Annotated in this window: 55 protein-coding genes (1 of these 55 running past the window's edge); 52 read left to right on the plus strand and 3 right to left on the minus strand. The window is 43.7% G+C overall.

Annotated features, from left to right (window positions below; translation table 11 throughout):
• Positions 1 to 369: 369 nt before the first annotated feature.
• The 31 genes from M0413_RS17425 (at position 370) to M0413_RS17575 (ending at position 31,016) form a co-directional block, all read left to right on the plus strand.
• Positions 370 to 1,803 carry a sigma-54 dependent transcriptional regulator gene (locus M0413_RS17425; protein WP_249555046.1) on the plus strand — a complete coding sequence of 478 codons (1,434 nt, stop codon included), beginning with the start codon at positions 370 to 372 and terminating at the stop codon, positions 1,801 to 1,803.
• A gap of 108 nt (positions 1,804 to 1,911) precedes the next feature.
• Positions 1,912 to 2,994, plus strand: coding sequence for a sensor histidine kinase (locus M0413_RS17430; protein WP_011716413.1), 1,083 nt, complete (start codon positions 1,912 to 1,914; stop codon positions 2,992 to 2,994).
• Positions 2,987 to 4,327 carry a sigma-54-dependent transcriptional regulator gene (locus tag M0413_RS17435; protein WP_249555048.1) on the plus strand — a complete coding sequence of 447 codons (1,341 nt, stop codon included), beginning with the start codon at positions 2,987 to 2,989 and terminating at the stop codon, positions 4,325 to 4,327. The genes M0413_RS17430 and M0413_RS17435 overlap by 8 nt, the downstream gene beginning before the upstream one ends.
• Positions 4,328 to 4,502: 175 nt before the next feature.
• Positions 4,503 to 4,841: a flagellar hook-basal body complex protein FliE gene (gene fliE, locus M0413_RS17440; protein WP_011625692.1), complete on the plus strand. Its 339-nt coding sequence runs from the start codon at positions 4,503 to 4,505 to the stop codon at positions 4,839 to 4,841.
• 44 nt (positions 4,842 to 4,885) lie between these two features.
• On the plus strand, positions 4,886 to 6,571 hold the full coding sequence (fliF, locus tag M0413_RS17445; protein WP_249555093.1) for a flagellar basal-body MS-ring/collar protein FliF: 1,686 nt from the start codon (positions 4,886 to 4,888) through the stop codon (positions 6,569 to 6,571).
• Complete coding sequence (gene fliG / locus M0413_RS17450; RefSeq protein WP_011716417.1) at positions 6,564 to 7,610, plus strand: flagellar motor switch protein FliG; 1,047 nt, start codon at positions 6,564 to 6,566, stop codon at positions 7,608 to 7,610. Before fliF ends, fliG begins: the two co-directional genes overlap by 8 nt.
• Positions 7,597 to 8,544 carry a flagellar assembly protein FliH gene (gene fliH / locus M0413_RS17455; protein WP_249555050.1) on the plus strand — a complete coding sequence of 316 codons (948 nt, stop codon included), beginning with the start codon at positions 7,597 to 7,599 and terminating at the stop codon, positions 8,542 to 8,544. The genes fliG and fliH overlap by 14 nt, the downstream gene beginning before the upstream one ends.
• Positions 8,513 to 9,850 (plus strand): flagellar protein export ATPase FliI, encoded by a 1,338-nt coding sequence (fliI, locus tag M0413_RS17460; RefSeq protein WP_249555052.1) that lies wholly within the window; start codon positions 8,513 to 8,515, stop codon positions 9,848 to 9,850. The genes fliH and fliI overlap by 32 nt, the downstream gene beginning before the upstream one ends.
• 11 nt (positions 9,851 to 9,861) lie before the next feature.
• Positions 9,862 to 10,305 carry a flagellar export protein FliJ gene (gene fliJ / locus M0413_RS17465; RefSeq protein ID WP_047539527.1) on the plus strand — a complete coding sequence of 148 codons (444 nt, stop codon included), beginning with the start codon at positions 9,862 to 9,864 and terminating at the stop codon, positions 10,303 to 10,305.
• A 150-nt stretch (positions 10,306 to 10,455) separates the two neighbouring features.
• Positions 10,456 to 12,081, plus strand: a complete 1,626-nt coding sequence (locus M0413_RS17470) for a flagellar hook-length control protein FliK (RefSeq protein ID WP_249555054.1) — start codon at positions 10,456 to 10,458, stop codon at positions 12,079 to 12,081.
• An 83-nt stretch (positions 12,082 to 12,164) separates the two neighbouring features.
• On the plus strand, positions 12,165 to 12,686 hold the full coding sequence (gene fliL, locus M0413_RS17475) for a flagellar basal body-associated protein FliL (RefSeq protein WP_037420354.1): 522 nt from the start codon (positions 12,165 to 12,167) through the stop codon (positions 12,684 to 12,686).
• A gap of 40 nt (positions 12,687 to 12,726) precedes the next feature.
• A complete protein-coding gene (gene fliM / locus M0413_RS17480) occupies positions 12,727 to 13,758 on the plus strand; it encodes a flagellar motor switch protein FliM (protein ID WP_037420356.1) in 1,032 nt (343 codons plus the stop codon).
• A 12-nt stretch (positions 13,759 to 13,770) separates the two neighbouring features.
• A complete protein-coding gene (fliN, locus tag M0413_RS17485) occupies positions 13,771 to 14,145 on the plus strand; it encodes a flagellar motor switch protein FliN (RefSeq protein ID WP_037420360.1) in 375 nt (124 codons plus the stop codon).
• A 33-nt stretch (positions 14,146 to 14,178) separates the two neighbouring features.
• Positions 14,179 to 14,586 carry a flagellar biosynthetic protein FliO gene (fliO, locus tag M0413_RS17490; protein WP_172590030.1) on the plus strand — a complete coding sequence of 136 codons (408 nt, stop codon included), beginning with the start codon at positions 14,179 to 14,181 and terminating at the stop codon, positions 14,584 to 14,586.
• Positions 14,583 to 15,329, plus strand: a complete 747-nt coding sequence (gene fliP / locus M0413_RS17495; RefSeq protein WP_037420366.1) for a flagellar type III secretion system pore protein FliP — start codon at positions 14,583 to 14,585, stop codon at positions 15,327 to 15,329. The genes fliO and fliP overlap by 4 nt, the downstream gene beginning before the upstream one ends.
• Before the next feature lie 17 nt (positions 15,330 to 15,346).
• On the plus strand, positions 15,347 to 15,616 hold the full coding sequence (gene fliQ / locus M0413_RS17500) for a flagellar biosynthesis protein FliQ (protein WP_037420368.1): 270 nt from the start codon (positions 15,347 to 15,349) through the stop codon (positions 15,614 to 15,616).
• A 4-nt stretch (positions 15,617 to 15,620) separates the two neighbouring features.
• Positions 15,621 to 16,418 (plus strand): flagellar biosynthetic protein FliR, encoded by a 798-nt coding sequence (fliR, locus tag M0413_RS17505; protein WP_069453227.1) that lies wholly within the window; start codon positions 15,621 to 15,623, stop codon positions 16,416 to 16,418.
• 17 nt (positions 16,419 to 16,435) lie between these two features.
• Positions 16,436 to 17,566 (plus strand): flagellar biosynthesis protein FlhB, encoded by a 1,131-nt coding sequence (flhB, locus tag M0413_RS17510; RefSeq protein ID WP_037424768.1) that lies wholly within the window; start codon positions 16,436 to 16,438, stop codon positions 17,564 to 17,566.
• Positions 17,567 to 17,885: 319 nt separating this feature from the next.
• The gene (flhA, locus tag M0413_RS17515) at positions 17,886 to 19,985 is read left to right on the plus strand and encodes a flagellar biosynthesis protein FlhA (protein ID WP_037420379.1); all 2,100 of its coding nucleotides are present in this window, start codon (positions 17,886 to 17,888) and stop codon (positions 19,983 to 19,985) included.
• 11 nt (positions 19,986 to 19,996) lie between these two features.
• Positions 19,997 to 21,376, plus strand: coding sequence for a flagellar biosynthesis GTPase FlhF (gene flhF / locus M0413_RS17520; protein WP_037420382.1), 1,380 nt, complete (start codon positions 19,997 to 19,999; stop codon positions 21,374 to 21,376).
• A 4-nt stretch (positions 21,377 to 21,380) separates the two neighbouring features.
• Positions 21,381 to 22,262, plus strand: a complete 882-nt coding sequence (locus tag M0413_RS17525; RefSeq protein ID WP_037420384.1) for a MinD/ParA family protein — start codon at positions 21,381 to 21,383, stop codon at positions 22,260 to 22,262.
• Complete coding sequence (locus M0413_RS17530; protein WP_037424757.1) at positions 22,255 to 22,968, plus strand: RNA polymerase sigma factor FliA; 714 nt, start codon at positions 22,255 to 22,257, stop codon at positions 22,966 to 22,968. The genes M0413_RS17525 and M0413_RS17530 overlap by 8 nt, the downstream gene beginning before the upstream one ends.
• Before the next feature lie 47 nt (positions 22,969 to 23,015).
• Positions 23,016 to 23,399 carry a chemotaxis response regulator CheY gene (gene cheY / locus M0413_RS17535; RefSeq protein ID WP_007649667.1) on the plus strand — a complete coding sequence of 128 codons (384 nt, stop codon included), beginning with the start codon at positions 23,016 to 23,018 and terminating at the stop codon, positions 23,397 to 23,399.
• 13 nt (positions 23,400 to 23,412) lie between these two features.
• Positions 23,413 to 24,150, plus strand: a complete 738-nt coding sequence (locus M0413_RS17540) for a protein phosphatase CheZ (protein ID WP_037424753.1) — start codon at positions 23,413 to 23,415, stop codon at positions 24,148 to 24,150.
• Positions 24,151 to 24,165: 15 nt separating this feature from the next.
• The gene (locus M0413_RS17545; protein ID WP_249555056.1) at positions 24,166 to 26,469 is read left to right on the plus strand and encodes a chemotaxis protein CheA; all 2,304 of its coding nucleotides are present in this window, start codon (positions 24,166 to 24,168) and stop codon (positions 26,467 to 26,469) included.
• Between the two features lie 20 nt (positions 26,470 to 26,489).
• Positions 26,490 to 27,614: a protein-glutamate methylesterase/protein-glutamine glutaminase gene (locus tag M0413_RS17550; protein ID WP_144344709.1), complete on the plus strand. Its 1,125-nt coding sequence runs from the start codon at positions 26,490 to 26,492 to the stop codon at positions 27,612 to 27,614.
• A gap of 13 nt (positions 27,615 to 27,627) precedes the next feature.
• The gene (locus tag M0413_RS17555) at positions 27,628 to 28,146 is read left to right on the plus strand and encodes a hypothetical protein (protein ID WP_037420561.1); all 519 of its coding nucleotides are present in this window, start codon (positions 27,628 to 27,630) and stop codon (positions 28,144 to 28,146) included.
• 66 nt (positions 28,147 to 28,212) lie between these two features.
• Complete coding sequence (locus M0413_RS17560; RefSeq protein ID WP_224021856.1) at positions 28,213 to 29,004, plus strand: ParA family protein; 792 nt, start codon at positions 28,213 to 28,215, stop codon at positions 29,002 to 29,004.
• Positions 28,988 to 29,968 (plus strand): chemotaxis protein CheW, encoded by a 981-nt coding sequence (locus M0413_RS17565; protein ID WP_249555058.1) that lies wholly within the window; start codon positions 28,988 to 28,990, stop codon positions 29,966 to 29,968. Before M0413_RS17560 ends, M0413_RS17565 begins: the two co-directional genes overlap by 17 nt.
• A gap of 7 nt (positions 29,969 to 29,975) precedes the next feature.
• Positions 29,976 to 30,470 carry a chemotaxis protein CheW gene (locus M0413_RS17570; protein ID WP_011073088.1) on the plus strand — a complete coding sequence of 165 codons (495 nt, stop codon included), beginning with the start codon at positions 29,976 to 29,978 and terminating at the stop codon, positions 30,468 to 30,470.
• A gap of 147 nt (positions 30,471 to 30,617) precedes the next feature.
• Positions 30,618 to 31,016: a DUF2802 domain-containing protein gene (locus tag M0413_RS17575; RefSeq protein WP_037420401.1), complete on the plus strand. Its 399-nt coding sequence runs from the start codon at positions 30,618 to 30,620 to the stop codon at positions 31,014 to 31,016.
• A gap of 95 nt (positions 31,017 to 31,111) precedes the next feature.
• Here the strand turns inward: M0413_RS17575 and M0413_RS17580 are convergent, their stop codons facing one another.
• Positions 31,112 to 31,420: an EscU/YscU/HrcU family type III secretion system export apparatus switch protein gene (locus M0413_RS17580; RefSeq protein WP_037420403.1), complete on the minus strand. Its 309-nt coding sequence runs from the start codon at positions 31,418 to 31,420 to the stop codon at positions 31,112 to 31,114.
• 15 nt (positions 31,421 to 31,435) lie between these two features.
• Entirely contained in the window at positions 31,436 to 33,427 is a 1,992-nt protein-coding gene (locus M0413_RS17585) for a hypothetical protein (RefSeq protein WP_249555060.1), read from the minus strand.
• Between the two features lie 220 nt (positions 33,428 to 33,647).
• On the opposite strand from M0413_RS17585, the gene M0413_RS17590 reads away from it, so the two are divergent.
• Together M0413_RS17590 and M0413_RS17595 are read left to right on the plus strand one after the other, a co-directional pair.
• A complete protein-coding gene (locus M0413_RS17590; RefSeq protein WP_037424736.1) occupies positions 33,648 to 34,433 on the plus strand; it encodes an MlaA family lipoprotein in 786 nt (261 codons plus the stop codon).
• 120 nt (positions 34,434 to 34,553) lie between these two features.
• Positions 34,554 to 35,657: a response regulator gene (locus tag M0413_RS17595; protein ID WP_099458435.1), complete on the plus strand. Its 1,104-nt coding sequence runs from the start codon at positions 34,554 to 34,556 to the stop codon at positions 35,655 to 35,657.
• 327 nt (positions 35,658 to 35,984) lie between these two features.
• On the opposite strand, the gene M0413_RS17600 is transcribed toward M0413_RS17595, so the two are convergent.
• Positions 35,985 to 37,454, minus strand: coding sequence for a peptide MFS transporter (locus M0413_RS17600; RefSeq protein ID WP_037420415.1), 1,470 nt, complete (start codon positions 37,452 to 37,454; stop codon positions 35,985 to 35,987).
• A 475-nt stretch (positions 37,455 to 37,929) separates the two neighbouring features.
• Between M0413_RS17600 and rfaH the strand changes: the two genes are divergently transcribed.
• From rfaH to M0413_RS23050, 19 genes are all read left to right on the plus strand, one after another.
• Entirely contained in the window at positions 37,930 to 38,430 is a 501-nt protein-coding gene (rfaH, locus tag M0413_RS17605) for a transcription/translation regulatory transformer protein RfaH (protein WP_144344705.1), read from the plus strand.
• Between the two features lie 688 nt (positions 38,431 to 39,118).
• A complete protein-coding gene (locus tag M0413_RS17610; RefSeq protein ID WP_502957303.1) occupies positions 39,119 to 41,884 on the plus strand; it encodes an SLBB domain-containing protein in 2,766 nt (921 codons plus the stop codon).
• 103 nt (positions 41,885 to 41,987) lie between these two features.
• Positions 41,988 to 42,365, plus strand: coding sequence for a four helix bundle protein (locus M0413_RS17615; protein ID WP_240129361.1), 378 nt, complete (start codon positions 41,988 to 41,990; stop codon positions 42,363 to 42,365).
• Positions 42,366 to 42,545: 180 nt separating this feature from the next.
• Positions 42,546 to 43,514, plus strand: coding sequence for a Wzz/FepE/Etk N-terminal domain-containing protein (locus M0413_RS17620; RefSeq protein ID WP_249555062.1), 969 nt, complete (start codon positions 42,546 to 42,548; stop codon positions 43,512 to 43,514).
• Positions 43,515 to 43,830: 316 nt separating this feature from the next.
• Positions 43,831 to 45,021 (plus strand): UDP-N-acetylglucosamine 4,6-dehydratase, encoded by a 1,191-nt coding sequence (locus M0413_RS17625; protein WP_249555064.1) that lies wholly within the window; start codon positions 43,831 to 43,833, stop codon positions 45,019 to 45,021.
• A gap of 9 nt (positions 45,022 to 45,030) precedes the next feature.
• A complete protein-coding gene (locus M0413_RS17630) occupies positions 45,031 to 46,176 on the plus strand; it encodes a LegC family aminotransferase (RefSeq protein WP_249555066.1) in 1,146 nt (381 codons plus the stop codon).
• Positions 46,177 to 46,185: 9 nt separating this feature from the next.
• Positions 46,186 to 47,364 (plus strand): UDP-N-acetylglucosamine 2-epimerase, encoded by a 1,179-nt coding sequence (gene neuC / locus M0413_RS17635; RefSeq protein WP_249555068.1) that lies wholly within the window; start codon positions 46,186 to 46,188, stop codon positions 47,362 to 47,364.
• 6 nt (positions 47,365 to 47,370) lie between these two features.
• Complete coding sequence (gene neuB / locus M0413_RS17640; RefSeq protein WP_249555070.1) at positions 47,371 to 48,444, plus strand: N-acetylneuraminate synthase; 1,074 nt, start codon at positions 47,371 to 47,373, stop codon at positions 48,442 to 48,444.
• Positions 48,437 to 49,069 carry an acetyltransferase gene (locus M0413_RS17645; protein WP_249555072.1) on the plus strand — a complete coding sequence of 211 codons (633 nt, stop codon included), beginning with the start codon at positions 48,437 to 48,439 and terminating at the stop codon, positions 49,067 to 49,069. Before neuB ends, M0413_RS17645 begins: the two co-directional genes overlap by 8 nt.
• Before the next feature lie 10 nt (positions 49,070 to 49,079).
• Positions 49,080 to 50,132 (plus strand): nucleotidyltransferase family protein, encoded by a 1,053-nt coding sequence (locus M0413_RS17650; RefSeq protein ID WP_249555074.1) that lies wholly within the window; start codon positions 49,080 to 49,082, stop codon positions 50,130 to 50,132.
• A 1-nt stretch (position 50,133) separates the two neighbouring features.
• Positions 50,134 to 51,111 (plus strand): Gfo/Idh/MocA family protein, encoded by a 978-nt coding sequence (locus tag M0413_RS17655; RefSeq protein ID WP_249555076.1) that lies wholly within the window; start codon positions 50,134 to 50,136, stop codon positions 51,109 to 51,111.
• Positions 51,108 to 51,806, plus strand: a complete 699-nt coding sequence (locus tag M0413_RS17660) for an acylneuraminate cytidylyltransferase family protein (protein WP_144344695.1) — start codon at positions 51,108 to 51,110, stop codon at positions 51,804 to 51,806. Before M0413_RS17655 ends, M0413_RS17660 begins: the two co-directional genes overlap by 4 nt.
• On the plus strand, positions 51,796 to 52,560 hold the full coding sequence (locus tag M0413_RS17665; protein WP_249555078.1) for an oxidoreductase: 765 nt from the start codon (positions 51,796 to 51,798) through the stop codon (positions 52,558 to 52,560). Before M0413_RS17660 ends, M0413_RS17665 begins: the two co-directional genes overlap by 11 nt.
• Positions 52,561 to 52,573: 13 nt before the next feature.
• The gene (hisH, locus tag M0413_RS17670) at positions 52,574 to 53,227 is read left to right on the plus strand and encodes an imidazole glycerol phosphate synthase subunit HisH (RefSeq protein ID WP_103252171.1); all 654 of its coding nucleotides are present in this window, start codon (positions 52,574 to 52,576) and stop codon (positions 53,225 to 53,227) included.
• Positions 53,220 to 54,029 carry a HisA/HisF-related TIM barrel protein gene (locus tag M0413_RS17675; RefSeq protein WP_249555080.1) on the plus strand — a complete coding sequence of 270 codons (810 nt, stop codon included), beginning with the start codon at positions 53,220 to 53,222 and terminating at the stop codon, positions 54,027 to 54,029. The genes hisH and M0413_RS17675 overlap by 8 nt, the downstream gene beginning before the upstream one ends.
• 12 nt (positions 54,030 to 54,041) lie before the next feature.
• Entirely contained in the window at positions 54,042 to 55,316 is a 1,275-nt protein-coding gene (locus M0413_RS17680) for an N-acetyl sugar amidotransferase (RefSeq protein ID WP_249555082.1), read from the plus strand.
• Positions 55,317 to 55,319: 3 nt separating this feature from the next.
• The gene (locus M0413_RS17685; RefSeq protein WP_249559130.1) at positions 55,320 to 56,426 is read left to right on the plus strand and encodes an N-acetyl sugar amidotransferase; all 1,107 of its coding nucleotides are present in this window, start codon (positions 55,320 to 55,322) and stop codon (positions 56,424 to 56,426) included.
• A gap of 28 nt (positions 56,427 to 56,454) precedes the next feature.
• Positions 56,455 to 57,027, plus strand: coding sequence for an acyltransferase (locus tag M0413_RS17690; RefSeq protein ID WP_249555086.1), 573 nt, complete (start codon positions 56,455 to 56,457; stop codon positions 57,025 to 57,027).
• Between the two features lie 520 nt (positions 57,028 to 57,547).
• On the plus strand, positions 57,548 to 57,671 hold the 5' portion of the coding sequence (locus M0413_RS23050; protein ID WP_249555088.1) for a sialate O-acetylesterase. The gene runs 566 nt beyond the window's last position; the window shows 124 of its 690 coding nt (coding positions 1–124); its start codon is at positions 57,548 to 57,550; its stop codon lies beyond the right edge, outside the window.

The raw sequence follows: 57,671 nt of genomic DNA on the forward strand, positions 1-57,671 counted from the left end.
ACGGGCGAGTGCTTCTGAGAGTTGCATAAAAAATCCGATGACATGAGGTCATCGGATTTTGATCTTTTCAGCGAGATCGTCAAGCGATCTGTCTTAACTGATCGGCATTACACCTTAAAGTGCGTCTTTTTTGTCTTGTGTCAATTAATTGACCTTTTTAGCTAGAATCATAGCTTAAATGAACTAAAATCAATTCAGTTTGGCAGAATCGGCATTCGAGGCTTGCTTCTCGACTGCTGATAATACAATATTCATCACAGTAGTGATGGTGGCACAGATTGTTACATTGAATTTGTTAAGCTTTTACAGCAACTAATCATAAATAATTAATGCGAATTGATACCTAATTAGCGCTTTACGGCCTACTGAATGATGCAAACAGATCAACGAATTTTACTTGTCGGAACCCCATCAGAGCGCTTAAGTCGCTTGTGTTGCATTTTTGAATTTTTGGGTGAGCAGATTGAAATCGTCGCCATCGAAAAGTTAAGTATTTGTCTGCAAGATACCCGGTTCCGCGCTTTAGTGGTCAGTGCTGATAATATGCCTGCTGATGCACTCAAGTCACTTGCGAGTCAGTACCCATGGCAACCCATTTTGTTATTTGGCAATGTAGATGATCTGCAAGTGTCGAATGTGCTGGGTCAGATTGAAGAGCCACTAAACTACCCACAACTAACTGAACTCCTGCATTTTTGTCAGGTTTATGGGCAAGTCAAACGTCCACAAGTCCCAACCAGTGCAAATCAAACCAAACTGTTTCGTAGCTTAGTGGGTCGTAGTGAAGGCATTGCCAATGTGCGTCACTTGATTAGCCAAGTCGCCACCTCTGATGCCACTGTATTAGTCCTGGGTCAGTCGGGGACGGGTAAGGAAGTGGTTGCTCGGAACATTCATTATTTATCTGAGCGCCGAGATGGTCCTTTTATTCCGGTTAACTGTGGCGCGATTCCGCCTGAGTTATTGGAGAGTGAATTATTTGGCCATGAAAAGGGCTCTTTTACTGGGGCAATTAGTTCTCGTAAGGGCCGTTTCGAACTTGCCGAAGGTGGCACGCTGTTCCTCGATGAAATTGGCGATATGCCTTTGCAAATGCAGGTAAAATTGCTGCGCGTGTTGCAAGAACGTGTCTTTGAGCGTGTTGGGGGAACTAAAACGATTAATGCTGATGTACGTGTCGTAGCGGCAACCCATAGGGATCTTGAAACTATGATCAGCAGCAATGAGTTCCGTGAAGATCTTTATTACCGCCTTAACGTCTTCCCGATCGAAATGCCAGCATTAAGTGAGCGTAAGGATGATGTTCCTTTACTGCTGCAAGAGTTAGTGAGTCGTGTCTATAACGAGGGACGTGGCAAAGTTCGTTTTACTCAGCGTGCTATTGAATCGTTAAAAGAACATGCTTGGTCAGGTAACGTTCGAGAATTATCTAACTTAGTTGAGCGCCTCACAATCTTGTATCCAGGTGGCTTAGTTGATGTTAACGATCTGCCTGTTAAATATCGCCACATTGATGTGCCAGAATACTGTGTTGAAATGAGTGAAGAGCAACAGGAGCGTGATGCGCTCGCTTCGATTTTCACCAGCGAAGAGCCAGTTGAAATTCCTGAAACGCGTTTCCCCAGTGAGTTACCACCTGAAGGCGTTAACCTCAAGGATCTGCTGGCAGAGCTTGAAATCGATATGATTCGCCAGGCGTTAGAGCTGCAGGATAACGTCGTTGCGCGTGCTGCAGAAATGCTCGGTATTCGCCGTACTACCTTGGTTGAGAAAATGCGTAAGTACGGAATGACGAAAGAATAGTCATTTTGATGTTATTTATCTTATTGTTTTATCTATCTAAATTCATTTCTTAATTTGGCATAGAATCTGCAAGCACTCCGTCATAAGCAATTTTTTGACGGAGTGACTATGTCTGCTCATCCACTAGCGCAAATTGAAACATTCAAGCACACTAGCAAACAATGGAACCAACTGCGTGAGGCCGCCAATATGTCCAATCGGATGGAGCATATTTTACAGGCTATGCCCTCTGGCGTGGTGATTTTGAACGGTGATGGTATTGTCACTGATGCAAACCCCGTTGCCGTCGAATTGCTGGAGCAGTCGTTATGCGGCGCCCGCTGGATTGATGTGATCCATACGGCGTTTGCGCCACAGGACGATGATGGCCATGAAGTCTCATTACGCAATGGCCGCCGAGTCAAATTTGCGATTACCCCATTAACGCCGGAACCTGGCCAATTAATTGTGCTGACGGATCTGACCGAAACTCGTCTACTGCAAAAGAATCTTTCCCATCTGCAGCGCCTGTCAGCCCTCGGCAAAATGGTCGCGACGCTGGCGCATCAGGTGCGGACTCCACTGTCGGCTGCACTGCTCTATGCTGCTAATCTGGCCAGTCCCAAATTATCGGAATCTGCTAAGGCAAAATTTCAGCAGAAATTAGTGGATAGACTCAATGAGCTTGAACGCCAAGTGAACGATATGCTGCTGATGGCCAAAGGACGTCAAGATGAGCTGGGCGAACTGATTAATCTTAATGATGTTATCGAGAATGTTGTTGCTAACTGTGAACCAATAGTTGCTAAGCATGGCGCTGAACTGGCGGTAACCAATATTTCTAATAGCTTAATGCTGGCGAATGTGAATGCGCTCAGTTCAGCCGTCAATAACCTCGTGATGAACAGTCTTGAAGCCGGGGCTACGCAGATCCAAATCGTTGCTAGTGATAGCAATGAACAGTTACATCTCAATGTTATCGATAATGGCAAAGGATTGGATGCCAAAATGCAGCAAAAAGTGTTGGAACCTTTCTTTACCACTAAAGCTCAGGGGACTGGTTTAGGCTTAGCCGTTGTACAGTCTGTGGTGCGTAATCATGGCGGCCAACTGCAATTAAGCTGCATGCCCAATAAGGGTTGTACTGTGTCGCTAACCTTCCCGCAGGCGAAATCGGCTGCTGTATTGCCGCTGGAGAAACCCTATGTCTGAAGCCAAATTACTCTTAGTCGAAGACGATGCCTCCCTGCGTGAGGCTTTGCTCGATACCTTAATGTTGGCGCAATACGACTGTATTGATGTGGCATCAGGTGAAGAAGCCATAATCGTACTAAAACAACATCAATTTGATCTTGTGATCAGCGATGTGCAAATGCAGGGGATTGGCGGCTTAGGCTTATTAAATTACTTACAGCAACATCATCCCAAATTGCCCGTGCTGTTAATGACGGCGTACGCCACTATAGGCAGTGCTGTCAGTGCAATTAAATTGGGCGCCGTCGATTATCTGGCAAAACCCTTCGCTCCAGAGGTGTTGCTCAATCAAGTTTCCCGCTATTTACCACTCAAACAAAATAGCGATCAACCTGTGGTTGCCGATGAAAAGAGTCTTGCGCTCTTGTCTCTGGCACAGCGGGTGGCAGCATCCGATGCTTCTGTGATGATCCTTGGGCCAAGCGGCTCGGGTAAAGAAGTGCTAGCCCGTTATATTCATCAACATAGCAGCCGTGCCGACCAAGCATTTGTGGCCATCAACTGTGCGGCCATCCCCGAGAATATGCTCGAGGCGACCCTATTTGGTTATGAAAAGGGCGCCTTTACCGGTGCTTACCAAGCTTGCCCTGGTAAATTTGAACAAGCGCAGGGCGGAACTTTATTACTCGATGAAATTTCAGAGATGGATTTAGGATTACAGGCCAAACTGCTGCGCGTATTGCAAGAGCGTGAAGTAGAGCGGTTAGGCGGCCGTAAAACCATCAAGCTGGATGTGAGAGTGCTTGCCACTTCGAATCGGGATTTAAAGGCCGTGGTTGCCGCAGGGCAATTCCGGGAAGATCTCTATTATCGTATTAACGTGTTTCCACTGACTTGGCCTGCACTGAATCAACGCCCTGCGGATATTTTACCCTTAGCTCGGCATTTACTCACAAAACACGCAAAGGCACTGAGTATCATCGACGTACCCGAATTTGATGAGGCCGCATGCCGCCGTTTACTTAGCCATCGCTGGCCAGGTAATGTGCGAGAGCTCGATAACGTTGTGCAGCGAGCCTTGATTTTGCGATCAGGTACGGTGATTACTGCCAATGACATTATTATTGATGCTCAAGATGTGCCGTTATCGTCCGATGATGCTGAATATTGCAGTGAGCCAGAGGGGTTAGGTGAAGAGTTAAAGGCGCAGGAACATGTGATCATTCTCGAAACCTTAGCGCAATGCCAAGGCAGCCGTAAGTTGGTTGCCGAAAAACTTGGGATCAGCGCGCGCACCTTAAGATACAAGATGGCCAGAATGCGCGATATGGGGATTCAATTGCCTAACTAAGTCGAGTTTTGCAACCTTTCTAGCACCATCGCCACTGGTTATCCTTTGGCGATTTCACACCTATGACCCCTGCAATTCTTTTTAGCTCGGCCAAGTAAAAACTTGGCCGTAGTTTTGCATATCCTCGTTATCTTGAGAGTTTAATCGTCAATAACTCGACGATGGGGAGCACGACATGCAAATTGGCGCGAATTCATTACTGCAAGAAATGCAGTCACTTCAAGGTGAAATCAAACCCTCTTTTGGGATTTCACCTAATAATATTGTGCAGCAAGTGAATAACACCAGCGGTGCTGACTTTGGCCAGCTACTTTCACAAGCCATTGGTAATGTGAGTGGTTTGCAGTCAACCTCATCTAACCTCGCGACTCGCTTAGAAATGGGTGATACCACCGTGAGCTTGTCTGATACTGTTATCGCCCGCGAAAAGGCCAGTGTTGCCTTTGAAGCCACTGTCCAAGTGCGCAATAAGCTCGTTGAAGCTTATAAAGAAATAATGAGCATGCCTGTTTAGGCCTTGAATAACGCAATTAGCAGGTACGAATCGTGAGCACAGAAATGATTGTCGGATCGAATGCCGGCGTAATGGACCAAGGGGTCCAACAGGAAAATAAATCCGGCGTGCTGGGGAGTCTCGGTGGCGTCGATATGATGCGTCAAATCACCATGATTTTAGCCCTCGCCATTTGTTTGGCGTTAGCCGTGTTTGTCATGATCTGGGCACAGGAGCCTGAGTACCGTCCATTGGGTAAAATGGAAACTCAGGAAATGGTGCAAGTACTCGATGTACTTGATAAAAACAAGATCAAATATCAGATCGAAGTTGATGTTGTTAAAGTGCCAGAAGATAAATACCAAGAAGTCAAAATGATGCTTAGCCGTGCAGGGGTTAATAGTCCTGCTGCATCGACCCAAGACTTTCTTACCCAAGACAGTGGTTTTGGCGTAAGCCAAAGAATGGAACAGGCTCGCCTCAAGCATAGCCAAGAAGAAAACCTTGCCCGCGCGATTGAACAGTTACAAAGCGTAAGCCGCGCTAAAGTGATTTTGGCACTCCCCAAAGAAAACGTATTTGCCCGTAATACTTCTCAGCCAAGTGCAACAGTTGTAATTAACACTCGCCGTGGTGGCTTAGGCCAAGGTGAAGTTGATGCCATCGTTGATATCGTCGCTTCTGCGGTTCAGGGATTAGAGCCTTCTCGCGTCACGGTAACCGATTCTAATGGTCGCTTACTAAACTCCGGTAGCCAAGATGGTGTTTCTGCTAGAGCTCGTCGTGAGCTTGAGTTGGTACAGCAAAAAGAAACCGAATACCGCACCAAGATTGACTCGATTTTATCGCCTATTCTCGGGCCTGATAATTTTACCTCCCAAGTGGATGTGAGTATGGATTTCACCGCTGTTGAACAAACGGCCAAACGGTTTAATCCAGATTTACCGTCACTACGCAGTGAAATGACGGTTGAAAATAACTCTACTGGTGGCTCGAGTGGGGGGGTCCCTGGCGCATTATCGAACCAACCTCCGATGGAATCTAATATTCCTCAGGAGGCTGATAAAGCTACCGAAAGTGTTACGGCAGGTAACTCGCACCGCGAAGCCACTCGTAATTTTGAATTAGACACCACCATCAGCCATACCCGTCAGCAAATTGGCGTAGTGCGCCGCGTGAGTGTGTCAGTTGCGGTGGACTTTAAACCGGGCGCTGCGGGTGAAAATGGGCAAGTGGCACGCGTTGCTCGTACCGAGCAAGAATTAACCAATATCCGCCGTTTACTGGAAGGCGCGGTAGGCTTTAGCGCGCAGCGGGGTGATGTTTTAGAGGTAGTCACTGTTCCCTTTATGGATCAATTGGTTGAAGATGTGCCTGCCCCTGAACTTTGGGAACAGCCTTGGTTCTGGCGTGCAGTAAAGTTAGGTATCGGTGCCTTAGTTATCTTAGTGCTGATCCTTGCTGTGGTGCGCCCAATGCTCAAACGCTTAATCTATCCTGATAGCGTTAACATGCCAGACGATGCAAGATTGGGTAATGAGCTCGCCGAGATCGAAGATCAATATGCTGCTGACACCTTAGGGATGCTCAATACCAAAGAAGCAGAGTATAGTTATGCCGACGATGGCTCAATTCTTATCCCTAATCTGCATAAAGATGATGATATGATTAAAGCTATCCGTGCGCTTGTGGCCAATGAGCCCGAGCTTTCAACCCAAGTCGTGAAAAACTGGTTACAAGACAATGGCTGAGAATAAATCAAAAGACGCCGCTGAAACCTCAAGTTTCAATATTAAGGATCTCAGTGGCATCGAAAAAACGGCGATTTTACTGTTAAGTTTGAGTGAAGCCGATGCCGCCTCTATTTTAAAGCACTTAGAACCTAAACAAGTGCAAAAGGTCGGTATGGCGATGGCGGCCATGGAAGACTTTGGGCAGGAAAAAGTCATCGGGGTACATAAGCTGTTTCTCGATGATATTCAAAAGTATTCTTCCATTGGCTTTAACAGCGAAGAGTTCGTTCGTAAGGCGTTAACGGCGGCTCTAGGTGAAGACAAAGCCGGTAATTTGATTGAACAAATTATCATGGGCAGCGGCGCCAAAGGTTTGGATTCCCTCAAATGGATGGATGCGCGCCAAGTCGCGACTATCATCCAAAACGAACATCCACAGATCCAAACCATTGTTTTATCGTATTTAGAGCCAGATCAAGCCGCAGAAATTTTCGGCCAGTTCCCTGAGAATACCCGCTTAGACTTAATGATGCGTATCGCCAATCTTGAAGAAGTGCAACCTGCAGCATTGCAAGAATTAAACGACATCATGGAGAAACAATTCGCCGGCCAAGGTGGTGCGCAAGCGGCGAAAATGGGCGGCCTAAAAGCGGCAGCCAACATTATGAACTACCTCGATACGGGTGTTGAAAGTCAGTTGATGGAAACCATGCGCGAAACCGACGAGGAAATGGCGCAGCAAATCCAAGACTTAATGTTTGTATTTGAAAACCTTATCGATGTGGACGATCGTGGTATTCAAACCTTGCTGCGTGAAGTGCAGCAGGATGTATTGATGAAGGCGCTGAAGGGCGCAGACGATCAGCTCAAAGATAAGATTTTAGGCAATATGTCTAAACGGGCCGCCGAATTGCTGCGTGACGATTTAGAAGCCATGGGCCCAATTCGGATCAGCGAAGTGGAAATCGCCCAAAAAGAAATTCTGTCAATTGCACGTCGGTTAAGTGACAGTGGTGAAATCATGTTAGGCGGCGGTGGTGGCGATGAGTTCCTCTAATCGGAGCGACAATAGCGACAATAAATTGTCCCACAGGGTGGTCAGCGACGCTGAGCTTGAGTTTAGCCATTGGCAATTGCCCGATGTGACCCAAACCGAAGAGGTGAGTATTTCAAACCTCTTTGGTTATTCGCCGCAGCAAGCGCCGAAGGCGGTGGCCGCCGAAACTATTGCGCCACCCACCATGGCGGAAATTGAAGATATTCGCGCTCAAGCCGAAGAAGAAGGCTTTAACGAAGGTAAGACACAAGGTTATGCCGAAGGACTGGAGCAGGGCAGACTTGAAGGTTTAGAGCAAGGCCATACCGAGGGCCTAGCCCAAGGTCATGAGCAAGGGCTTGAGGCTGGGCTTGCTGAAGCCAAGGCATTAGTCAGCCGCTTCGAAGGGCTGTTAAGCCAATTTGAAAAACCACTGCAATTACTCGATGGCGACATTGAGCATTCTTTAATGACGCTCACTATGGCACTGGCGAAATCTGTGATTGGTCATGAACTCAAAACTCATCCCGAGCAAATCCTGTCCGCATTGCGTTTAGGGGTCGAATCTCTCCCTATTAAGGAACAAAGCGTCAACCTTCGTATGCATCCTGATGATGTTGCCTTGGTTGAAACCTTATATTCTAGTACCCAATTGAACCGTAATCAGTGGCAATTAGAGGCCGATCCTAGCTTAACCGTGGGGGATTGTATTATCAGTAGCCAACGCTCGTTGGTGGATTTAACCCTTTCCTCGCGGATTGATGCCGTGTTTGAATCGCTGCGTAATCAGCAATCTCACTTAGCGTTACAGCAACAACAGCGGCAAGCTGCACTTGATGACGAAAATGCCGCTAAAATCGCCCCTAAATCAACACTGGACGATAATGAACTGTTAGCACAACCGCAAGCTGATGGAGAGCAAGATGCACAATCGCCGCCATCAACTGCTGAGTAAACTGAATCATTGCATCAATAAAGTGCCCCCATTTCGCGCCGTTGCCTGTGGGCAATTGGTGCGCGTGGTCGGATTAACCTTAGAAGCGAGCGGCTGTCGAGCACCCGTCGGTAGTTTGTGTTCTATTGAGACCATGGCTGGAGAGTTAATTGCCGAAGTCGTTGGTTTTGATGATGAATTATTATATCTCATGCCAATTGAAGAGCTGCGTGGCGTGTTACCCGGTGCGCGGGTTGTTCCCCTTGGAGAGCAGGCGGGTCTGAATGTGGGCTTATCCCTGTTAGGGCGCGTGCTCGACGGTAATGGTGTGCCGTTAGACGGTCTCGGCGCGTTATCTACCGAACAGCAGGCGCCAAGACACAGTAACGCCATCAACCCACTTTCTCGCCGTGCGATCACCGAACCTCTCGATGTGGGCGTTCGCGCCATCAATGCCATGCTAACTGTTGGCAAGGGACAACGTATGGGCTTGTTTGCGGGCTCAGGTGTGGGTAAGAGTGTGTTGTTAGGTATGATGACCCGAGGTACCACGGCCGACATTATTGTGGTGGGGTTAGTAGGGGAGCGTGGCCGCGAAGTTAAAGAATTTATTGAAGAAATCCTAGGTGAAAAGGGTAGAGCGCGTTCTGTCGTGGTGGCGGCACCCGCCGATACTTCACCGCTGATGCGCCTTCGCGCCTGTGAAACCTCGACTCGTATCGCCGAGTATTTTCGAGATTTAGGTTATAACGTGTTGTTATTAATGGATAGTCTGACTCGTTACGCCCAAGCGCAGCGTGAGATTGCCTTGGCTGTCGGTGAACCTCCAGCCACTAAAGGCTATCCACCGTCGGTATTTGCTAAATTGCCGCGTCTGGTTGAACGGGCGGGTAATGGCGGGCCAGGACAAGGTTCTATCACCGCATTTTATACTGTGCTGACCGAGGGTGATGATCAACAGGACCCAATTGCTGATGCTTCTCGGGCTATCCTCGATGGTCATATTGTGCTGTCACGATCGCTTGCTGATTCTGGGCACTATCCTGCCATTGATATTGAGGCTTCTATTAGCCGTGTGGCACCAATGGTGATTTCCAATGAACATCTTGAGGCCATGCGCCGCGTCAAGCAAACCTATTCCCTTTATCAGCAGAATAAGGATCTGATTTCGATTGGCGCTTATGCACAAGGAAGCGATCCTCGTATTGATAATGCGATACGTCTACAACCTGCAATGAACGCTTTTCTGCGGCAAACCATGCGTGATGCCTTTAGTTTTGCTGATAGTCAAATGATGCTCGGGCAACTCGCTGCGCAATGTAAATAATTGAGGCCGTTATGGCGAATGCCGATCCCCTATTACTCGTATTAAAGTTAGCCCTCGATGCTGAGGAACAAGCTGCGCTGCTGCTCAAGTCGGCACAACTTGAGTGCCAAAAGCGCCAAAATCAGCTCGATGCACTCAACAATTATCGCTTGGATTATATGAAGCAGATGCAGTCGCAGCAGGGGCAGGCCATTAGTGCGAGTCATTACCACCAATTCCATCGTTTTATTCGGCAAATCGATGAGGCTATTGCTCAGCAAAATCGTGTTGTAGCCGATGGTGAGAAGCAGAAACACTATCGTCAGCAGCACTGGCTAGAAAAACAAAAAAAGCGTAAGGCTGTGGAACTACTGTTAGAAAATAAAGAGAAAAAGCGCCAAGTCATTGAGCTCAAAAAAGAGCAAAAAATGACGGATGAATTTGCTTCGCAGCAATTTTTCCGTCGTAAGAAGTAATTAACCAATCCGACAGTCAATAATACTCGAATTTTTAATATCCATTTGTTGGCATTTTATTTGCTTGATTTATGCCAGATATAGCCAAAGCCGTATAAATTGACGTTTGCCCACGCTCTTTTTCCTCTGGGCAGATGTTTAGGAGCTTTTATGCAACAAATGAACAATATCCTATTAGTATCTAGTGCGAAAAATGGTACTGGCTCAAGTAAAATATTGGAGCAAGATGCTAATAGTGAAGACTTTTCTGCCGCTTTGGCTTCAGTGACATCCATTAGCTCATCCTCGACTAACACCAATGTTTCTCTAGATGTTTCTGCCAAATCGACAAAACAGAAAACAGATATTGATGATACTAGTGCAGATGATGAAGCTGATATTAGCTTGATTTTTGCTCAAATAGGCATGGCAAACGAGATGAAAAAAGCGGCCGCTCCGAGCGACTCTTTGCCGCTTGAAGCTCAATTAACGACAGAAGATGCCGCTAGTATCTTAGCGCCTGCAACAGAGGATGGCGCTTTACCAACGGAAGAGACTATCAAGCCAACTTTTTTAGATGAGCTAGCGAAATTTGCACAGTCAAATGAAGTTACCTTAACGAATGATACATTAGATGCACAAGTTTTAGAGCAAACGGGTACATTTGTTTTTCAACAAGAACGAGCATCTGCACTTCCAGAAGATATTATAAATAAACAAAATCAGTCAATTAATACAGTAGGTTTGATTGCAACGGCGAATACTGAAACTGTGGATAAGACTGGCGCTTCGACCGATGATACGCTTATAGATGATGCATCAATGCTTGCAGAGATGCGAACTGAAAAATGGGTTAAACCGCCAGAAACCCCCATTTTACCGATTGAAGGGGAATCTATCTCTGAAGCTAACAAGTTAGAGGCGAAAGAGGCTGAACTAAGCAATAAGTCGAGCAATCTGTGGCTCCTATCAACTGATAAAACGACTGCGCCAACGGTTGGACAGTCACCGTCAGTCAATACAGCTAATGTGTCAGTTACCGATGCTGATGCCGTGATATTAAACTCTACGACTAAAGAGCTTAATGCCTTAGGTGCGGTTTCGGTTGAGCCTAATGCTATTGACGACAATCCTTCACGCGCCGAAATTTCGGCAGGATTATTGTTAAAAGATGCCAAGTTAGCCGTCACACTGGATTCGCGGCAAGAAAACGCCTTATCTTCGCTCGATACTGGCCATGAAGAATCTGTTACAGAATTTAAGCCTGCTGATTTTAAAGCGGTATCGATACAACACTCTTTAGCTAACCAGCAAATTCAACGCCAAGAGATACCACAGGTTCATCTTTCCTTACGTCAAGGCGTTGAAAACCAAAATCAGATGCAGGAAATGATCCAGCGCTTTTCTCCTGTGATGAAACAGCAGCTTGTTACTATGGTTAGCCAAGGTATTCAACAGGCGGAAATTCGCCTAGATCCACCCGAACTTGGACACATGATAGTGAAAATACAAGTTCATGGTGAGCAGACGCAAGTGCAATTCCATGTTGCTCAGGCACAGACCCGCGATGTGGTTGAGCAAGCGATTCCTCGTTTACGTGAATTATTACAAGAACAAGGCATGCAGCTCGCTGACAGTCATGTCTCTCAAGGTGACCAAGGACAACGCCGTGAGGGAGGATTTGCAGACAGTGGCGGTGCAAGTGGTGGAAATGTGGATGATTTCTCGGCAGAAGAACTCGATTTAGGTTTAAATCAAGCAACTAGTTTAAATTCGGGTATAGATTATTACGCTTAAGCAGGTAACCTATAGTAACAAAGTGGATTATAAACTGAGCCTTAATCCCATTCCCAAATTTAGCCTATTAAAGAGAACAGAAAATGGCCAAGGAAGAATCACTAGAACTTGAAAGTACTGAAGCACCAAAAAGTAAAAAGAAGCTATTTATTTTTATCGGTGTGGGTGTCTTTGTTGCGCTATTAATTGGTGGCGCGCTTTGGTTTTTCCTTGGAAGTAGTGAAGAGGCTCCTGTCGAGGCCGAAGGTGCTAAAACCGAAACGGCTGCGCCGGCAGCTGAGCCAGCATTAGCAGCTTATGTGCCGATGCCTCGCCCATTTTTATTTAACCTTCCAGGACCGGATCGCGCTCGGCTTGTCGAAATCAAAGTGCAACTTATGGTCAGAGGTCAAGATGATGATGTGTTGACCCAAAAGCACATTCCATTGATTGAAGATGCGCTGCTAACCACTTTTAGTGGTGCCGATGTGCAAAAGCTAAGTACACAGGCGGGTAAAGATGAATTACGACAATTAGCCCTGTTGAGCGTACAAAACACGTTGCAATCTGTAACGGGACGTAAAGTGGTTGAAAAAGTGCTCTTTACTGGTTTTGTCATGCAATAATCTTTCATCTTCAGCACCTTAAAGAGGCGAAGACAATACTGTGAGTGATTTATTAAGCCAAGACGAAATTGATGCGCTCTTACACGGGGTCGATGATGTCGAAGAGGATGATGAGCTTGATGCCGCTGGGCAGGAGGCTCGTTCCTACGATTTTTCTTCCCAAGATAGGATTGTGCGTGGTCGTATGCCCACGCTCGAAATTGTTAATGAGCGTTTTGCCCGTCACCTGCGGATCAGCATGTTTAACATGATGCGTCGCGCGGCCGAAGTGTCGATCAACGGCGTGCAAATGCTCAAGTTTGGTGAGTACGTACATACCCTATTCGTCCCAACCAGTCTGAACATGGTACGTTTCCACCCCCTAAAAGGTACTGCGCTGATTACCATGGAAGCGCGACTGGTATTTATTTTGGTGGATAACTTTTTTGGTGGTGATGGCCGTTTCCATGCCAAGATTGAAGGGCGGGAATTTACCCCCACTGAACGGCGTATTGTGCAGTTATTACTTAAAATTATCTTTGAAGATTATAAAGATGCTTGGGCACCCGTGATGGATGTGGAGTTTGATTATTTAGACTCCGAAGTTAACCCTGCGATGGCTAACATTGTCAGTCCAACTGAAGTCGTTGTCATTAACTCCTTCCATATCGAAGTGGATGGTGGTGGCGGTGATTTCCACATCACGATGCCATATTCGATGATTGAGCCAATCCGCGAATTACTCGATGCGGGCGTACAGAGTGATAAACAAGATACCGATATGCGTTGGTCGCAGGCGCTGCATGACGAGATTATGGACGTTAAAGTAGGCTTTGATGCCACAGTGGTTGAGCACGAACTCACACTCAAAGATGTAATGAACTTTAAGGCTGGGGATATTATCCCTATTGAATTACCAGAGTACATTATGATGAGAATTGAGGACTTACCGACTTACCGCTGTAAAATGGGACGTTCACGAGATAATCTAGCACTTAAAATTTACGAAAAAATCCCTCGTCCTGAGACGGTCAAATCCGAATTACAATTAGTGACGCGTAAAGGCAAAGCTAGAGACATATCAGAATTATAAAGGTGGAGTGAGATGAGTACAGATGATGATTGGGCAGCAGCGATGGCCGAACAAGCTCTGGAAGAGGCTAATGCCGTTGATCTTGATGAGCTAGTGGATGACTCACAGCCGATTAGCAAGGCAGAAGCGGCTAAGTTAGATACCATTTTAGATATACCTGTGACGATTTCGATGGAAGTTGGTCGCAGCTTCATCAGTATCCGTAATCTGTTACAGCTGAACCAAGGTTCAGTGGTTGAGCTCGATAGAGTTGCAGGTGAACCGTTGGATGTGATGGTTAATGGCACGCTTATCGCCCATGGTGAAGTGGTGGTGGTAAACGATAAATTTGGTATTCGCTTAACAGATGTAATTAGTCAGACTGAGCGAATTAAAAAGCTTAAGTAATATCACTCATTAAGAAAAGCCTGAAGGAGCGAGATGAGCACATCGGTAATTCTCAATGCCGCGTCAGCAGCTCAGGCGAGTGTCGCTGAAGTGGCCACCCAAGGTGCAGTGGCTACAGCAAAAGTGACTGAGCCATCACAAATGGCAGCAGCGGTGAGTATGCTCGGTGGGCTTATTTTAGTTCTATTGCTTATTTTCGCCTTAGCTTACCTGCTAAGGCGATTTAATTTAGTGCCAACCAATCATAGTGTGCTGAAAACCCTTGCAGTAACATCTCTTGGTCAGAAAGAGCGCCTTGTTTTGGTTCAAGTGGGTGAACAGCAGTATTTACTTGGCGTGAGTGGGCAACAAGTTAATTTAATTGATAAATTAGCTGAGCCTATCGAAATTGAGTCCGTATCTTTTGCGGACAAGCTACGGCAGGCGAAATTAAAACAATGATGAAGTACATACTCACTTTTATAGGGATTAGTGCACTGATGTTTGCGACCTCGGTAGGCGCTGCCGATGGTGTACTGCCTGCGGTAACCGTAAAAACCGCCGCCGATGGTTCGACCGAATATTCGGTTACCATGCAAATCCTATTGCTAATGACTTCGCTGAGTTTTTTACCCGCCATGGTCATTATGTTGACGTCCTTTACCCGCATCATTGTGGTGCTCTCCATTTTGCGCCAAGCGATTGGTTTACAGCAGACACCGTCTAACCAAGTCTTAATCGGTATGAGCTTGTTTATGACCTTTTTCATTATGGCGCCGGTGTTCGACAAAATTTATGACCAAGGGGTAAAACCTTATATTGATGAACAGCTTACTCTGCAACAGGCCTTCGATAAGGGCAAAGAGCCATTACGGGCATTTATGTTGGGGCAAGTGCGTACCACGGATCTCAAAACCTTTATCGATATTTCGGGTTACCAGAATATTAATTCACCCGAAGAAGCACCAATGAGTGTGCTTGTGCCTGCATTTATCACCAGCGAGCTCAAAACGGCCTTTCAAATTGGTTTTATGTTGTTTGTGCCTTTTTTAGTACTCGATTTAGTAGTGGCCAGTATCTTAATGGCCATGGGGATGATGATGCTCTCGCCTATGATTGTGTCATTGCCTTTTAAAATTATGCTGTTTGTACTTGTTGATGGCTGGGGGCTTGTGATGGGCACCTTAGCCAATAGCTTTGGTTAGACAGGCGGAGTACTGAGATGACGCCAGAAGCGCTAATCGATATTTTTCGCGAAGCTCTAGCCGTTATTGTGATGATGGTTTCGGCTATTGTTCTGCCAGGGCTCGGCATAGGCTTAATTGTGGCGGTATTCCAAGCTGCGACCTCAATTAACGAGCAAACTTTAAGTTTTTTACCTCGACTTATTGTGACCTTGCTTGCTTTGATGTTAATGGGTCATTGGTTAGTACAGACCTTAATGGATTTCTTTATTGAAATGGTTAACCGTATTCCTCAAGTGGTAGGTTAATCCCATGGAGTTGCTGCTTGATACGTTAATGCAAACCATTGCTTCGTATATGTGGCCACTGTTTCGAGTCGCCAGTATGCTGATGGTTATGGTGGTGTTTGGCGCGGCAACAACTCCCACTCGTGTGCGTTTACTTCTTGCTATTGCCATAACCCTCGCAATTGCCCCCGTGTTGCCGCCCGTTAAGGATGCAGAACTCTTTTCCTTAAGCGCCGTTTTTATTACTGCACAGCAAATTATTATTGGTGTTGCCATGGGTTTTGTGACCCAAATGGTGATGCAAACCTTTGTGTTAACGGGTCAGATTATCGGCATGCAGACCAGCTTAGGTTTTGCCTCTATGGTTGATCCGAGCTCAGGACAACAAACTCCAGTGATTGGTAACTTCTTCCTGTTGCTCGCAACCTTAATTTTTTTAGCTGTTGATGGTCATCTGTTGATGATCCGTATGCTTGTGGCCAGTTTTGATACACTGCCGATTTCTAATGTGGGATTAACGTTGACCAGCTATCGCGCGTTGGCGGAATGGGGGTCTTATATGTTTGGTGCGGCATTAACTATGTCGCTGTCAGCAATTATCGCGTTATTGGTAGTCAATTTATCCTTTGGGGTTATGACCCGCGCTGCACCACAGCTAAACATTTTTTCGATTGGTTTTCCGATTACAATGATCGGTGGATTGTTAATTTTATGGTTAACCTTAACTCCTGTTATGGCTCATTTCGATGAAGTATGGGCATCGGCACAGCTTTTGCTGTGTGATATTTTAGGACTTCAGTGTCAAGCCGATGGCATACTTTAACCGGATAGGAACGCGTAATGGCTGAAGAAAGTAGCGGCGAACGCAGCGAGGAACCCACCGGGAGGCGCCTCGAACAGGCGCGGGAAAAAGGTCAGGTTGCCCGTTCCAAAGAATTAGGTACGGCCACAGTTCTGCTTTCGGCTGCAACAGGACTGTATATGCTCGGCCCTGGTATTGCAAAAGCACTTTCCAATGTGTTTGAACGTGTGTTTACCATGGATAGAGCTGCAATTTTTGATACTAATCAAATGTTTAATGTCTGGGGCGTTGTCGGCGGCGAAATAGGTTGGCCGTTGCTTAAGATTATGCTGCTGATTGTGGTGGTGGCATTTATCGGAAACGTGTCCCTTGGTGGAATGAATTTTTCTACCCAAGCCATGATGCCTAAAGCCAGCAAAATGAGCCCGATTGCGGGTTTTAAACGGATGTTTGGTGTGCAAGCCTTGGTTGAATTAACGAAGGGCATTGCTAAGTTTTCTGTTGTTGCGTTGGCGGCATATTTTCTTCTAAATCATTATTTTAATGATATTTTACTCCTTTCTGCCGATCATCTTCCTGGGAATGTCTACCACGCCTTAGATTTACTGGTATGGATGTTTATCCTACTTTGCTCTTCCGTATTATTCATTGTGGTAATCGATGTGCCATTTCAGATCTGGAACCATAATAAACAGCTGAAAATGACAAAGCAGGAGGTCAAAGACGAGTATAAAGATACCGAGGGTAAACCTGAGGTCAAAGGGCGAGTCCGCCAAATGCAGCGTGAATTAGCGCAGCGACGCATGATGGCCGAAGTTCCCAATGCGGATGTGATTGTGGTGAACCCTGAGCACTATGCAGTGGCGATAAAATATGATGTTAAGCGCTCTGCAGCACCTTTTGTGATTGCTAAGGGCGTCGATGAGGTTGCCTTTAAAATTCGTGAGGTAGCAAGGGCGCATAATATTGCCATTGTTACTGCACCACCACTTGCGCGGGCGATTTACCATACAACGAAACTTGATCAACAAGTCCCCGAAGGCCTATTTACCGCGGTAGCACAGGTACTCGCTTATGTATTCCAGTTAAGGCAGTATCAAAAAGGGCGTGGCCGCAAACCTATCCCTATCCCCGTTAATCAACCTATTCCTGAAGATCTGAAATACTAGTAACGATAGATGTTTCAGTATTATTTTTGCAGCCAAATGCAGCCAAATGCAGCCATCAGGAATCGTCTTGTAAGCCCTTACTCTTACTTTCTGTCATAAAAGCTGCTCGTCATTTGAGTAAGACAACCACACATCTTTCTTCGTTTCGCGCCAGAATGAACAAAATATAATCTTGAAATCTCAACAAGTCCTAGTAACGAGTAAATAGTGTTCTAACGTAAAGTTAGCTAGCTACATATTAGCTTCACTACCTGATTGTTAGTTGTTGGCGTGCTTTTTGCTTTTAGGCTGTTATACGTCAAAGTTTAGGTATCTGTGAATGGATGTTAAAGCCTCCCTAGGCCAAGTAAAACAGTTGAAGCTAAGCTCTTTTAAGGGCATAGGTACGCCAGCGCTAGTGCTTGCAGCATTAGCGATGATTGTACTGCCAATTCCCCCGTTTCTACTCGACATCTTATTTTCCTTTAACATTGCTTTAGCCTTGATTGTGCTTTTGGTCGCGATTTATACCGATAGACCTTTAGACTTTGCTGCCTTTCCAACCGTTTTATTAGTTGCGACACTGCTTCGACTTGCACTTAACGTGGCATCGACCCGTGTGGTATTACTCGAAGGTCACAACGGTGGTGATGCGGCGGGTAAGGTCATTGAAGCCTTTGGCTCCGTAGTGATTGGTGGTAACTATGCCGTTGGTCTAGTTGTATTTATCATTCTGATTATTATCAACTTTGCTGTTGTTACCAAAGGTGCTGGCCGGATTGCTGAGGTGAGTGCTCGCTTTACCTTGGATGCGATGCCCGGTAAGCAAATGGCAATTGATGCTGACTTAAATGCGGGCATCATTAATCAAGATCAAGCCAGAACTAGGCGGGCTGAAGTCACCCGCGAAGCTGACTTTTATGGCGCAATGGACGGTGCGTCTAAGTTCGTTAAGGGCGATGCTATCGCGGGTATCATGATTTTAGTGATCAACATTCTCGGTGGTTTTATTATCGGGATTGTGCAGCATGGTTTGACATTCTCTCAAGCGGTTGAAATTTATACCCTCTTAACAATAGGTGACGGGTTAGTCGCCCAAATCCCAGGCTTATTACTGTCAATTGCTGCGGCATTGATGGTAACTCGCCAAAATGAATCTGGCGATATGGGTCAGATGTTGATGAGTCAGATGTTTGACAGTCATAAATCGCTAGGGATTGCTGCTGGCGTATTGTTCGTTATGGGGATTGTGCCTGGAATGCCGCACATGGCGTTTTTAAGTTTCGCCGTTTTAACGGGATGTGCGGCTTATTTTATATTTAAACGTAATGAGGCTAAACGTGCCAAAGCCCTCGAACAAGTCAAAACGGGCCCAACGGAAAGAGCCGAAAGAGAGCCTAAGGAACTTAGCTGGGACGATGTGCATCATGTTGACACTATCGGTCTTGAAGTGGGTTACCGTTTAATCCCCTTAGTCGATAAAGGTCAAGGTGGAGAATTACTCAGCCGGATCAAAGGTGTACGTAAAAAGCTTTCGCAAGAATTGGGATTCTTGGTTCCTGCGGTTCACATACGTGACAATTTAGACCTTTCGCCTAATGCCTATCGTATTTCTCTTATGGGCGTTGTTGTAGGGGAGGCGGATATTCGCCATGACTGCGAGCTCGCCATTAATCCGGGACAAGTGTACGGTAAGTTAGATGGCATTGAGACCCGTGATCCTGCCTTTGGTCTCGAAGCCGTGTGGATTGCCCCTGAGCTGCGTGAACATGCCCAAACCTTAGGGTATACGGTAGTGGATGCCGCGACGGTAGTGGCAACTCATATCAGCCAAATATTGACGAATAATGCAGCAAAACTTTTAGGTTACGAAGAAGTGCAACAACTGATGGATATGCTTGCTAAACACTCGCCTAAGTTGGTGGATGGCTTTATTCCTGATGTGATGCCGCTCGGAAATGTCGTAAAAGTGATGCAAAACCTATTAAATGAAGGAGTTTCTGTCAGAGACTTGCGTACCATAGTGCAAACTTTGTTAGAATACGGCACTAAGAGTAACGATACTGAAGTGTTAACTGCGGCGGTGCGTATTGCATTGAAGCGCATGATCGTTCAAGAGATCTCTGGCCCTGAACTCGAAATCCCCGTCATAACTTTGGCGCCAGAGTTGGAACAGATGTTGCATCAATCAATGCAAGCAACGGGTGGAGATGGTCCCAATATCGAGCCAGGTCTTGCGGAGCGTATGCAACAATCCTTAGCGGATGCCGCTCAAAAGCAAGAAATGGTCGGACAGCCTGCCATTTTGCTAACGTCTGGTATGTTACGTGCGACCCTGTCTCGCTTTGTTAAATATACTATTCCTAATCTCAGAGTGATTTCTTACCAAGAAATCCCCGATGAAAAGCAAATACGCATCGTATCTGCCGTCGGCCAGTAGAGGACGCATAAGTGAAGATTAAACGTTTTTTTGCCAAAGACATGCGTGCTGCACTGGCCCAAGTGAAGGACACGCTCGGCTCCGATGCGGTGATTATGTCCAATAAAAAGGTGAACGGCGGTATTGAGATTGTCGCTGCCGTTGACTACGACGAGCCAAAAGCGAAAGCGCCTGCTGCGACTCCGACCTTTATGGATGTGAGTGATGACTTAGTTTCGCTCGGTGCCAAAGCGCCTATCCGCGCTGAAACTAAGCTAAAACCCTCGGCGCCAGCGGACTCACTCCAAGCCTTGCTTGAGAAGCAACAAAATCGTTTAAACCAACAACTCACGCATCAACAACAAGATGCAGAGCTTCCTGCATGGGCTAAAGGATTACAAGCTACCGCAGCTGCGCCTAAAGCTGAGCGCCGTGATATGGGCAATCCCTTCGATAAAAAGTCACAGAGTTCGCAAAAGCAAAATGCCGATCTTGAAGCCATGCGCGACGAGTTATCATCCTTACGTAATTTGTTGACCCATCAGGTTTCAGCATTGATGACTGAGCATAAAAAGCGTATCGACCCTGTCGGTGCCATGCTGGAGTCAAAGTTGTTGGAGGCCGAGTTTTCACCAGCGGTGGCAAACAAATTAGCTGCGCTGAGCCAACACTATACTCCTGCAGAATTAGTTCGTGCACTGCCGCAAAGTCTTGCGAATATGCTTGATAATCAAGGTGATGATATTGTTAAGCAAGGCGGTGTTGTGGCATTAGTTGGTCCCACTGGAGTGGGGAAAACCACTTCCTTGGCTAAACTGGCCGCACGCTTTGCTGCTCACCATGGTGCTGACCAAGTGGCATTGATTACCACAGATCATTATCGTATTGGCGCCTATGAGCAATTGGCCACCTATGGCAAAATCATGGGCTGCCCAGTCAAACAAGCCCATGACCTTGCTGAACTAGAGCAAATTCTGTATCAGTTTAGAAATCGCAAGCTAGTATTGATAGATACCGCGGGTATGGGCCAACGAGATATGCGGCTTTACCAGCAACTTGATAATTTAACTGCAAATAGCAGAATACCTATCCGCAGTTATCTGGTACTGTCTGCCACAGGACAGCGCCGCGTGCTGCAAGATGCTGTAAATCACTTTAAACGCATTCCCTTATCTGGTGTTGTACTCACCAAACTTGATGAATCTGTGTCTTTAGCGGGCGCATTAAGTGTGTTGATCCAAAGTGGATTGCCATTAAGTTATGTTACGGATGGGCAGCGAGTGCCCGAAGATATGAAAGTTGCTGATACTTTGATGCTCGCTGAGCAAGCATTAGCGGCCTTAGAAAACACAGAACAACAATCGTTACCAGACACAGCGTGGTCAGATAATATGACCTGTGCATTTGAGTAGAGTTATGACCCTGGATCAAGCAAGTGGTTTACGTATGATGAATCAACCCTATAACGAAAAAGTGAAAGTAATCGCGGTTACGGGTGGTAAAGGTGGTGTGGGTAAAACCAGCGTATCCATCAATACTGCCGTAGCATTAGCCGAGAAGGGCAAGCGTGTCTTAGTGCTTGATGCTGACCTTGGCTTAGCAAACGTCGATGTCATGTTAGGGATCCGTGCTGAACGTAACCTTTCCCATGTATTGTCTGGCGATGCTGAGTTAGATGACATTATTGTCCGGGGGCCTAAAGGTATTGGGATTGTGCCAGCCACATCGGGTACTCAGGGCATGGTTGAGCTAAGTCCTGCGCAACATGCGGGCTTAATTCGTGCTTTCAGTGAGATGCGCACCCAGTTTGATATCCTCATCGTGGATACTGCCGCGGGGATTTCTGACATGGTACTCAGTTTCTCCCGTGCGTCACAGGATGTGTTGGTTGTTGTTTGTGACGAACCAACGTCTATTACTGACGCCTATGCGTTAATCAAAATCCTCAGCCGTGAACACGGCGTCTTCCGCTTTAAAATTGTTGCAAATATGGTGCGTAGTTTACGCGAAGGTATGGAATTGTTTGCTAAACTCAGTAAAGTGACCGACAGATTCTTGGACGTGGCACTTGAATTAGTTGCGACCATTCCATTTGATGAAAATTTGCGTAAATCGGTTCGCAAGCAAAAGTTAGTGGTTGAAGCTTATCCTAAGTCTCCCGCTGCGATTGCTTACCAAGGTCTAGCGAATAAAATTATGAGCTGGCCAGTACCACAGCAACCTGGTGGGCATTTGGAGTTTTTCGTTGAGCGCTTAGTTCAACGACCAGATTTTCAAGAGGAAAAAACGAGTGAATAAAGCCGCAGCGTATACTTGTTTAGACAATAAAACGTCAATCGTTGAACAGTATGCACCGTTGGTTAAAAGAATTGCACATCACTTGCTCGCCAGATTACCTGCCTCTGTGCAGTTAGATGACCTGCTACAGGCGGGGATGATGGGATTATTAGAAGCATCATCTAAGTTTGATGGCGGTAAAGGTGCAAAGTTTGAAACCTTCGCCGGCATAAGGATCCGTGGCGCCATGTTGGATGAAATCCGCCGTGGCGATTGGGTTCCTCGTTCTGTCCACCGAAATAATCGTCGAGTTGCCCAAGCCATTGATGAATTAGAGCAAGTGCTAGGTCGTGATGCGCGCGACACAGAAATTGCAGAAAAACTTGATATGACGCTCGATGAGTACCATCATATTCTTAATGATGTTTCTGTTGGTAAAATCATAGGGATAGAAGACTTAGGCGTATCACAGGATATACTCACTACAAGTGATGATGTTAGCGATGGTACGTTTGAGGTCTTGGCAGAAACCCAGTTTCATTCTGCACTTGTTGAGGCGATAAAATTATTGCCCGAAAGGGACGCGCTAGTGCTATCGTTATATTACGATGAAGCATTGAATTTAAAAGAGATTGGCGCCATTCTTGAGGTAAGCGAATCGCGTGTTAGCCAGATATTAAGTCAGGCAATGTTGCGACTCAAAGGCAAACTCAAGCATTGGACATAAGTATAATTATTAATTGAGCACTGAATGTCAGCTCACCGGAGGAAACCTTGGACAAGAATATGAAGATTCTCATCGTTGATGACTTTTCGACAATGAGACGTATCATCAAGAACTTGTTGCGAGACTTGGGCTTTAACAACACCCAGGAAGCGGACGATGGCTCAACCGCCTTGCCAATGTTGCAAAAAGGCGATTTTGATTTTGTCGTTACAGACTGGAATATGCCAGGCATGCAGGGTATCGATTTACTTAAAGCCATTAGGGCCGATGACTCCTTGAAGCATCTACCGGTATTAATGGTCACTGCCGAGGCAAAACGTGAACAAATTATTGCTGCTGCACAAGCGGGTGTGAATGGGTATGTGGTAAAGCCTTTTACCGCAGCAACATTGAAAGAGAAGCTAGATAAAATATTTGAACGACTCGCTTAAGCAGGGATGAGCTATGAAGTCACATACATCAGGGCTCATCACGCTCGAGCATGCTCAGCGTTTAGTCGAACTGTTAAGCGCGAATGAACAAAATCAAGCTGATGATTTATTAAGAGAACTGGCAGCTCCTCTTCAGAGGGAACTTTTTGATGAGGTAGGCAAACTCACTCGCCAATTGCATAGCGCTCTTATGGATTTCCAAATCGATAATCGGTTAGTTGAGTTAGCAAATACAGAAATACCCGATGCTAAGGAACGGCTAAGTTATGTCATTGACATGACTGAACAAGCTGCAAATAAGACTATGGATGCTGTTGAGGAGTGCTTGCCGTTAGCGAATGCATTAACCGCGAACATCCAACAAGTGATGCCATCGTGGGACAAATTAATGCGTCGTGAAATTGCCCTCAGTGATTTTAAGGTGCTTTGCCATAACGTTCAGCATTTGATGTCGCGAAGTGAATTGGACTCAAACCGATTACGCGAATTGCTCAACCAAATATTGATGGCGCAGGATTTTCAAGACCTGACTGGACAAATGATCCGCAGGGTAATCGATCTAGTGATGGAAGTTGAAAGTAATCTGGTGTCTATGCTGACGGTGTTTGGTGAACAGCCAATGATTGAGAGTCAGATTACTCAGAAAAATAATATTGAAGCTGAAGGGCCGATAATGAATGCCGAGCTTCGTCAAGATGTAGTAACAGGTCAAGACGAAGTGGATGATCTGCTATCGAGTCTGGGTTTCTAACTGGGAGTCAATTTGATGGCCTTTGATGTAGATGAAGAGATACTCCAGGACTTTTTAATCGAGGCGGGGGAAATATTAGAGTTGCTTCAAGAGCAGCTTGTTGCCCTTGAGAATAATCCTGATGATACTGACTTGCTAAATGCCATTTTTAGGGGGTTTCACACCGTAAAGGGCGGCGCAGGTTTCCTAAGTTTGACTCCCATGGTTGATGTCTGCCATGAGGCAGAAAACACATTCGATTTATTGCGTACTGGCAAGCGCAGTGTCACAGCAGAATTAATGGATATTATTCTTCAGGCTGTTGATGCAATTAACACCATGTTTGCTCAAACCCAGCAGGGAGAGCAACAAGATCCTGCTGATGCTGCATTACTTGCAAAATTAAAGTTACTTAGTTCTGGTGAGCCTCTGCCGTCAGAATTAGGACAAACTGCGTCAGAGCCTGAATCTATTGCTGAGCCCGAACCCGAGCCCGTTATTGAAACTGTTGTTGACGTTGTCGCAGTTGAAGAGATGCCTGTTGAGGCTGCGAGTTCTTCAAACTCAAGTATTGATGAGATTAATGAAGCGGAGTTTGAGGCTTTGCTTGATGCACTGCACGGTAGTGGAAAAGGTCCCGGTGTGACTAACACTACTAATGCTGATGTTGTGGCAGCGCCCACTGCGTCAATTCCCTCTGTATCAAATACAGCCAAGCCCAAAGTACAACAAGCTACCAGCTCGGGTGATGATATCACTGACGATGAGTTTGAAGCCCTGCTTGATGAGCTTCATGGTTCAGGAAAATTTAATGGCAAAGTAGATACACCTATATCACCTCAGCCTAAGGTTGAAACTGTTGCTGTGCCAGTGTCAACACCAACTGCTGTTGCTGTCGATTCAGACGAAATTACTGACGATGAATTTGAGCGTTTACTCGACGAACTTCATGGAAAAGGTGGGGCACCAGCCAAAGCTGTTGCAAAAGTGGAATCTGCGAAACCGACTCCCACTCCTGCCACATCTGCTGCGGCTCCTGCTGTGCCTAAAGCCAGTGTTACTCCGGTAACCCCTCCAGCGGTTAAACCTCAGGCCGAAGTTGCGCTCGCCGAGAAGGCTCCTGTTAAAGCGGCCGCTGCCGCATCAGCAAATGTTCCTCAAGGTGAAACGACCGTTCGCGTAGATACTGCACGACTCGACCAAATCATGAATATGGTGGGAGAGCTAGTATTAGTACGTAACCGTTTGGTGAGTTTGGGCATTAGTCGTGATGACGAAGAGATGTCTAAGGCGCTCGCGAATCTAGATTTAGTGACTGCTGATTTGCAAGGCGCGGTCATGAAAACCCGTATGCAGCCTATCAAAAAGGTTTTTGGCCGTTTCCCTCGCGTTGTTCGTGATTTAGCCCGTACGCTCAATAAAGAAATTGATTTAGTGTTGGTCGGTGAAGAAACTGATCTTGATAAAAACTTGGTTGAGGCGCTGGCGGATCCTTTAGTGCACTTGGTTCGTAACTCGGTCGACCATGGTATTGAAATGCCAAATGACCGTGAAGCCTCTGGCAAACCCAGGACGGGGACGATTACTCTATCGGCAAGCCAAGAGGGTGACCATATTCTGCTAAAAATCGAAGATGATGGCGCAGGTATGGATCCCGAAAAGTTAAAACAAATTGCCATTAAACGTGGCGTGCTGGATGAAGATTCCGCTGCGCGTATGACGGACAACGAAGCTTATAACTTGATCTTTGCCCCAGGCTTTTCAACCAAGGTCGAGATTTCAGATATCTCTGGTCGTGGCGTGGGAATGGACGTGGTTAAAACCCGTATCACCCAACTCAACGGTACTGTGCATATTGACTCGATGAAAGGCAAAGGCACCATACTTGAGATTAAAGTGCCGTTAACCTTGGCAATTATGCCAACACTTATGGTCGATGTGGCTAAACAAGTTTTTGCATTACCTTTATCCAGTGTTAATGAGATTTTTCATCTCGATCTTACCAAAACCAATATTGTTGACGGACAACTCACTGTCATCGTTCGCAACAAGGCCGTGCCGCTATTCTATCTAGAGCATTGGTTGCATCGAAATAAAACTACCTTCAAACATGGTGACAAGAAACATGGTCATGTCGTGATAGTGCAGTTAGGTATGATGCAGATCGGTTTTGTTGTGGATGCACTGATTGGCCAAGAAGAGGTGGTGATTAAGCCACTGGGAGCCTTGTTGCACGGTACGCCAGGTATGGCTGGGGCAACGATTACATCCGATGGTGGTATTGCGCTTATCTTGGATGTTCCTGGGCTATTAAAGCATTATGCGAAAAATAAAAGTTAGTTCCCAAGTTAAGGAATGGAATGGCCATTAAAGTATTAGTCGTTGATGACTCAAGCTTTTTTAGACGACGTGTTAGTGAAATAGTCAATCAAGATCCTGAACTGGAAGTGATCGCGACGGCTGCTAACGGGGCTGAAGCGGTGAAGATGGCTGCTGAGCTTAATCCCCAAGTAATCACTATGGACATTGAAATGCCTGTCATGGACGGTATCACCGCTGTCCGTGAAATCATGGCAAAGTGTCCAACCCCGATTCTGATGTTTTCATCGTTAACCCATGATGGCGCTAAGGCCACCTTAGACGCCCTAGATGCTGGTGCGTTAGATTTTTTACCTAAACGTTTTGAAGATATCGCGACGAATAAAGATGAAGCGATTTTGTTATTGCAGCAAAGAGTCAAGGCTCTTGGTCGTCGTCGAATTTTCCGTCCAGTGGCGCGCCCTAGCGTTGCCCCAATTCCCCCAAGACCAAGCACTGGCTCGGTATTAGGGAATGTGGCCACACCTGTTCAAAGTGCACCTGCGCCAGTGCGCACGTCACCAGTATCGTCTATTCGTGCTAGTGGTAAGCAATACAAATTATTGTTAATCGGTACGTCGACGGGGGGGCCTGTCGCCTTACAGAAAATTTTGACTCAGTTTCCAGCAAATTATCCGCATCCTATTTTGCTGATCCAACACATGCCAGCCGCTTTTACCCCAGCATTTGCAAATCGTTTAAATGGTTTATGTAAAATCGAGGTAAAAGAAGCGGCAAATGGCGATATTTTGCGTCCAGGTTGTGCGTATCTAGCGCCAGGTGGAATGCAGATGATGGTAGAGCGTACAGGCGTCACAGGCCGAATAAAAGTGCTCGCTGGTAGTGCTGAAATGAATTATAAGCCTTGTGTCGATATCACTTTTGCTTCAGCCTCAAAAGCCTACGGTGGAGATGTGCTTGCTGTAGTGTTAACTGGAATGGGGGCTGATGGCCGAGAAGGAGCACGCATGCTTAAAGCTGCCGGTGCGACCATTTGGGCGCAGGATGAAGCGAGTTGCGTCGTTTATGGCATGCCTCAAGCAGTGGCCAGTGCGGGAATTGCCACTCAATCCATTTCACTGGAGCACATGGCTGAATCGATTTTAAAAGAGTCTGCACGTGGCTAGTAGCAAGTCACAGATAAGCACAAATATTGTGCTTATTATGGTGCTAATGATGATGACGATAGTTTGTCTTGGTGCCTTAAGTTTCGATTATCATCGAAAAAACATAAAATTGCTTGCTGATGTTAAACGCTTAGCATCGACCCAAGTCGTGCTCATGGTGCCTGATGAACAAGCTAAGGTCATTGCTGATTGGCTTGCCACACACCCAGAACAAACTAAGGCTATGCTAAAAATGGTGGCGCCTGGTGAACATAATGCAGTGACTCTTGGGCCAGAAATGCCAGCGGCGGGTAGTAATAATATTCCGCCTTTACTTGAAAAAGTGCCAGAGATGGATAAACAACAGTTATCCTCTCAGTCACCTGCTGAATCATCAGTCTCTTTGCGTTTGCAAAATGAAGCAGCATTGACAACAGAGGTTCGACAGGAGTCGACTCAAGTTCCTGTGGTGATTTCGGAAAATGCCGACGGTGTTAAGGTGATAAGCCTGCCTAACGGTGGCATAAGAGTCACGACAAGGGAAGAAGAGTAACGTGGTGGGCCGCGTAATCATTCCACTTATAAATGGCACAGAATCAACATTTAAGAGGTCAGTGCTTTGAAAGTCTGGACCATAGCGAATCAAAAAGGTGGGGTCGGTAAAACCACTTCGGTAGCAAGTTTAGCGGGAGCACTCGCTAAACGGGGGAAGCGCGTCTTGATGATTGATACCGATCCTCATGCTTCACTCGGTTACTACCTTGGGATTGACTCAGAAGAGGTGCCTGGTTCTCTTTTTGATGTATTTGTTGCGCACAATCATCTTACAAAAGAGCTGGTTAAATCGCATATCGTACCAACTTTGGTGGATGGTTTAGATTTATTACCGTCGACTATGGCGCTAGCAACACTTGATAGAGCTTTAGGCCATCAAGAGGGCATGGGACTTGTCTTACGTAATTTGCTTGCCCTTGTTACTGATGAATATGATGTTGCCATCGTCGACTGCCCGCCCGTCTTAGGTGTGCTGATGGTGAATGCGTTAGCCGCGAGCCAACATATTGTCATTCCTGTGCAAACCGAGTTCTTAGCGATTAAAGGGCTGGAGCGCATGGTCAAAACTATGGAAATCATGGGGCGGTCAAAGAAGACTCGTTACAGTTATACCGTAGTCCCAACCATGTTTGATAAGCGTACTAAGGCATCTCCTGCTGCGTTGCAGGTGTTGACTGAACAGTATGGTGAGAGTCTATGGCGTGATGTTATTCCTGTAGATACTAAGTTTAGAGACGCAAGTTTAGCGCATTTACCCGCCTCCCATTATGCAAGCGGTTGTCGTGGTGTAAAGGCCTATGAAAGATTATTAGATTTTCTTTTAGCTGGGGAGTTTGGCCATGTCAAAATCGGTTGATGAAACTGTTTTTGATTTTTTTGAATTATTATTGCACGAAGATGATAGTGCCTTTGGTGCTCCCCCAATTAAATCTCAAGAAAATGTTGCGACCACTTTTGATAGCAGTAAAAAAACGGAAACTCAGCAGCTCAATAATGCCATTTTGGCAGAGCATGAGCGGTCTAAAGCGGATGTTAAAGCTACTCTAGAACCTGAAGTACAACCTATTCGGGCAAAAAGCATTGTTACTGTCTCCTCTAAGGAGAGTGCTGAGCCGTTAGTGAATAAACAGTCGCTAGAGCGCCTGCTTGCGCCAGTCCTAAAAGCGGAAGCTACAGTTGTTGATAAGCCAACGGAGGTTATCGAGCAACCTTTACCAGCACCCAAGCAACCTGTAGTAATAACGGTTGCTGAAGTTGATGAGACTGCGGATGTTGCGCCGACGCAAGTCGATAACTTATCGACTGTGCCCGACACCCAAGTCGGCTTTGCGCCTCCAAGTGTGACAAAAGATCTGCAAGAAGTGCTCGATGATGAGTTTCAAGTACTATTCTTTAAGGTAGCTGGGTTGACGTTAGCGGTTCCATTAGTCAGTCTCGGTGGTATCGTCAAAGTAGAACGGATTAATCATATTATTGGCCGTCCTTCTTGGTTCCTTGGTGTACAAACTCATCGAGAAGAACAGTTAAATCTAGTGGATACCTGTGCGTGGGTTATGCCAGAAAAATACACAGATAAACTGGCGCAATCGGTAAATTATCAATATCTTGTATTATTAGAGGGCAGTAATTGGGGATTAGCTTGTGAGTCCCTTCTTAATGCAGTAAAAATTACCAAATCGCAAGTAAATTGGCGCAGCAAAGCAGGGAAACGTCCTTGGCTAGCTGGTGTGGTTAAAGAACAAATGTGTGGCATTTTGCACGTACAAGCCTTAGTTGAAATGCTTGATGCGGGTTTAGGCTGTCAGGACTCCATTGGTTGAGGTAAACATGAAAGATACAAGAAATGTCGCAGCCGTGGCTGCAAGTAAAGATGATGCAGTATTGCAATGGGTTACCTTTAAGTTAGACAACGAAACTTATGGTATTAATGTCATGCAAGTGCAAGAAGTGCTGCGTTACACCGAAATTGCTCCCGTACCTGGTGCACCACACTATGTTTTAGGGATTATCAATTTACGCGGTAATGTGGTTACTGTTATTGATACCCGCTCACGTTTTGGGTTGCAATCAGCGGAAGTGGATGATTCGACACGTATCGTGATCATTGAAGCAGAAAAGCAAGTCATTGGTATTTTGGTCGATAGTGTTGCTGAAGTCGTTTACTTACGCCGTTCTGAAATTGATAACGCGCCTAACGTTGGTACAGAAGAGAGTGCGAAGTTTATTCAAGGCGTCAGCAATCGTGATAATGAGTTATTGATCTTAGTTGATTTAGACAAACTATTATCTGATGAAGAGTGGGCTGAGTTAAATCAACTCTAAATATTCATCGGAGGCGGCAGATAGTGTCTATCTGCCGCTTTGCTTTTTGTTATGCGAACGGTTCGTTTGGCTTTAATTTACTCTTTTAGAATGCCACTTGATGAGTCGGTGCTAATTTCAGCTGATTGTGATGCGTAGGGATGATGAATGGGCGATGAATTTTTAATCGCAGCCTTAGTTTATGTGATTGCGTGTTTAGGTTTAGTTCTTTACCTTCAGAAACAATTAAGTAAGTTGCGCAGTAAAGTTGAAGCGTTAACCGTATTAGTGAAAGAGGGCGATCGTCAGCGCGAGGGCTTTAAGCGTGAAATGCAGGAGCTTCGAAGCGGTACTATTGGTATGGGACGTCGTGTGATTGAGCTTGAAAAACGCTTACATCAACAATCTGAACGCATTGAAGAATCTACTCAACAGGATCCCCAAGCAAAGCTTTATACGCGTGCGATGAAGATGGTGGCTCTCGGAGCTGGTGTAGATGAGCTAATCAAAGAGTGTGAATTGCCTAAAGCTGAAGCTGAGTTGTTAATTCGTTTACACCGTAAATAGGTGAATAATTTGGGACGCACTTCGTGACTCTCGGCCGCAGCAAAGTGCTGCTCTAGAACGCCACGTTGTGGCTCTAGGAGCTAGCCACTTTTGCTTTAAGCCTTATCAACAATCTTCTTATGCATATTGTTCCATTGTTCTGGGAATTTTCCGTCCAACATATACACAAATGCGATTAATTCGGCGATAAGCAGATACAGTTCTCTTGGAATTTCTTCGCCTAATTCAAGCAATCGAAGAAAGTTACTCAGGTGCGGATCTTGGTGAATATAAACGCCTGAGGCCTTTGCTAGAGCGATAATTTCGTCAGCGATTAGCCCTTCACCCGATGCGACTACTTTAGGCGCATGTTTTCCGTCATAACTCAAGGCAACTGCTTGCTGGGTTTTGTATTCTTCCGCCATAGATAGACTCTTTAATTATGCTCTTGTTTTCACAAGAAAATGATCACCAGGCAGCAACGTTGCTGGAACTGGTGCTAATTGGGTGGATAATTCACCCGGTGTAAATCCTAATTGCGATAGTTTTTGTCCCAGTGGAGCCAGAAAGTTATCTACTCGGCGAAGTAATGACTGACTGTCACCTTTGAACTGAATATCTAGTACTTGTTGGTGAAAACGTGCCGATATCAGTAATGGACCCTGGGCGAGATTAAACTTCAATTGTAAATTCCAGCCTTTATGATGTTGCTGTTCATCGCTATCGGCTTCTCGCTCGAATTTACCTTCTAATTGTTCATGACGTTGATTAATCCCATAGGGAAGGGCAAAAAACCACACTAAATTACCATTATTTTCACTACTGGCTTGTTGATAAAGCTGTAGGCTTGAAGCTAGTTGTACCATGCTTTCTAGGCCGCCAGCTTTACTAAATTGTCCCAGCTGGTGGTTAGATAATCCGATTCTAGTTTGGAGTTGCTCTAAGTAATCGGCCAATTTAGCACTCATTTTACTATTGGCATTATTTGCCCTAAACCCCAATAACAACTGAAACAATGAGCTAATGGCTCCCGCATTGAATAGCATTGAGGCTTGAGCGAGCTGCGGCGTTGCTAAATTTAAGGTTGCGAGACCAAGGATGCTGTCTTTTAGTTCGTTTGGATCGCTTAATTGGCCTAAAGGATGTGGGCCTAGATGAGGCAAATGTTTTAACAGCTCGGCAGCTAAGTTTGTGCTAGCTCGAGAGACCACCTGCTCGATGGGGAGAGCACCGGCCTTGGTAAAGGCTTTTTGAAGTACTTGATTAACATTGATATTGGCTTCGTTGAGCTTATTTTGTTTGTCAGCACCTAACGAGTCTGATGGGGTTTTAAGATTTAGCTGTGTTTCATTACTGGACAAATTTTTGGTCATCGCTAACTCATTAGCGGGGACCTGTGGTTTGGTCTGTAAGCTGCTAAAGTCCGATTTCGCATGTTGACTTTGCAAAGCAGTAGACACCGTTACGGTATTTTTTACATCCGATGCGCTTGCATCTTTAGTCAGTGCCTTAGGTTCAGGAATAGCCGTTTGGGGATCAATTTGTTGATTGGTAGTTTGTCCTGTCGTCAGCTTTGCTTCAGTGGTGGATTGTAAATTTACGCTCTTGGATGATGAATTTTTTACGAATGTCATTTCATCCGTAATAGAACCCGTTTGAGTCTGGGATATTTTTATGTCGGAAATTGATCCACCTTGGGTGCTAGACGTATTGACTTTTGCAGCAGTGCTATCCGTTTGGGGGACTAAGCCCTCAAGTTTCCGTAAAAAACTCGCAATAATCTGAACGGGTTCCATTTTGCTTATCACAACATGACTCGCTTGCTTGTCAATAATGGGAAGCTGAGTTTCATTTATCGGAGCGCCAATTTGGATTTCGAGTTTGCTCAGTATTGGGGTCAACACTAAAATAGGTTTCCCTTGTAAAAGGGTAATTTTTGCTTGATATTCACCCGCATTAAGTCGTGTTCCTGGATCCTGTGGCACAACAGTTCCATTCGTAAATTGGAATTCTTTTGCAGTAACAATGACATTAGGGAGGGGGTAGCCCTGTGGGCGGGCAGAGAGAGCGTATAATTTTGTCTCTGAAATCCCATTTTGTTGTGCAAGTAATGTGATCGCTTCTGGGAGCTTAAGGTTGACTGTCGAACCCAAGGCAATCAGTTGCGAGGTTTGGGTCATCGCACTCGATTCAGAGGGGCTGTTCACGGCTTGATTGACTAAAAATTGACTAGCAATAATTAATGCTTGGCGTTGCTGAGCATTAACGAGCTTTAAATTATATTCTGTACCGTTTAGAATAATACTATCGCCTTCAGGAGATAGTTGGACTTCAGCGGGAATAGGACGCGCATTGGTGCTCAGTGCAGTGTTTTGAGTCCCTGAAGTGATTAATGGTGCGTTGGTAATCTGACTAAGTGGAATCGACTCCATACTAAACCTTTGTTGGAATAACTCGCGGTGCGTTATTTAAAAAATTAACAATTGACCAAACTGTTTTGCCAAGTATGCTTATGCGCTTTGTAAAGTCAGTGGCATTTTGTCTGTCATACTTAGTATACGACTCGGATGACTAATCTTTTATCGTCACTTGTTGATGGTCACTTTAACGAAAACTCGTGAACTCGGCAGTACATTTATTTAAGAGAGCAATATGAAGTTGAAATGGATAGGGGTACTTTTAGGCTTTGCATTACTGCCCAAGGTTTATGGCGCAGAGGTAGCCGTACCCGATAACACTCCAAAGGACGGGGCTTCAGCTGTAAAAATTACTTACGAAGATCCAAGAGATCCCTTTGAAGGGTTCAACCGCGCCATGTGGGACTTTAACTATCTGTTTCTCGATAGGTACCTATACCGGCCCGTTGCACATGGTTATAACGATTATATCCCGTTGCCTGCTAAAACAGGGATTAATAACTTTGTGCAAAACTTGGAAGAACCCAGCAGCGTGGTAAACAACTTATTGCAAGGCAAATGGGGTTGGGCGGCGAATGCGGGTGGTCGTTTTACGGTTAACACGACGATAGGGTTACTAGGCGTTATTGATGTGGCTGATATGATGGGAATGCCACGTAAGCAGGACGAGTTTAACGAAGTGTTGGGCTATTACGGTGTACCTAATGGTCCCTATTTTATGGCACCCTTTGCTGGTCCATATGTTGTTCGTGAACTCGCATCAGATTGGGTTGATGGTCTATACTTTCCACTATCTGAACTCACAGTGTGGCAATCCGTGGTTAAATGGGGCCTTAAAAGCTTACATGCTAGAGCCTCGGCAATTGACCAGGAAAGACTTGTTGATAATGCGCTCGATCCCTATGCCTTCGTGAAAGATGCGTACTTACAACACATGGACTATAAGGTCTATGATGGCAATGTTCCTCAAAAACAAGAAGATGATGAGTTACTCGACCAGTACATGCAGGAACTTGAGTAAGCTCATGCGCTAACTTGGCTGCAGGCATGAATATGCAGCCAAGCCCATGCCGTATAAATGATTCTTCCCATGTCATCATTGAATGATTGCTGTTGCAGTAAACGTTATGCGGGAATCTTTATGGCGTTAAATGGTGTTTCAATTCTGTGGGTTGAAGATGACCCAGTATTCAGGCAAATCGTTGCTACCTTTCTAAATGGTCGCGGTGCACAGGTAGTGCAGGCTGGCGATGGAGAGCAGGGGCTGATTCATTTCAAGCAACAACGTTTCGATATCATACTTGCCGATTTGAGTATGCCAAAGCTTGGTGGCTTAGATATGCTTAAGGAAATGAGCAGGTTAGAGCCATTAGTGCCTTCTATTGTTATTTCAGGTAACAATGTTATGGCGGATGTTGTCGAGGCGCTGCGCATCGGTGCGAGTGATTATTTGGTTAAACCTGTTGCCGATCTCTTTATTATCGAGCAAGCCATTCACCAAGGGCTGCAGCGAAATCACCCCGATGATATTACTCAGGCAGACTTTGATGCTTTATCTCACCAAGAGTTGAATGATAATTTAGCCTTATTAGAACAAAGTGTTGAAGCGGCCAAACAAGTTCAGCAGCAACTTTTCCCTGCTTCAAATATCAGTTATCCCGCCGCCAAAGTTGATTACAGCTTATTTAAAAGCAGTGATATCAGTAGCTACTTTATTGACTCAACAATGGTGGGCAGTGATCATTTGATTATGTATATGGCTCACCTCTATCCCGAAGACAATCGCGCGGCGTTTGCTTGTGTTTTGCTACGCAGTTTTGTCAACCAAAAGCTGAAAAGTTATCGAAGTGGTCAGAGTAAAACCATTATCGAGCCGTTCAATATGCTGAGCTATTTGAATGAGCGTTTAGTCAAGTCCGGTTTGGATATCACCGTAGATATTGTTTATGTTGCAATTGAACTAACTCGTTATCGTGCCGCCATTGCCCTAGCAGGCAAGGGACTGAGGTGCTATTTACGTAATGACAAAGGGTTAAGTCCATTGGCTATTTCAGAAAGTTTACCACTAGGGGTATTAGATTGGGGTAAACCGAGTGTTCAGTTTCGAACGATTCTGCCCCAGGAGCAGCTTTGTATTGCAACCAATGAGCCTGAACACAAGCAGCAGTTATTAGATAATCAATTTAAAGGATTAGTCTACAATTCAAACTTGCCTGCGGGTGGTTTTATTCAATTAAGTTTATAAGAAGATAAGGTGCTAGGACGCAGCCAAAAGCGCTGCTAGAACGCCATTACGTGGCTCGAGAAGCTAGACTCTAGCACCTAGCACCTAGAACTTAGCACCTAGTACCCATGTTCTAATTTGTCAGTATGCGAAACATCCTATCTCTAACCTCAACGTGTTTTGGGAGCAAAGCAATAAAAAACGCTGCATTTCTGCAGCGTTTTTATCGAATATAGAATTATTCAGGATGGGTAGAAGCGTCCTATCAGGACGAAGCCCGATCTGCTTTTTCTCGCAGCTAAGTCACCTAGAGCAGCACATTTGGCTGCGTCCTAGCTTCTAGCTGCGTTATCTTTTAATAGCTTCGTGTTCAGCGGTTACCGCAATTTCATCTTCTAATGCTTCTGCTTCATTGTGATGCTTGCTTTCCGCACCGTGCATCCAATCGACTAATTTGTCAGCCATAAAGTATAAGATCACACCAGAAAGTGCTGCGGTAATCGCAATACCCGAGAAGATAGCCATTGCATTGGCAAGTTGTTCTTCTTTTTCGCCGCCATGGCCAATAAAGGAACCCACCACACCACCAATTTTGTTAGCAGCAGCCACAAAGAGGAACCAAGAACCCATCATTAACGAAGCGATGCGAAGTGGAGCTAACTTAGTGACCATAGATAAACCAATAGGCGACAAGCAAAGTTCACCCATGGTATGGAAGAAATAAGCGCCAACCAACCACCACATGCTTGATTTAGCTGTAGCATCACCGCCCATTTCGACAACGGCACCGATCATAAATAAGAAGCCAACGGCTAACAGCACTAAGCCTAAAGCAAACTTAATCGGGGAGTTAGGTTCGTTCTTACCTAAACGTACCCAAATGGAAGCAACAACAGGAGCAAAAATAACGATAAACATTGCGTTTAAGGATTGGAACCAAGTGGTTGGTACTTCCCATGTGCCGATCATGCGGTCGGTAAAGTCGTTAGTGAACAAGTTCATCAGGCCGCCAGCTTGCTCGAAGCCCGCCCAGAAAATAATGGTAAATAAACCCATCACCATGATGACTTTAATACGGTCACGTTCAACCTTCGTCAGTGGTTCTTTACGGACTTCTCCTTTTTCTGCTGCTTTTTGCTTTTCAAGCTTAGCAGCAGGAGTTCTACCGATATCACCAAGTAACTTTTGTGCAAACACAAGCTGGATAATTAACGACAGGATCATACCGATACCTGCGCAGATAAAACCAGCTTGGAAGTTGCCATCATAAGCGGCAACCACTGAGCCTACGATAATACCTGAGAGGAAAGCACCAACGTTGATCCCCATATAGAAAATGGTGAAAGCACCGTCACGGCGGTGATCTCCTTCTTGGTACAGATCGCCCACCATAGTAGAAATATTCGGTTTAAACAGGCCGTTACCTAAGATTAACGTGCCTAAGCCGACGTAGAATACTTCGGTTTCCATCCCAGGTACCCACGCATGGGGCGTACCTAAAATAAATTGACCAGCCGCCATTAAAGTACCGCCAATCATAATGGCACGGCGTTGGCCTAGAAAGGTATCGGCTAACCAACCACCTAGAAGTGGGGTCAAATAAACAAGGCCAGTGAAGGTGCCATATAACGAAATGGCATCGGCTTGGCTCCAACCTAAACCGTGTCCACCTTCGCTTTGCACTTTATCAACTAAGTACAGTACCAAAATGGCACGCATTGCATAATAACTAAAACGTTCCCAGAGTTCTGTTGTAAACAGTAGGAACAGACCTTTGGGATGGCCAAGCATTGTCCCTTGTGGTTTTGCTACGCTCATGAAGTTTCCACCTTAAGCTCGTGATTGCCTGTGGCGCCCCTGAAACAGGATGATGTCACCACAGAAAAATGATTGTTGCTCTTCTCATTTATCTTGAGTCAATTCGATATTTAGCTCTAGCTTAAAAGCATGAGTAAATTGTTGAATTGCTGAGATTTAAGTATGAGTTATTGTTACGTTCTTATAATAAAAGTAATATTTTAAGCGTTAATTAGGATATTTTCGCTAAAATTCCCACCTTATATACCCTTTAAAAGTCACTAAAGTCAATTTTGACTTGCTAACTGGTGAGATTATCTGCAACTCGCCGCCAAATATCGATTTATGTTGATTTTCCTAATATATCGGTACTTTGTTTAGATACCGAACAGCAAGGGTTTTAAGGCAAAAAACTGCTTCCATCCGTCTTGACAACTTTGTTATGATTGCGACCCGTGAATGGACGTCACTTAACATAGGGTAGTGAGATTAATCGATGAAGGCATGGTACCTTTTGTACTGTAAACCTCGTAGTGAAGCGAGGGCACAACAAAATTTAGCTCTTCAAAATTTAGAGACATATTTACCAATGGTCTCTGAAGAAAAATCTCAACGCGGTCAGAAGCGGATCTGTCGTGTGCCTTTATTTCCAAATTATTTGTTTATCAATTTTGACCCAAGCCAAACTAGCGTTAAGCAGGTCCACTCTACTCGCGGTGTGAGTCGTATAGTCAATTGTCAGGAAAGAATGACACCCATTGATGACCGAGTCATTCACGCTATTCGCATGAAAGAATTAACGCCTTCCCAATCTGTTTTAGAGACTCCGTTAGAGCTAAAAACAGGGGAGAAAATTCGTTTTAAAGACGGCCCGTTTGCAGACTTAGAAGCTATTTTTCAAGAGAAATGCCCAAACAAACGTTGCCACGTTTTATTTAATATTATGGGACAGATCAATATGTTAACTGTGCCAGAACAGTCTGTAGAACGAGTGTAAGTTGTGAACTATTTTACTATGTTGATTAAGACTTTAGCTTAGAGTTGTGTAAGACATTTGCCATAGGTTGAGTTATTTCATTTCAAGCAATATAGAGCTTGAAATTAAAAAAATATAATTTTCAGTGTGTTATGTTTGTTTGTGCATTGAGGTGGTATCACAAAACTAAATTTACACCATTAAAAGTTAATCATAATTTGTGTGCACATTTTTTGAACAAACGACGTAGTGGTTTGGCTGTACAATTTTTGCGGCTGATTTAAGTTGTGTGCAACAAAAGTTTTACTTGTTTTTTACGCTGTGGCATATGAGGCTCGCGGGCTTAAATTGCCAGCAGGGCTTAGGTCTTTTGAAGATGGTAGCCAAACTAAAGATGGTCAACTGATAAGTTTGGGACCACAGAGACCACAGAACGCTAACAATTAAAAACAGCAAGTGATAAATGCTAAGGTTTTGAAAAATTAGAATATTCGCAGCGCGAAGGGCAATATAGAGGCCGCAATCTATGGGCGGTAGCGTGTCTGAAAGAAAAGAAGGACGTTGCTTTTCAACTGTTCGGATCGGGCGCAGCAAAGAGAACTGCTCTAGGACGAGGACGCCACTACGGTGGCGCTAGAATCTAGAAGGAGCGTAGTGACGCTCTGCTTTATCATTGTTTTTCATCTTTAAACCCAATCGGAGATATCTGGTGTTACAACAACTTAAAAAATACATCAAGGCGGCCCCTAGAGTCGCGATATTCGCAAGCATGAGTGCTGCAATATTGATGGGCGCTCAGGCGCAAGCCGTTACGCCCTCTCCGCAGATGATTGAACAATTCAAACAATTACCCAAAGCAGAACAACAGCGCTTAGCGAGACAGTACGGAATTGATCCCAGTATGATTTCCGGTAGTCAAGCTCAGCCGCAGATAGCAAATCCGCAGGTTGTTTCCGAACGTGACATGCAACCAGAGCGCATCAATGCGGCAAGTGATAAGAAAGAAAAAGCGGAATTAGATTTTTCTGCGGATTCTTCCAACCTTAAACTACGTCGCTTTGGCTATGAAATGTTTGCAGGTGAGCCTAGCACCTTTGCGCCAGTATCTGATGTGCCAGTCCCTGGGGAATATCTTGTCGGTCCAGGCGATAACATCAAAGTACAGCTTTATGGGAAAGAGAATAAAGAATACGACTTAGTAATTAATCGCGAAGGAGTCATTCAATTCCCCGAATTAGGGCCCATTCCTGTAAATGGGTTAACGTTCTCTGAGTTAAGAGAAACGCTGGGGCAGCGTATTCAACAACAAATGATTGGTATTGAGTCCAATATCACCATGGGGGAATTGCGCTCTATTCGTATTTTTGTGGCGGGTGATGCTTACAAACCTGGTTCATATACGGTTTCTAGTTTATCCACTATCACCCAAGCGTTATTTGTTGCTGGTGGTGTTAACGAAATTGGCTCATTACGGAATGTACAACTTAAACGTAATGGCAAACTTGTCGGTACATTAGACTTATATGATCTGCTGTTAAAAGGGGATGCATCTGGCGACCTGCGCTTACGTTCTGGAGATGTCGTCTTTATTCCTTCAATTGGTGGCCTTGTTAGTGTCTCTGGTGAAGTAAGACGTCCAGCTATTTATGAGTTAAAAAACAACGAAACCATGGCTGATGTTATCGCCATGGCAGCGGGTTTAAATCCTGGCGCCTATCCTAAAAGCAGTTCGGTTGAGCGTTACAACAGTAAATCGCTAAAAACAGTCATCAATGTCGACCTTACTAGCGAACAGGGCAAAATGACATTAGCCAAAGCGGGTGATGTTATTCGTGTTAAAAACGCTTCTGAACAGTTTGAAAGCGCAGTGACCGTAGTCGGTGCTGTCGTACGTCCTGGTAAATATCAATGGTTTTCCGGACAAAAAGTCAGTGATGTTTTTCCCTCAATTTGGGGGGATTTAGCCATTTCTGCTGATTTAGATTATGCCTTAGTGGTTCGTGAAGTGAACCAATATGGTGATATTGAAGTTCGTCAGTTTTCACCGGGTAAAGCCATTAATGACAAAAATAGTGACCAAGATATCGCTTTAAATCCCCGTGATAAAATCATTATTTTTAATTTTTCTGACGATGTACAAAACCGTTTCGAGCTGAATAAGTTAGTTAAACAGCGCGTAGAGAAGGTAACCTCTTTAAACACGAATTCTCTGATCAGTTCTGATTTATTCAAAGCGGGGTTTGTTCAGCTTGATAAAAGTAGATTAACTCAGCGTACGCAGTTGGCTGGAGTGGTTGTTACTGATAAAACTGAGTCAGAAGATGTGGCTGTGGTTAAAGGTGTCGTCAACAAAATGTTGGCAAACTTATTTGATGATACAGAGTTACTCAAACTCAGTAATCAAATGGCTCGCCAAGAATTACTCTATCCGGTCATGGTTAAGCTTAATAACCAGGGTCGAGCAGGAGCTGGGATTCAGGTTGTCGGGGTTGATGGTCAGGTACGTTTACCCGGTCTGTACCCATTAACCGCAGGTGCAAGAGTCAATGATTTAGTTGTTGCTGCTGGTGGCTTGAAAGAAGGTGCTTACACAACTAGAGCCGAATTAACATCAACGGTAGTTGATAATTCTGGTTCTAAAACTGAGCATAAAAATATTGACCTTGCTTTAGCACTGCAAAATAACTCAAGTGCCAATTTATTGTTATCTGGCAGAGATATTCTTACTGTGATGACAACGCCAGATTGGCAAGAGACCAAAGTGGTTGAGGTCAGAGGCGAGGTTAAATTCCCTGGCCGTTACAATATTCGCCGTGGTGAAACCTTAAGTGACTTAATCACCCGTGTGGGTGGCTTTACCGAATATGCGGCATTACCTTCAGCAGTCTTTGTACGTGAGTCTGTGCGCCAACAAGAGCAGATTGAAATCAAAAAGCTGGCAGACCAACTGCGTCGTGATATAGCTACCCGCGGGATTTCAAAGGATGGCACGGTAGTTAATTATGCTGATGCACAGTTAATGCTAACCGACCTTGAAAATATTAAAGCGGTTGGCCGTTTAGTTGTCGATTTACCTGCAATTTCACTTGGTATTACTCAGGCTGATTTGCAGTTAGAAGATGCAGACATTTTATATGTCCCTTCAACTAAGCAAACAATTGCTGTGATGGGTGAAGTTCAGCATCCTGCCACCCACAGATTTAAAGAAGGTTTAACAATCGACCAGTACCTAGCAATGTCTGGTGGTGCGAGAGAACGTGCTGATGAGGGAAGAACCTATGTTATTCAGGCTAATGGTTCAGTTCTAATGCCTTCGCGTTCAAGCTGGTTCAGCGGTGGTGAGCAATTGCAACCTGGTGATACCGTAATTGTGCCATTAGATACCGAGTACAAAGATAACCTTACACTCTGGTCGCAAGTGACTGGAATTATCTATAACACCGCAGTTGCTATCTCAGCCATCGCAGGTTTGTAATACGAAGATGACGCGGCTTCGCCGCTGCTAGGACGCTTCGCGCTAGGCCCTAGAACCTAGAACCTAGAATAGAACCTAGAACCTTCTCTAATTAAGGAACATCATGCGATTCGAACAACTGGATGTTTGGAAACGAGCTTGCCGCCTATCATGTGATGTTTATAAGGAACTTAAAAATTGCCGAGATTATGGGCTCAGAGATCAGATGACCAGAGCGGCAGTTTCTATTCCCTCAAACATAGCGGAGGGCGAGGAACGTGAGTCAAATGCAGAGTCAGCAAGATTTCTTTATTTTGCAAAAGGTTCATCTGGGGAACTGATTACTCAGATATATATTGCGATAGAAATTGGCGTAATAGACAAACAAAACGGAATGACTCTTATCAAAGAGGCTAAAGAAATTTCAGCAATGATTGCTTCTTTGATAAAAATACGAAAAGGTAGTGTCCGAGAAGAGTCCGCAGATTATAAAAGTACGTAGAAACTAGGACGGCCTACGCCCTCTAGGACGCAGCAAAAAACGCTGCTGCTAGAACGCTCGCAAGCTCGCTCTAGGCCCTAGAACCTAGGATTTAAAACCTAGAATCTAGTACCTAGCACCTTCTTTAAATATCTTTAAGCTTTCCTAGGGCCTAGCACCTAGGGTCTAGAACCTAAAAAAATGAACACACAAATTACTCAAAATCCAAATATACATCAATCCGATGCCAGATTCCCTCAAGTGCAAGACGACGAAATCGATCTTCGAGAACTGTTCTCTGTCATCTGGCGTGGTAAATGGATTATTTTGGTTGTTACCGCTTTATTTGCTGTTGGTGCAGTGGTCTTTGCCATAAAGCAACCTAATATCTATAAATCTGAAGCATTACTGGCCCCCGCATCAGAGGAGCAAGGCGGCGGTTTAAGTGCGTTAGCTTCTCAGTTTGGTGGTCTAGCTAGCCTTGCAGGCGTGAATCTGGGTAGCAAAGGCGGTACAGATAAAACCGAATTGGCAATTGAGGTCTTAAAGTCTCGCCAATTTACCAGTGATTTTATTCAAAAGCACAATATCCTTGCCGATTTAATGGCGGCAGAAAAATGGGATAGGGATGCAGATAAACTTATCTATGATCCTGAGCTATACAACCAGCAAACCAATACTTGGGTGCGCGAAGTGAAAGCGCCATTTAAACCTGAGCCATCAATGCAAGAGGCATACAAAGTCTTTAGCAAAATGATTGTTGTCAATAAAGCCAAAGATACGGGAATGGTGACTTTATCAGTTGAGCATTTATCTCCGACAGTCGCGCAGCAATGGGTTACTTGGTTAATTCAAGATATTAATAAAGTGATGAAAGATCGTGATGTAGCAGAAGCACACCGCAGTACTGAGTTTTTAAATAAACAAATCGTTTTAACCAATGTCGCAGATATTAAAACCGTACTTTATAAACTCATTGAAGAGCAGGCAAAAACCATTATGTTTGCCGAAGTGCGTGATGAATACGTATTTAAAACCATTGACCCCGCATTAGCGCCTGAAGAAAAGGCTAAACCAAAACGCGCATTAATTTGTGTATTAGGCACGATGCTCGGCGGTATGTTAGGTGTAATGTTGGTTCTGGTGAGATATTTTATTAGAAAAGAGTAAAACTAGATTCTAGGACGTCCTTCGGCCTCTAGAACCTAGAATCTTTCTATTATTTATCATCCTCGCGACCGCGGGGATCCAGCTTTTAGATTCTAGAACCACGTAATGACGTTTTAGACTCTAGTACCTGATTGCCTATTGTGACTGTTTTTAGAAAAAGCGCAGAAAAACAGTAAAACCTAGGCTCTATGAAGTATTGTGCTTACTTAGAAATAAGAGCGACTGTCTCAAAATGGATGAAATGTCTCTCAGCTTGGTCTAAGGCTGAGATGAAAAAGTAAAATAATCGATAAGTTTTATTTAGGAATTGAGGTTTATGAGCAATATATTGTCATTAATCGGACGTCATAGTGAGTTATTTTCAGTAGATATTAACGTTCATAATGAAGAGTTACAGCGTGTTGTTTCTGAATCAAGATTCCTTGTTTTAGGTGGTGCAGGATCAATAGGCCAAGCGGTAACTAAAGAGATTTTTAAACGTCACCCTAAAAAGCTGCACGTAGTCGATATAAGCGAAAATAACATGGTGGAGTTGGTGCGTGATATTCGTAGCTCGTTTGGTTATATAAACGGTGACTTTCAAACTTTTGCGTTAGATATTGGTTCAATTGAATATGATGCCTTTATTAAAGCAGATGGTCAGTATGATTATGTATTGAACTTATCTGCACTGAAACATGTCCGTAGTGAGAAAGACCCGTATACCTTGATGCGTATGATTGATGTCAACGTGTTCAATACCGACAAAACCATACAGCAATCTATTGATTGCGGAGTTAAAAAGTATTTCTGCGTATCAACAGATAAAGCTGCTAATCCAGTTAATATGATGGGAGCATCTAAACGCATTATGGAAATGTTCTTAATGCGTAAAAGTGAGCAGATTACTATTTCGACAGCGCGTTTTGCCAACGTCGCATTTTCGGACGGTTCTTTGCTTCATGGCTTTAATCAGCGCATATTGAAAAATCAACCAATTGTCGCACCGAATGATATCAAACGGTATTTTGTTACTCCTCAAGAGTCTGGTGAGCTTTGTTTAATGTCCTGTATCTTCGGGGACAATCGCGATATTTTCTTCCCGAAACTTAGTGAAGCGCTGCATCTGATTACGTTTGCTGATATTGCAGTGAAATACCTTGAGCAGCGTGGCTACGAGCCACATTTATGTGTCAATGAAGACGAAGCACGTGAACTAGCCAAAACTTTACCAGCTAAAGGTAAATGGCCTTGCTTATTTACTGAAAGTGACACCACCGGTGAAAAAGACTTCGAAGAGTTTTTTACCGACAGAGAAGTGCTCGATATGGCGCGTTTTGAAAATCTTGGCATTATCAAAAATGAACCTCTGTATCAACCAGAATTGTTGAATCTTTTCGAAGAGCAAATTATGCAAATGAAGGATCAACGAGCTTGGAGCAAAGAGCAGATAGTAGAGCTTTTCTTTACTATGATCCCTGACTTTGGCCACAAAGAAACGGGTAAATACCTTGATAGCAAGATGTAAGGCTATAGCATGAATCCAAAAATGCTGATTGAGTTTGTTCGTGATCAATATAAAACCCAAGACTTTATTACGCTGCATGCCCCAACGTTTGTGGGCAATGAAAAAGCGTATGTGATGGAAACCATCGATAGTACCTTTGTCTCCAGTGTTGGTAAGTTTGTAGATCAGTTTGAACGTAAGATGGAGTCCTTTACTGGTAGCAAGCGCGCTGTTGCAACAGTGAATGGTACTGCAGCATTGCATGCTGCGCTGTATATGGCTGGTGTTGAGGGGGGCGACTTAGTTATCACCCAAGCATTGACTTTTGTTGCTACCTGTAATGCTTTGTATCATATGGGGGCTCAACCAATTTTTGTTGATGTTTCTCCGGTGAGTTTGGGCTTGTGCCCGAAAGCGGTTGAAAACTATTTAGTGGAAAATGCAGAGCTGACAGAGCGTGGTTGCGTTCACAAACAAACGGGCCAACGGATTAAAGCTGTAGTGCCGATGCATACCTTTGGTCATCCAGTTGAGTTGGACGAATTAGTGGTGGTATGTCTTAAGTGGCAACTTGTTTTAGTGGAAGATGCAGCCGAAAGCCTTGGTTCTTTTTATAAAGATAAACACACTGGTACGCTTGGTCAGTTTGGTGCAATCAGTTTCAATGGCAATAAAATTATTACTACTGGTGGCGGTGGTATGGTGCTATGTGGTACAGAAGAATCAGGAAAACGCACCAAGCATGTGACCACCACCGCTAAAGTACCGCATCCTTACGAATTCTTTCATGATGAGCCTGGTTTCAACTACCGAATGCCTAATTTAAATGCGGCACTGGGTTGTGCACAGATGGAAATGCTTGAACAATATCTATTGCAGAAGCGTGAACTTGCAAAGCAATATCAAGCGTTTTTCGCTGTGAGTGACGTTAAGTTTGTGGTTGAACCCGAATACGCACAATCGAACTACTGGCTCAATGCTATTATCTGCTCGGATGCGCAGCAGCGTAATGAACTTCTAGAACAGACCAATGCCGCGGGAGTGATGACTCGCCCAATCTGGAAGTTAATGCACCGATTACCTATGTTCGAAAAAGCCTTTCGAGGGGATCTGACCTATTCGGAGTTTATAGAGGCGCATTTAATTAACCTACCTAGCACACCTGTTGGCATATAGGTGACGGAAATGAGCGAGAACAAAACAAAAGTTGCCGTTTTTACTGGCACAAGAGCAGAGTATGGTCTGCTCTTTTGGCTTCTCAAAGACATACAATCAGATCAAACTCTTCAGCTTCAATTGCTAGTTTCTGGCATGCACTTGTCTCCTGAGTTCGGTGAAACCTTCAAGCAAATTGAGTTAGATGGTTTTTTTATAGATGAGAAAATCGAAATCTTACTCTCATCGAATTCTGCAGTGGGCACGGCAAAAAGCATGGGACTCGGTGTGTTGGGTTTTGCTGATGCGCTAGCAAGGCTTGCTCCGGATGTATTGGTTATTCTCGGAGACCGATTTGAAGCACTGGCGGCGGCGCAAACAGCAATGATTTTGCGTGTACCTGTGATTCATTTGCATGGTGGTGAAATTACTGAAGGGGCTTACGATGACGCCATTCGTCATGCGATCACTAAGCTTAGCTATTTGCATGGCACGTCCACCGAAGTGTACCGACAGCGCGTGATCCAGTTAGGTGAAGCACCTGAACGTGTAAAAAATATCGGTGCTATTGGCCTTGATCACCTTAAGCGTGCTCAATTTATGGATAAGCTTACACTATCAGATTCTCTCGGTTTCTCGTTGACTAAGCCCTATTTCTTAGTGACTTACCATCCAGTAACCTTAGGTGAAGAAGCGCCAGAAATCAGTTTTCAGGCTTTGCTTGACGCGCTTGATGTTTATTCAGAGTATCAAGTTATTCTTACTTACCCGAATGCAGATGACGGTGGAAGACGTATTATCCCAATATTAGAAGCGTATGCTGCCGCGAATCGAAAACGTGTGTTCGCTATCCCTTCCTTAGGACAAGTGCGCTATCTCAGTGCTGTTAAACATGCAAGTGCAGTCATAGGAAACTCATCCAGTGGCATTATTGAAGTACCATCCTTTGATGTGCCAACGGTGAACATTGGTGTGCGACAGCAAGGTCGTTTGGCTGCGAAAAGTGTCCTGCATTGTCCTGCAAATAAAGAGGCAATTGAACAAGCAATTAAAATAGCTATTACAAGGGGCTATAAAGCAGACAACGAAATTATTAACAATCCTTATGGCCAAGGCGATAGCAGCGCACAAGTGATTGCAATGATTAAATCACTTAATTTTGAACCTTGTAAGTCATTTTACAACTTACCTTTTGAACCGATTGAGTGAGACAGTATGACATTGATAATTGCGGAAGCGGGCGTAAACCATAACGGTGATGAGGCGCTGGCGTTTCAACTTGTGGATGCTGCGTACCATGCGGGTGCCGACATTGTAAAGTTTCAGACTTTTAAAGCAAAAAATTTAGTTACCGAACAAGCTCAGCAAGCTGACTACCAAGTGGCCAATACACAAAAGCAAGAGTCACAACTTGCCATGCTCAGTCGTCTTGAGCTTAGCTATGAGGCTCATCATCAACTTGTAGCATATTGTGAAAGGCTAGGTATCGAGTTTTTGTCAACAGCTTTTGACAGCGAAAGCCTTGATTTTTTGGTTAATGACTTGAAACTAACTAGATTAAAAATTCCCTCTGGTGAAATAACTAATGCCCCATTGGTGTTGCAACATGCAAGAACAGGATGTGACTTGATTGTATCCACAGGTATGTCCACTTTGGCAGATATAGAAGCCGTTTTGGGAGTTATTGCTTTCGGTTATACAGCGCCGCTTGATGTTGAGCCCTCTGTTGATGCATTTCAGGCCGCATACTTTTCAGAGTCAGGCAAAAAGGCTCTTAAAGATAAAGTCACCGTTTTGCATTGCACTACGGAGTATCCCGCTCCACTTGCTGATATTAATCTTCGTGCAATGGATACGCTTGAATCGGCCTTTGGGTTACCAGTTGGTTATTCTGATCATAGTGAGGGTATCGTCGTTCCAATTGCAGCTGTAGCTCGTGGTGCTGAATTAATTGAAAAACATTTCACACTTGATAAAGAAATGGAAGGTCCTGACCATAAAGCTTCACTTAATCCATTAGAGCTTAAAGACATGGTGCAAGCTATACGTGCCGTTGAGCTGACATTAGGTGATGGTATAAAAGGGCCTCGTCCATCGGAAATTAAAAATAAAGCAGCAGCACGTAAAAGTATCGTTGCTGCACGATATATTGCAAATGGTCACATTATTACTGCAGATGATTTAGATGTTAAACGGCCTGGAACAGGCGATAGTCCATATAGGTTTTGGGATGTGCAAGGCAAAATTGCAACCAGAGATTATAAACCTGGAGATTTAGTTTTTGAGTAAACCTGTTCTAGTTATTGGCTCTGGTGGCCATGCAGCTGTTGTTGTAGATATTTTGCGCCAACTTGGCTGCAACCTTCTTGGAATTGTTTCTAAAGATAAACCATTGATGAAGCCTATTTTTTTAGGTTTGGATTGGTATTCGTCTGATGACGATATATTAGCTTTCGATAAAAATAAAATATTACTAGTTAATGGTATCGGTTCACTACCAGGTCATGAAGTACGTTTTAAGTTACATCAGAAGTTTAAGAAACTAGGGTATAGCTTTATGACTATAGTGTCACCTAAAGCTATTGTTTCGGATTTCGCCGTATTAGATGAAGGTGTACATGTTATGCCAGGGTGTATAGTCAATGTGAATTCATCTATAGGAGAAGGCTCAATCTTGAACTCTGGGGCAATTATTGAACATGATTGTATTATTGGTCGGCATAATCATATCGCTCCTGGTGCAGTGTTAAGTGGTGCGGTTGTCACAGGTGATTATGTTCATATAGCAACCGGTGCAAGAGTTATTCAAGGTATGCATATTGGTGAGCGTACGCTTGTTGGGGCTGGAGCGACAGTCACTAAAAATTTAGAGAGCAACAAAACACTTTATGTTGCAAAACCATTTTTGCGGTAGGGATATATTAATGAGCTATGACTGGAAGAATATTTTAATTAAGCCAGACCAGCCTATACGTGATGCTTTACAATTAATAGATAGTGAATCATTGCGGATAGCTCTTGTTGTTGATGATCAATTCAGCTTGCTGGGAGTTGTTACTGATGGTGATGTCAGGCGTGGACTTCTAAAAAATTTAAGTATTAACAGTCCAGTTTATATGGTCATGAATACTAAACCATTAACTGCAAAACTGGGGACTGCACGTAAAGAATTAGTTAAATTTATGGAAAAAGAGCAGCTTCTCGCTATTCCTTTAATGGATGGAGATAAAGTTGCTGGCTTAGAAACATTGCAAAGAGTGGGGCAATACTCAAAATATCAAAACCCAGTTTTTATAATGGCAGGGGGCTTTGGGACGCGGTTAAGACCTTTAACGGATAATTGCCCTAAGCCTATGTTGAAAGTGGGTGATAAGCCTATTTTGGAAATAGTAATTAATAGTTTTATTAAAGCTGGCTTTGTAAATTTTTATATTTCTACTCATTATCTTCCTGAAATGATCCGTGACTATTTTGGTGACGGTTCGAAGTGGAATGTAAAAATTAATTATGTGCACGAAGAAGAACCATTAGGTACGGGCGGTGCACTCGGCTTATTACCCTGTGATACCCCTGCGCTGCCTCTGATTTTAATTAATGGTGATGTTTTAACCAATGTCGATTTTGAGCGTGTACTTGAATTTCATAATAAGCATGATGCTGCAGCAACAATGTGCGTGAGAGATTATGAGTACCAAGTTCCATTTGGTGTGATACAAGGTGAAGGTAATAAAATTACTAGCATGGTAGAAAAACCAGTACAACGATTTTTTGTTAATGCTGGCATCTATATTGTGAGTCCTAAAATTCGAAGTTTTGTACGACAAAATATTCGTATCGATATGCCTACTTTATTAGAACAATCTATATCACAACAGCAAAATGTTTTAATGTTTCCAATACATGAATATTGGCTTGATATTGGTAGGATTGAAGATTACAACAGAGCACAAACAGACATTATGAATTTGGAGTTCTGAGATGAGTTGTTACGCTGTTATTGGGATGGGTAGTATCGCCAAGCGCCATCTTGCTAATCTAAAATTCCTACATCCAGAAGATAAAATTTATTCAGTTTCTGCGAGCGGACTTAACAACGAACTACCTGCACATGCAGATGCTGTTATTAGTTTGGAGCAGCTGCTGGCGGAAAAACCTGTATATGTCATTATTGCGTCGCCAGCACCTTATCATGTTACTACAGCTAAGATATTGCTAGAAAAAGGTATACCTGTTCTTGTTGAAAAGCCTTTATCGGATAGCTTAAATGCATGTGAAGAATTACTTTCCTGCATCCGAGGACTAGATACAAATATGGTTTCGGTTGGCTATTGTTTGCGATTTTTACCTTCAGCCCAAATCGTAAAAAAACATCTGGATTCAGGTTCATTAGGCAATGTTTACAATATTGAATCTAATGTTGGACAGTTTTTGCCTGGATGGCGTAAAGATAAAAATTACAAAGATTCAGTGTCTGCTAGAAAAGAACTGGGTGGTGGAGCCTTGCTAGAACTCAGTCATGAACTGGATTACCTATTTTGGTTTTTTGACGATTTGGAATTACAGCATAGTTGGCTGCGTACAACAGATGAGCTTGATTTAGATGTTGAAGAAATAGCTGATCTGGTTCTTACAACCACATCTGGTACCTACATTTCAGTTCATCTTGATTTTATTCAAAAATCTACACAACGTAATTGTGAATTTATTGGTGAAAAAGGTCGATTGGTGTGGGATCTCATCGCAAACTCAGTCACATTATTTCATGCAACAGGAACTGAAACTTTGTATTCAGAGCCGGAATACAATAAAAACGGTATGTATATAGATATGTTGCAAAATTTTGAAAACGTTAAAAATTCTAGCGTATCACATTTAGCAACAGTTGAGACTGCTTCAAAGGTGGTCAAACTGATTGAGGATGCAAAACAATATAATAAATGGAGAAGGATAGCGTGAGAACTATTGCATTCATCTTTGCCAGAGGGGGGTCAAAAGGGCTACCTCAAAAAAACATCAAACCTCTGGATGGTAAACCGCTTATCCAATATTCAATCGAAACAGCATTAGCGACAGTTGGTATTGAGCAAGTGTTTGTTTCCACTGACGATGCCGCGATAGCTACTGTTGCGCGCGCTGCTGGTGCTGAAATTATTGAGCGTCCAGCAGAGCTTGCTACAGACACAAGTCCAGAATGGTTATCTTGGCGTCATGCGATTGACTACGTCCGTGCTAGTTATGGTGATTTTGATGTGTTTGTCAGTTTACCAGCCACTAGCCCGCTTCGTGATGAAACCGATGTTAGTGCTGCCATAAAACAACTTTTAGATACTGGAGCCGATATCTGTATTTCTGTTACACCAGCAAATCGTAGTCCATATTTCAATATGGTGAAACAGAACGAAGATGGCTATGTGGAGTTAGTCAACAGGCCTGCTACAGGTGTGTATAGAAGGCAAGATGCTCCTGAAGTTTTTGATATCACAACAGTAGTTTACGCCGCGAAACCTGAATTTGTTCTTGAAAAAAATGCGTTGTTTGATGGAAAAGTGACTAGTGTACTCATTCCGAAAGACAGGGCTGTAGACATTGATGATATTTATGATTTCATGCTGGCAGAAGCAATAGTGAAGAGAAAATTAAATGATGCTTGAAGGAAAAAAAATAGTAGTTGCCGGTGCTGCAGGCTTATTGGGTGCTCAACTTGTCCATAAGTTGATACAGCAGGGCGCAGAGGTCATTGCAATCGATCGAGATCTAATCAGTTTAAACGATAAGCTATCCAAGTCTGGAGTGGATATCAATAGCCCAGCTTTGCAAAAATTTATATTGGATCTGTCTGAAGAGTCTGCTGTAATTAATTTTTTTGACTCGGCAGAGGGGGTTACAGGAGCTGTTAATTGTTCTTATCCAAGAAACAAGAATTACGGTAAACATTTTTTTGAAGTCGCTCCGGCTGATTTTAACGAAAATATTTCTCTGAATCTTGGGTCTTCATTTTTATTCATGCAGCAATGTGCCAGATATTTTGAGAAATATCAGACAGAGTTTTCTTTAGTCAATATATCTTCTGTTTATGGCGTTATTCCGCCGAAATTTGGTATTTACGACAATACTAAAATGACTATGCCAGTCGAATATGCAGCTATTAAATCTGGTCTTATTCATCTGTCGCGTTATGTAGCAAAATATGTCGCTAACAGTAAATTCCGGGTTAATCTAGTAAGTCCTGGCGGAATCTTTGATCATCAGCCTGAAGATTTTCTTAAAGCCTACAAAAAGGAGACTTTAGGGAAAGGCATGCTGGACGTGTCCGATGTATTAGGGTCAATTGTTTTTCTACTGTCGTCAATGTCTGATTTTGTCAATGGACAAAACATAGTTGTTGATGATGGCTTCTCGATGTAATGGTAGGGTACATATGGCTGAGAAATTGAACGTAGCGATCATCGACTACGAGATGGGAAATGTGAAGTCGATCGAAAATGCGATTACTCATATCGGAGATTTTAATGTCGTGATTACTGCCGATAGCAGTGTGATTTTGTCATCCGACATCATTATTTTACCTGGTGTAGGTGCCTTTCCTGACGCGATGAAAAAACTCTCTGAAAAGGGATTGATCTCTGTGCTTGAGAAAGCTGTGAAAGAGTTGAAGAAACCTACTATAGGTATCTGTCTCGGTATGCAGTTGTTATTCGATGTTTCTGAAGAAAAGGAAATTACGAAGGGGCTAGGTTGGATTCCCGGTAAAGTAACTTATATGCATCCAGAGGGAAATTTAAGGGTTCCTCATATTGGTTGGAACTCTTTAATTTTGCAGCCTGCGGATATTATTTTTGATTATCTAAATACTGATAAAGATTTTTATTTTGTACACAGCCTTCACGTAGTGTGTGATGACCAGTACACCATGGCAAAGTTTGATTACGGCGGCTTGATGACAGCTGCAGTGAGAAAAGATAACGTTGTAGGAATGCAGTTCCATCCTGAGAAAAGTCAGAAAAATGGTTTACTAGCATTAAGTAGTTTCTTCAAATGGGCAAGTTCAATGGTTGGTCAACACAATGCTTAAGACGAGATTGATTCCTTGTATTATCACAAAAAATGATTTGGTGGTTCAAAGTTTTAACTTCAACAAATATTTGCCTATAGGCAATGTGAAGACAGCTATTGAATTTTTTGTCAATTGGGATGTTGATGAAATTGTTATTATCGATATAGACGCAACCAAAGAATCCAGAGCTCCAAATGTTGAGTTAGTTGCTTGGGCTGCTAAAGAGTGTTTTGTTCCTCTGACAGTTGGTGGTGGTATCAAAACATTAGAACATATCCAAAGTCTGCTGAAAGCTGGAGCAGACAAAGTATGTCTTAATTCTGTTGTGCGCAATAACCTTGCATTTATTACCGAGGCTTCAAATATTTTTGGTGATCAGTGTATTACTGTATCTGTTGATGTAGTGAAAACTGACTCTGGTTATGCGGTATATGATTATCTAAGCAAAGGTGTGTGTGGTATTGAGCTGAAACATCATCTGCAAGAGATTGAAGCTGCAGGGGCGGGGGAAATACTATTAAACTCAGTTGAACGTGATGGTTCTCGTCTCGGATATGATGTTGAATTACTTAAAAAAGTTAGTTCTTCAGTGAATATTCCTGTTATTGCTTTAGGTGGAGTTGGACGATTCGAGCATTTAGCTGACGCTGTGTTAAAAGGTGGCTGCCAGGCTGTCGCAGCAGCAAACATTTTCCAGCACATGGAACACAGTACTATTGCTGCTAAGGCTCAAATGCGTAGTTCTGGATTGGAAGTTCGTTTGAGCTCAGAAGTTAAATATGAAGATTTCTCATTAGATATACTGGGTCGGCCATTTTAAGGTATTTGAAAAATGAATTTTTGTAACAGATGTTTGTATCCAGAAAACCATGCATTGAATTTGATTCTGGACGAACAAGGCGTGTGTAGTGGTTGCCGTGTTCATGAAGAAAAATATCAAATTGACTGGACAGCCAAAGAAAAAGAACTGGACGCTTTATTGTCTCAGTATAAAGGCCGTGTCGGAACATCTTATGATTGCGTGATCCCAGTTGTCGGGACTGGCGACGATTTTTTTGTTGTTGATCTAATAAAAAACAAGTATGGGCTAAATCCATTGCTTGTGACTTATAACACTCACTTCAGTACCAAAGTTGGTGTGCGTAATCTGGCGCGTTTGATCACTGAGCTGGACTGTGATCATATGATGTCTACAGTGGGTCCAGACACCATCAAAGAGATCACTAAAATCACTTTGCAGAAGTTTGGTGATATGTATTGGCATGTACTGGCTGGAAGTCAAACTTTTCCGGTGCAGGTTGCTACTAAGCTTGATATCCCATTAATTATCTGGGGTGTAAATGGTTGGTTGGATCAGGTGGGTATGTTTAGCCACCATGACCGCGTTGAGATGACAAAAAAAGTTAGAAAAGAACATGCGATGCGATGCGTGGACGCAGAATCTTTAATTGGCGTTTCCGATAAAGTAACACACAAAGACCTGCAGGCATTCACTTACCCTTCCGATGCTCAATTGGAGAAATCTAGAGTTCGTGGTTTGTATATTGGTAACTATGTGTTTTGGGATTCTCAGAAACAAATAGAAAATGTTATCAGTAAGTTTGGTTACGAGACCCATACTCAGGAGCGCACATACAACACCTACGAATCTATACATTGCTTCAATAATGCCACTGTGCACGACTATGTTAAATACCTGAAGTTTGGTTATGCGAAGGTTTCTGATCATGTCGCTCGTGATATACGTTTGAAGAGAATTAGCAAGTCTGAAGGCTTAGTACTAATTAAAAAATACATTGAAGTTAAACCTAAAGCGCTAGAAGTTTTCCTAGATTGGGTTGGTTTGTCAGAAGAAGAATTTATGTCATTTGTTGACCAATTCCGTGATCCATCCGCTTGGGAAAAGAAAGAAGATGGTAGCTGGGTTTGTAAAGGTAGTGTATTAGCGAATGAGATCAACCTACAGACCGGACAGGAACTTGAAGTAGTTGATCCAAGAGAATATAAGCTAACAGAGTTGCTTGAAGATCAATCATCATTCAATGAATACATTTTGTTAGGACGGACTTATATGGATAAGCGCAACTATAAGGCTGTCGAGGGATAAGATATGAAGTTTTGTTCAAATTGTGTTATGCCAGATACAAAACCCGGAGTTTGGTTGGATGAGCGTGGTTTTTGTAACGCATGCCGCACCAAAGAAGTTAAAGCGACTATCGACTGGGATGCACGTTTTAAAGATCTTGAACTGATTGTTGAAGATATCAAAAAAGCTAATCATCCATTTTATGACTGTATTGTTGCTGTTAGTGGTGGCAAAGACAGTTGGTATCAGGCCGCTGTGTTAGCAGAACATTTTGGGTTGAAAGTACTTTGTGTAACACTCGCAGCTCACTTACCAACAACTGAGGGTATAGATAATTTAAATAATATGATCAAAGATCTGAACGTTGACCATATGAAAATTACTATCAAACCAAGTACCTTCAGAAAAATCCGTCAAAAATGCTTTTTACGCCAAGGGGAACCTAACTGGGCTGAACACTGTGCAATGTTTTCAAGCGTTGTAAATACAGCTTTAATCTATGAAGTACCGCTTGTTGTTTGGGGGGAAGATATTGCCTTTGAATTCGGAGGGTTACAGCGCAGTGAAAGTAAACCTTCAGCTTTAGCTATTAACAAAAGTGATTTGGTTAAAGAAAAAACAGTTTTCGATTGGCTAGATGATGACGTTTCCGAACGTGACGTGTTTTTCTATAAATACCCAGACTACAAGAAACTTGAAGAAGCCGGAGTTCAAAGTATCTATCTGGGCCACTTTGTAAAATGGTACGGTCGCCAGAACTACGAATTTGTATTACCGAGAGGTTTTACAGGTCGCAGAGCAGGGCCATTACCTGGTAACTATTTGGACTACGACAATATTGATGAGAAGCTATGTGAAATCAATATTTGGTTTAAGTATCTGAAATTTGGTTTCTGGCGTGCTACGGACCAAACTTGTTACGACATTTGGAATGACAGACTAACTCGAGCCGAAGCTGTAAAAATAGTCAATGAATTACAGGACGAGAAACCATTTAATGATCTCGAGGACTTTTTGAATTTCCATATGATCACTCGTGAGCAGTTTGATGAAACGGTTGAGAAATTCAGAAACAAAGAGCTATGGCAGTATGAAAACGGTGAGTGGTCAATTAAACATCGTGTCTCCTAAATAAGTAATGTTTTGGTAAGTATCCGGTATGTTAAAAAGAATTTATAATAAAGTAGGTTTTTGGATCAGGGAAGACCGCATTGGTCCAGATATGCCATTGACTCATTGGTTATTATTTTCGAATCGTTTAGGAAAATGGTTATGCAAGAGAAAATTTGCCTCTTTTGGAAGCAATTCATTCGTTAGACCCGGTGTATATGCTGTCGCATGTCAGCATATTCATATAGGTGAAAACGTAACGTTGCGTCCTGGTTCTATGTTGCATGCCGATCCTCGTGAAGGAGGTGCATGCATTAGAATAGAAAATAAGGTTTTGATCGGTTCTTCAGTTCACATCTATGTGGATACGCATGCTTATGATAATGTAAATATACCTATTTATGATCAAGGTTTTTATGAGTCAAAAGAGGTTATTTTACGTGAGGGCTGTTGGATTGGTGCAAATGTTGTAATTCTTCCAGGTGTTACGATTGGGAAGAATGCAGTTATTGGGGCTGGTAGCATTGTAACTAAATCTGTGCCCGATTACTCTATTTCTGTAGGGAATCCTGCGAAAGTTATAAAAATGATTTCAGAAATAAAGGGAAATCATACTATATAAAATAATTTTTAATAATTATCTCTATTGGTAAGTGTTTTCGTGTTGTTTAACTGGCGTGTTGATAGTGCAGTTGTTGATGTATCTTGTTGACTATTTTTTAAAATGGAAATGTAATGTATAGATTGAAAAAAAGAGGGCATAGATATTTATTTTTGAGAAATAAAATGTGTATTTATCTATAGTAGTATCTTATTTGATAAATGTTTAAATGTGCCAATAATCGGTTTGTTACTCTTAATTTATTCAAACACACTTATAGTGAATTTTTAAACTTTATTTAATTCATTACTTCGACGTTGTAAAAGGCTAAATAAAATAAATATTCACAATATTCAACTATGATTGATACGGTTCAGGATAATTACGCAAGGGTATAAAATATGCAAGTATCAGACAACATACGACACAATATAGTAAGAAGTCGATAGTAATTATTCTCGTGCTAATATTCATATGCTCTTTAATAAGCTTTGCTATAGGACTTAGGTCAGGCGTATATAAAGACCAATTATTTCAGACTGTGCTTGAAATAAAATATTTTTTAGTAAAACTAAAATCTGAAGTATTAGAGCAATTCAATCTCAATGAGTTTGCACAACTTACTTGGTATCATGGCAAAATTGAGGTAAGTAATCCAAATTTAA

It is taken from the genome of Shewanella sp. 8A (genome assembly GCF_023475945.1).
GTDB lineage: Bacteria > Pseudomonadota > Gammaproteobacteria > Enterobacterales > Shewanellaceae > Shewanella > Shewanella xiamenensis.

Bases quoted from the DNA above. Each gene is read 5' to 3' on its own strand.
- M0413_RS17425 (WP_249555046.1), top strand. From the start codon at position 370: ATGATGCAAACAGATCAACGAATTTTACTTGTCGGAACCCCATCAGAG.
- M0413_RS17430 (WP_011716413.1), top strand. From the start codon at position 1,912: ATGTCTGCTCATCCACTAGCGCAAATTGAAACATTCAAGCACACTAGC.
- M0413_RS17435 (WP_249555048.1), top strand. From the start codon at position 2,987: ATGTCTGAAGCCAAATTACTCTTAGTCGAAGACGATGCCTCCCTGCGT.
- fliE (WP_011625692.1), top strand. From the start codon at position 4,503: ATGCAAATTGGCGCGAATTCATTACTGCAAGAAATGCAGTCACTTCAA.
- fliF (WP_249555093.1), top strand. From the start codon at position 4,886: ATGATTGTCGGATCGAATGCCGGCGTAATGGACCAAGGGGTCCAACAG.
- fliG (WP_011716417.1), top strand. From the start codon at position 6,564: ATGGCTGAGAATAAATCAAAAGACGCCGCTGAAACCTCAAGTTTCAAT.
- fliH (WP_249555050.1), top strand. From the start codon at position 7,597: ATGAGTTCCTCTAATCGGAGCGACAATAGCGACAATAAATTGTCCCAC.
- fliI (WP_249555052.1), top strand. From the start codon at position 8,513: ATGCACAATCGCCGCCATCAACTGCTGAGTAAACTGAATCATTGCATC.
- fliJ (WP_047539527.1), top strand. From the start codon at position 9,862: ATGGCGAATGCCGATCCCCTATTACTCGTATTAAAGTTAGCCCTCGAT.
- M0413_RS17470 (WP_249555054.1), top strand. From the start codon at position 10,456: ATGCAACAAATGAACAATATCCTATTAGTATCTAGTGCGAAAAATGGT.
- fliL (WP_037420354.1), top strand. From the start codon at position 12,165: ATGGCCAAGGAAGAATCACTAGAACTTGAAAGTACTGAAGCACCAAAA.
- fliN (WP_037420360.1), top strand. From the start codon at position 13,771: ATGAGTACAGATGATGATTGGGCAGCAGCGATGGCCGAACAAGCTCTG.
- fliO (WP_172590030.1), top strand. From the start codon at position 14,179: ATGAGCACATCGGTAATTCTCAATGCCGCGTCAGCAGCTCAGGCGAGT.
- fliP (WP_037420366.1), top strand. From the start codon at position 14,583: ATGATGAAGTACATACTCACTTTTATAGGGATTAGTGCACTGATGTTT.
- fliQ (WP_037420368.1), top strand. From the start codon at position 15,347: ATGACGCCAGAAGCGCTAATCGATATTTTTCGCGAAGCTCTAGCCGTT.
- fliR (WP_069453227.1), top strand. From the start codon at position 15,621: ATGGAGTTGCTGCTTGATACGTTAATGCAAACCATTGCTTCGTATATG.
- flhB (WP_037424768.1), top strand. From the start codon at position 16,436: ATGGCTGAAGAAAGTAGCGGCGAACGCAGCGAGGAACCCACCGGGAGG.
- flhA (WP_037420379.1), top strand. From the start codon at position 17,886: ATGGATGTTAAAGCCTCCCTAGGCCAAGTAAAACAGTTGAAGCTAAGC.
- M0413_RS17525 (WP_037420384.1), top strand. From the start codon at position 21,381: ATGACCCTGGATCAAGCAAGTGGTTTACGTATGATGAATCAACCCTAT.
- M0413_RS17540 (WP_037424753.1), top strand. From the start codon at position 23,413: ATGAAGTCACATACATCAGGGCTCATCACGCTCGAGCATGCTCAGCGT.
- M0413_RS17545 (WP_249555056.1), top strand. From the start codon at position 24,166: ATGGCCTTTGATGTAGATGAAGAGATACTCCAGGACTTTTTAATCGAG.
- M0413_RS17550 (WP_144344709.1), top strand. From the start codon at position 26,490: ATGGCCATTAAAGTATTAGTCGTTGATGACTCAAGCTTTTTTAGACGA.
- M0413_RS17565 (WP_249555058.1), top strand. From the start codon at position 28,988: ATGTCAAAATCGGTTGATGAAACTGTTTTTGATTTTTTTGAATTATTA.
- M0413_RS17570 (WP_011073088.1), top strand. From the start codon at position 29,976: ATGAAAGATACAAGAAATGTCGCAGCCGTGGCTGCAAGTAAAGATGAT.
- M0413_RS17575 (WP_037420401.1), top strand. From the start codon at position 30,618: ATGGGCGATGAATTTTTAATCGCAGCCTTAGTTTATGTGATTGCGTGT.
- M0413_RS17580 (WP_037420403.1), bottom strand. From the start codon at position 31,420: ATGGCGGAAGAATACAAAACCCAGCAAGCAGTTGCCTTGAGTTATGAC.
- M0413_RS17585 (WP_249555060.1), bottom strand. From the start codon at position 33,427: ATGGAGTCGATTCCACTTAGTCAGATTACCAACGCACCATTAATCACT.
- M0413_RS17590 (WP_037424736.1), top strand. From the start codon at position 33,648: ATGAAGTTGAAATGGATAGGGGTACTTTTAGGCTTTGCATTACTGCCC.
- M0413_RS17595 (WP_099458435.1), top strand. From the start codon at position 34,554: ATGGCGTTAAATGGTGTTTCAATTCTGTGGGTTGAAGATGACCCAGTA.
- M0413_RS17600 (WP_037420415.1), bottom strand. From the start codon at position 37,454: ATGAGCGTAGCAAAACCACAAGGGACAATGCTTGGCCATCCCAAAGGT.
- rfaH (WP_144344705.1), top strand. From the start codon at position 37,930: ATGAAGGCATGGTACCTTTTGTACTGTAAACCTCGTAGTGAAGCGAGG.
- M0413_RS17615 (WP_240129361.1), top strand. From the start codon at position 41,988: ATGCGATTCGAACAACTGGATGTTTGGAAACGAGCTTGCCGCCTATCA.
- M0413_RS17620 (WP_249555062.1), top strand. From the start codon at position 42,546: ATGAACACACAAATTACTCAAAATCCAAATATACATCAATCCGATGCC.
- M0413_RS17625 (WP_249555064.1), top strand. From the start codon at position 43,831: ATGAGCAATATATTGTCATTAATCGGACGTCATAGTGAGTTATTTTCA.
- M0413_RS17630 (WP_249555066.1), top strand. From the start codon at position 45,031: ATGAATCCAAAAATGCTGATTGAGTTTGTTCGTGATCAATATAAAACC.
- neuC (WP_249555068.1), top strand. From the start codon at position 46,186: ATGAGCGAGAACAAAACAAAAGTTGCCGTTTTTACTGGCACAAGAGCA.
- neuB (WP_249555070.1), top strand. From the start codon at position 47,371: ATGACATTGATAATTGCGGAAGCGGGCGTAAACCATAACGGTGATGAG.
- M0413_RS17650 (WP_249555074.1), top strand. From the start codon at position 49,080: ATGAGCTATGACTGGAAGAATATTTTAATTAAGCCAGACCAGCCTATA.
- M0413_RS17655 (WP_249555076.1), top strand. From the start codon at position 50,134: ATGAGTTGTTACGCTGTTATTGGGATGGGTAGTATCGCCAAGCGCCAT.
- M0413_RS17665 (WP_249555078.1), top strand. From the start codon at position 51,796: ATGATGCTTGAAGGAAAAAAAATAGTAGTTGCCGGTGCTGCAGGCTTA.
- hisH (WP_103252171.1), top strand. From the start codon at position 52,574: ATGGCTGAGAAATTGAACGTAGCGATCATCGACTACGAGATGGGAAAT.
- M0413_RS17675 (WP_249555080.1), top strand. From the start codon at position 53,220: ATGCTTAAGACGAGATTGATTCCTTGTATTATCACAAAAAATGATTTG.
- M0413_RS17680 (WP_249555082.1), top strand. From the start codon at position 54,042: ATGAATTTTTGTAACAGATGTTTGTATCCAGAAAACCATGCATTGAAT.
- M0413_RS17685 (WP_249559130.1), top strand. From the start codon at position 55,320: ATGAAGTTTTGTTCAAATTGTGTTATGCCAGATACAAAACCCGGAGTT.
- M0413_RS17690 (WP_249555086.1), top strand. From the start codon at position 56,455: ATGTTAAAAAGAATTTATAATAAAGTAGGTTTTTGGATCAGGGAAGAC.